The 56354-nt window shown below is 65.8% G+C and carries 49 protein-coding genes and 1 pseudogene (2 of these 50 running past the window's edge); 14 read left to right on the top strand and 36 right to left on the bottom strand.

All coding sequences use genetic code 11. From position 1 onward, the window contains the following. The 4 genes from dusB to ACUXH0_RS16150 form a co-directional block, all read right to left on the bottom strand. Positions 1-725: the 5' portion of a tRNA dihydrouridine synthase DusB gene (gene dusB / locus ACUXH0_RS16165; protein ID WP_182594212.1), read on the bottom strand. It extends 343 nt beyond the left edge of the window; 725 of the gene's 1068 nt are visible here — the first part of the coding sequence; it begins with the start codon at positions 723-725; its stop codon lies off the left edge, out of view. A 195-nt stretch (positions 726-920) separates the two neighbouring features. Continuing rightward, positions 921-2204 (bottom strand): NAD(P)/FAD-dependent oxidoreductase, encoded by a 1284-nt coding sequence (locus ACUXH0_RS16160; protein WP_182594211.1) that lies wholly within the window; start codon positions 2202-2204, stop codon positions 921-923. Positions 2205-2207: 3 nt separating this feature from the next. Continuing rightward, positions 2208-3443, bottom strand: coding sequence for a UbiH/UbiF/VisC/COQ6 family ubiquinone biosynthesis hydroxylase (locus ACUXH0_RS16155; RefSeq protein ID WP_004635557.1), 1236 nt, complete (start codon positions 3441-3443; stop codon positions 2208-2210). Next, positions 3440-4819: an aminopeptidase P N-terminal domain-containing protein gene (locus ACUXH0_RS16150; RefSeq protein ID WP_004635556.1), complete on the bottom strand. Its 1380-nt coding sequence runs from the start codon at positions 4817-4819 to the stop codon at positions 3440-3442. Before ACUXH0_RS16150 ends, ACUXH0_RS16155 begins: the two co-directional genes overlap by 4 nt. Positions 4820-5045: 226 nt before the next feature. Between ACUXH0_RS16150 and ACUXH0_RS16145 the strand changes: the two genes are divergently transcribed. Beyond that, complete coding sequence (locus ACUXH0_RS16145) at positions 5046-7103, top strand: putative bifunctional diguanylate cyclase/phosphodiesterase (RefSeq protein ID WP_182594210.1); 2058 nt, start codon at positions 5046-5048, stop codon at positions 7101-7103. Between the two features lie 4 nt (positions 7104-7107). Here ACUXH0_RS16145 and murU read toward each other — a convergent pair whose 3' ends face one another. From murU to ACUXH0_RS16125, 4 genes are read right to left on the bottom strand one after another with little or no spacing between them, the layout of a single operon-like run. Beyond that, positions 7108-7800, bottom strand: a complete 693-nt coding sequence (gene murU, locus ACUXH0_RS16140) for an N-acetylmuramate alpha-1-phosphate uridylyltransferase MurU (RefSeq protein ID WP_182594230.1) — start codon at positions 7798-7800, stop codon at positions 7108-7110. Between the two features lie 17 nt (positions 7801-7817). Continuing rightward, positions 7818-8144, bottom strand: a complete 327-nt coding sequence (locus ACUXH0_RS16135) for an AzlD domain-containing protein (protein WP_004635552.1) — start codon at positions 8142-8144, stop codon at positions 7818-7820. Beyond that, a complete protein-coding gene (locus ACUXH0_RS16130) occupies positions 8141-8869 on the bottom strand; it encodes an AzlC family ABC transporter permease (RefSeq protein ID WP_182594209.1) in 729 nt (242 codons plus the stop codon). The genes ACUXH0_RS16135 and ACUXH0_RS16130 overlap by 4 nt, the downstream gene beginning before the upstream one ends. Beyond that, complete coding sequence (locus ACUXH0_RS16125) at positions 8869-9942, bottom strand: aminoglycoside phosphotransferase family protein (protein ID WP_182594208.1); 1074 nt, start codon at positions 9940-9942, stop codon at positions 8869-8871. The genes ACUXH0_RS16130 and ACUXH0_RS16125 overlap by 1 nt, the downstream gene beginning before the upstream one ends. Positions 9943-10118: 176 nt before the next feature. Here ACUXH0_RS16125 and ACUXH0_RS16120 point away from each other — a divergent pair, with 176 nt between their 5' ends. From ACUXH0_RS16120 to rsmA, 4 genes are all read left to right on the top strand, one after another. Continuing rightward, positions 10119-12560 (top strand): LPS-assembly protein LptD, encoded by a 2442-nt coding sequence (locus ACUXH0_RS16120; RefSeq protein ID WP_024973629.1) that lies wholly within the window; start codon positions 10119-10121, stop codon positions 12558-12560. Continuing rightward, on the top strand, positions 12553-14055 hold the full coding sequence (locus ACUXH0_RS16115; protein WP_004635541.1) for a peptidylprolyl isomerase: 1503 nt from the start codon (positions 12553-12555) through the stop codon (positions 14053-14055). Before ACUXH0_RS16120 ends, ACUXH0_RS16115 begins: the two co-directional genes overlap by 8 nt. Positions 14056-14143: 88 nt before the next feature. Then, positions 14144-15160, top strand: coding sequence for a 4-hydroxythreonine-4-phosphate dehydrogenase PdxA (pdxA, locus tag ACUXH0_RS16110; RefSeq protein WP_182594207.1), 1017 nt, complete (start codon positions 14144-14146; stop codon positions 15158-15160). A gap of 32 nt (positions 15161-15192) precedes the next feature. Continuing rightward, positions 15193-16038 carry a 16S rRNA (adenine(1518)-N(6)/adenine(1519)-N(6))-dimethyltransferase RsmA gene (gene rsmA, locus ACUXH0_RS16105; RefSeq protein WP_137910797.1) on the top strand — a complete coding sequence of 282 codons (846 nt, stop codon included), beginning with the start codon at positions 15193-15195 and terminating at the stop codon, positions 16036-16038. Here rsmA and ACUXH0_RS16100 read toward each other — a convergent pair. The 11 genes from ACUXH0_RS16100 to ACUXH0_RS16050 form a co-directional block, all read right to left on the bottom strand. Then, positions 16025-16930, bottom strand: a complete 906-nt coding sequence (locus tag ACUXH0_RS16100) for a DMT family transporter (RefSeq protein WP_004635535.1) — start codon at positions 16928-16930, stop codon at positions 16025-16027. The genes rsmA and ACUXH0_RS16100 overlap by 14 nt on opposite strands. Then, positions 16914-17321 carry a lactoylglutathione lyase gene (gene gloA / locus ACUXH0_RS16095; protein ID WP_004635533.1) on the bottom strand — a complete coding sequence of 136 codons (408 nt, stop codon included), beginning with the start codon at positions 17319-17321 and terminating at the stop codon, positions 16914-16916. Before gloA ends, ACUXH0_RS16100 begins: the two co-directional genes overlap by 17 nt. 119 nt (positions 17322-17440) lie before the next feature. Further along, the gene (locus tag ACUXH0_RS16090; protein WP_004635531.1) at positions 17441-18319 is read right to left on the bottom strand and encodes a M48 family metallopeptidase; all 879 of its coding nucleotides are present in this window, start codon (positions 18317-18319) and stop codon (positions 17441-17443) included. After that, positions 18316-19068: a lysophospholipid acyltransferase family protein gene (locus ACUXH0_RS16085; RefSeq protein ID WP_004635529.1), complete on the bottom strand. Its 753-nt coding sequence runs from the start codon at positions 19066-19068 to the stop codon at positions 18316-18318. The genes ACUXH0_RS16090 and ACUXH0_RS16085 overlap by 4 nt, the downstream gene beginning before the upstream one ends. Positions 19069-19079: 11 nt before the next feature. Further along, positions 19080-19658 carry a D-glycero-beta-D-manno-heptose 1,7-bisphosphate 7-phosphatase gene (gene gmhB, locus ACUXH0_RS16080; protein ID WP_182594206.1) on the bottom strand — a complete coding sequence of 193 codons (579 nt, stop codon included), beginning with the start codon at positions 19656-19658 and terminating at the stop codon, positions 19080-19082. A gap of 31 nt (positions 19659-19689) precedes the next feature. Next, the gene (glyS, locus tag ACUXH0_RS16075; RefSeq protein WP_182594205.1) at positions 19690-21783 is read right to left on the bottom strand and encodes a glycine--tRNA ligase subunit beta; all 2094 of its coding nucleotides are present in this window, start codon (positions 21781-21783) and stop codon (positions 19690-19692) included. An 86-nt stretch (positions 21784-21869) separates the two neighbouring features. Beyond that, on the bottom strand, positions 21870-22529 hold the full coding sequence (locus tag ACUXH0_RS16070; RefSeq protein WP_004635523.1) for a hypothetical protein: 660 nt from the start codon (positions 22527-22529) through the stop codon (positions 21870-21872). Continuing rightward, complete coding sequence (gene glyQ / locus ACUXH0_RS16065) at positions 22526-23512, bottom strand: glycine--tRNA ligase subunit alpha (protein ID WP_012761208.1); 987 nt, start codon at positions 23510-23512, stop codon at positions 22526-22528. Before glyQ ends, ACUXH0_RS16070 begins: the two co-directional genes overlap by 4 nt. 175 nt (positions 23513-23687) lie before the next feature. Continuing rightward, complete coding sequence (gene lnt / locus ACUXH0_RS16060) at positions 23688-25199, bottom strand: apolipoprotein N-acyltransferase (RefSeq protein WP_182594229.1); 1512 nt, start codon at positions 25197-25199, stop codon at positions 23688-23690. 64 nt (positions 25200-25263) lie between these two features. Continuing rightward, positions 25264-26157: an HlyC/CorC family transporter gene (locus tag ACUXH0_RS16055; protein WP_004635518.1), complete on the bottom strand. Its 894-nt coding sequence runs from the start codon at positions 26155-26157 to the stop codon at positions 25264-25266. 163 nt (positions 26158-26320) lie between these two features. Next, complete coding sequence (locus ACUXH0_RS16050) at positions 26321-27487, bottom strand: hypothetical protein (RefSeq protein ID WP_182597370.1); 1167 nt, start codon at positions 27485-27487, stop codon at positions 26321-26323. 188 nt (positions 27488-27675) lie between these two features. On the opposite strand from ACUXH0_RS16050, the gene ACUXH0_RS16045 reads away from it, so the two are divergent. After that, entirely contained in the window at positions 27676-27840 is a 165-nt protein-coding gene (locus ACUXH0_RS16045; protein ID WP_182594203.1) for a hypothetical protein, read from the top strand. Between the two features lie 19 nt (positions 27841-27859). Here ACUXH0_RS16045 and ybeY read toward each other — a convergent pair whose 3' ends face one another. From ybeY to ACUXH0_RS15975, 14 genes and pseudogenes are all read right to left on the bottom strand, one after another. After that, positions 27860-28672: an rRNA maturation RNase YbeY gene (gene ybeY, locus ACUXH0_RS16040; protein WP_182594202.1), complete on the bottom strand. Its 813-nt coding sequence runs from the start codon at positions 28670-28672 to the stop codon at positions 27860-27862. Between the two features lie 12 nt (positions 28673-28684). Next, entirely contained in the window at positions 28685-29677 is a 993-nt protein-coding gene (locus ACUXH0_RS16035; protein ID WP_182594201.1) for a PhoH family protein, read from the bottom strand. Positions 29678-29698: 21 nt separating this feature from the next. Continuing rightward, positions 29699-31069 (bottom strand): tRNA (N6-isopentenyl adenosine(37)-C2)-methylthiotransferase MiaB, encoded by a 1371-nt coding sequence (miaB, locus tag ACUXH0_RS16030; RefSeq protein ID WP_004635509.1) that lies wholly within the window; start codon positions 31067-31069, stop codon positions 29699-29701. Positions 31070-31120: 51 nt separating this feature from the next. Beyond that, positions 31121-31534: a hypothetical protein gene (locus ACUXH0_RS16025; protein WP_182594200.1), complete on the bottom strand. Its 414-nt coding sequence runs from the start codon at positions 31532-31534 to the stop codon at positions 31121-31123. Between the two features lie 90 nt (positions 31535-31624). After that, a complete protein-coding gene (locus ACUXH0_RS16020; RefSeq protein WP_182594199.1) occupies positions 31625-32623 on the bottom strand; it encodes an NAD(P)/FAD-dependent oxidoreductase in 999 nt (332 codons plus the stop codon). Positions 32624-32766: 143 nt separating this feature from the next. Next, on the bottom strand, positions 32767-33699 hold the full coding sequence (locus tag ACUXH0_RS16015; RefSeq protein WP_004635503.1) for an OmpW/AlkL family protein: 933 nt from the start codon (positions 33697-33699) through the stop codon (positions 32767-32769). 211 nt (positions 33700-33910) lie between these two features. Continuing rightward, positions 33911-34828, bottom strand: a complete 918-nt coding sequence (locus tag ACUXH0_RS16010) for a DUF1571 domain-containing protein (protein ID WP_182594198.1) — start codon at positions 34826-34828, stop codon at positions 33911-33913. Positions 34829-34848: 20 nt separating this feature from the next. Then, positions 34849-36588 (bottom strand): long-chain-fatty-acid--CoA ligase, encoded by a 1740-nt coding sequence (locus tag ACUXH0_RS16005; RefSeq protein ID WP_004635499.1) that lies wholly within the window; start codon positions 36586-36588, stop codon positions 34849-34851. Between the two features lie 101 nt (positions 36589-36689). Next, positions 36690-38009, bottom strand: coding sequence for an acetyl-CoA C-acetyltransferase (locus tag ACUXH0_RS16000; protein WP_182594197.1), 1320 nt, complete (start codon positions 38007-38009; stop codon positions 36690-36692). A gap of 4 nt (positions 38010-38013) precedes the next feature. Continuing rightward, positions 38014-38934, bottom strand: a complete 921-nt coding sequence (locus ACUXH0_RS15995; protein WP_182594196.1) for a MaoC/PaaZ C-terminal domain-containing protein — start codon at positions 38932-38934, stop codon at positions 38014-38016. A gap of 7 nt (positions 38935-38941) precedes the next feature. Next, the gene (locus tag ACUXH0_RS15990; RefSeq protein ID WP_004635492.1) at positions 38942-40354 is read right to left on the bottom strand and encodes a 3-oxoacyl-ACP reductase; all 1413 of its coding nucleotides are present in this window, start codon (positions 40352-40354) and stop codon (positions 38942-38944) included. A 34-nt stretch (positions 40355-40388) separates the two neighbouring features. Continuing rightward, on the bottom strand, positions 40389-42896 hold the full coding sequence (locus ACUXH0_RS15985; RefSeq protein WP_182594228.1) for an acyl-CoA dehydrogenase: 2508 nt from the start codon (positions 42894-42896) through the stop codon (positions 40389-40391). A 130-nt stretch (positions 42897-43026) separates the two neighbouring features. After that, positions 43027-44085, bottom strand: a complete 1059-nt coding sequence (locus ACUXH0_RS15980) for a TetR/AcrR family transcriptional regulator (protein ID WP_182594195.1) — start codon at positions 44083-44085, stop codon at positions 43027-43029. A 269-nt stretch (positions 44086-44354) separates the two neighbouring features. After that, a pseudogene (locus ACUXH0_RS15975) lies at positions 44355-44542 on the bottom strand (histone deacetylase family protein); the annotation flags it as partial. Positions 44543-44815: 273 nt separating this feature from the next. Here ACUXH0_RS15975 and ACUXH0_RS15970 point away from each other — a divergent pair. Both ACUXH0_RS15970 and ACUXH0_RS15965 read left to right on the top strand, forming a co-directional pair. Beyond that, positions 44816-46489 carry a DEAD/DEAH box helicase gene (locus tag ACUXH0_RS15970; RefSeq protein WP_182594194.1) on the top strand — a complete coding sequence of 558 codons (1674 nt, stop codon included), beginning with the start codon at positions 44816-44818 and terminating at the stop codon, positions 46487-46489. Between the two features lie 5 nt (positions 46490-46494). Further along, positions 46495-47529 carry a serine/threonine protein kinase gene (locus ACUXH0_RS15965; RefSeq protein WP_024973613.1) on the top strand — a complete coding sequence of 345 codons (1035 nt, stop codon included), beginning with the start codon at positions 46495-46497 and terminating at the stop codon, positions 47527-47529. Between the two features lie 33 nt (positions 47530-47562). Here ACUXH0_RS15965 and ACUXH0_RS15960 read toward each other — a convergent pair whose 3' ends face one another. Beyond that, positions 47563-48459, bottom strand: coding sequence for a pirin family protein (locus ACUXH0_RS15960; RefSeq protein ID WP_004635482.1), 897 nt, complete (start codon positions 48457-48459; stop codon positions 47563-47565). A 148-nt stretch (positions 48460-48607) separates the two neighbouring features. On the opposite strand from ACUXH0_RS15960, the gene ACUXH0_RS15955 reads away from it, so the two are divergent. The 3 genes from ACUXH0_RS15955 (at position 48608) to ACUXH0_RS15945 (ending at position 51168) form a co-directional block, all read left to right on the top strand. Next, the gene (locus ACUXH0_RS15955; protein ID WP_004635480.1) at positions 48608-49525 is read left to right on the top strand and encodes a LysR family transcriptional regulator; all 918 of its coding nucleotides are present in this window, start codon (positions 48608-48610) and stop codon (positions 49523-49525) included. Positions 49526-49982: 457 nt separating this feature from the next. Beyond that, entirely contained in the window at positions 49983-50723 is a 741-nt protein-coding gene (locus tag ACUXH0_RS15950) for a response regulator transcription factor (RefSeq protein ID WP_004635478.1), read from the top strand. 79 nt (positions 50724-50802) lie between these two features. After that, a complete protein-coding gene (locus ACUXH0_RS15945; protein WP_182594193.1) occupies positions 50803-51168 on the top strand; it encodes a cupin domain-containing protein in 366 nt (121 codons plus the stop codon). Here ACUXH0_RS15945 and ACUXH0_RS15940 read toward each other — a convergent pair. Next, positions 51119-51694: a hypothetical protein gene (locus tag ACUXH0_RS15940; protein ID WP_182594192.1), complete on the bottom strand. Its 576-nt coding sequence runs from the start codon at positions 51692-51694 to the stop codon at positions 51119-51121. The genes ACUXH0_RS15945 and ACUXH0_RS15940 overlap by 50 nt on opposite strands. Positions 51695-51713: 19 nt before the next feature. Next, positions 51714-52922 (bottom strand): FAD-dependent oxidoreductase, encoded by a 1209-nt coding sequence (locus tag ACUXH0_RS15935; RefSeq protein WP_182594191.1) that lies wholly within the window; start codon positions 52920-52922, stop codon positions 51714-51716. Between the two features lie 121 nt (positions 52923-53043). On the opposite strand from ACUXH0_RS15935, the gene ACUXH0_RS15930 reads away from it, so the two are divergent. From ACUXH0_RS15930 to ACUXH0_RS15920, 3 genes are all read left to right on the top strand, one after another. Then, positions 53044-53967, top strand: coding sequence for a LysR family transcriptional regulator (locus ACUXH0_RS15930; protein WP_182594190.1), 924 nt, complete (start codon positions 53044-53046; stop codon positions 53965-53967). 139 nt (positions 53968-54106) lie between these two features. Beyond that, complete coding sequence (locus ACUXH0_RS15925) at positions 54107-55441, top strand: MFS transporter (RefSeq protein ID WP_182594189.1); 1335 nt, start codon at positions 54107-54109, stop codon at positions 55439-55441. A gap of 31 nt (positions 55442-55472) precedes the next feature. Beyond that, positions 55473-56354, top strand: the 5' portion of a protein-coding gene (locus tag ACUXH0_RS15920) for a M14 family metallopeptidase (RefSeq protein WP_182594188.1). 105 nt of this gene lie beyond the right edge of the window; the window shows 882 of its 987 coding nt (coding positions 1-882); it begins with the start codon at positions 55473-55475; its stop codon lies beyond the right edge, outside the window.

The following is a 56354-nucleotide window of genomic DNA, read 5'->3' as shown; positions in this document are numbered from 1 at the left end:
AAATGCTCGATCTCGCGGAACAGCCACGGGCGCCCCTGCGCCGCGCGGCCGATCATGATGGCGTCGGCGCCGGTCACGGCCAGCACGTGCCTGGCCTTGGCCGGCGTGGTGATGTCGCCGTTGGCCACCACGGGAATGCGCACCGACGCCTTGACCGCGGCGATGGTGTCGTATTCCGCTTCACCGTGATACAGATCGGCGCGCGTGCGGCCATGCACGGTCAGCATGCTGATGCCGGCGTCCTGTGCAATGCGCGCCACGCTCAATGCGTTGCGGTGTTCGCGGTCCCAACCGGTACGGATCTTGAGCGTCACGGGCACGCGGTCGCCGACCGCACCCACCACGGCCTCGACAATGCGCTTGACCAGCGGCTCGTTCTGCAGCAGGGCAGAACCGGCGGCCACGTTGCACACCTTCTTGGCCGGGCAGCCCATGTTGATGTCGATGATTTGCGCGCCGCGATCGACGTTGTAGCGCGCGGCCTCGGCCATCATCATCGGTTCGGCGCCGGCAATCTGCACGGCGATCGGCTCGACCTCGCCCGTGTGGTTGGCGCGCCGCATGGTCTTCTCGCTTTTCCAGAGCTGCGCGTTGGACGCGACCATCTCGGACACCGCATAGCCCGCGCCCAGCCGCTTGCAGAGCTGCCGGAACGGGCGATCCGTCACACCCGCCATGGGAGCGACGAACAGGTTGTTGCGAAGGGTATGCGGTCCGATCTGCAAGGCTGTCGAGGAAGACGCGGCTGAAAGAAACGAAAAATCACCCCTTCCGCCCAGAGTCGAATGATGATCGGGCGGAGCGACGGGAGTGAAAAATGCGAGGACGGGATTTTACCGCCAAACCGCCGGATTGCCTAAATGTTGTGCACAAACTATGCGGCAGTGCGGTCGGCGGCCGGGTTCTTGCCGTGGCTGGCGCTAGCGGAACCGTTGCAGGCCGTAGGGGCGGCCGTCGATGAAAGGCGTGCGCTCGCTGACCAGATCGGCGATGAGTCGGGCGGTGCCTGGCGCGCCTGTCATGCCCAGGTGGCCGTGCCCGAACGCGAAGAACACGTTGCGGTAGCGCTCCGAGCGGTCGATCACGGGCAGGCTGTCGGGTAGAGAGGGCCGATGGCCCATCCATTGGCTGTCGTCCGTAAAGCCGAGGCCGGGGAAGAGCTGCTGGCCCTGTCGCATGAGGATGCGGGCGCGGCGGTAGTCGGGCGCAGCGTCCAACCCGCCGATCTCCACGGTGCCGGCAATGCGCAGGCCGCCTTCCATGGGCGTCGCGATGAACTTGCGCTCGCAATCCATGATTGGCCGTGAAGGCTGCACGCTGGGCGCGCGCAGCGTGGCGTGATAGCCGCGTTCCGTGTCGAGCGGAATGCGGATGCTGGTGAGCTTTGCGCCCAGCCGCATCGACCACGCACCCGCGCACAGCACCAGCTTCGACACGGGCAGCGTGCCGCAATCGGTGTGCAGCCGCGTCGGGCCGCCGTAGTCGCTTCGGCCGAATTCCACGTCCAGCACCTTGCGGCGCAGGAAGGTGCCGCCCGCTGCGGCAAAGTTGGCCGCCAGCGTCTTGACCAGACGTTCCGGGTTGACCGTGAAGCCGTTGTCGGGCAGCAGCAGGCCGGATTGGATGTCGGAGGCCAGTGCGGGCTCGAGTTCGCGCGCTTCGCCGGCGCTCAGGGCTTGCGAGCGCACGCCGGTGGCATCGCGAATGGACTGCGCCAGCACATCGCCCGACGAGCGCGCCAGCGTGCGCCACACATACAGATGGCCCGTCTGACGGATCAGGCCGTCAGATTGCGCGGCGTCGAGCAGGTTTCGATAACCGGGAAAGGTCGCGCTGAAGAGACTCGCCAGCGGCTGCGCCGTCGCACGGGCCTGCGTCTCGTTGCCCGCAAACACCCATTGCAGCAGCCAGGGCAGCGCGCGCGGCAGATAGGGCCAACGTACCGTCAGCGGGCCCATTGGATCGGCCAGCCATTTGGGCACCTGCTTCAGCATGCCCGGTAGCGCCATCGGCACGACCGACGCCACGCTCAGGCAGCCGGCGTTGCCGAACGAGCAGCCTTCGCCAATGCCGGCCTGATCGAGCAGCGTGACCTGGTGGCCATCCCGTTGCAATTGCAGTGCGCACGCCGTGCCGACAATGCCGGCGCCCACCACGGTGATCTGCTGGCGGTCGCCTGCAGCGCCTACCTCGGCACACGCCATCCGTTAGCCTCGCTGCCCGAACATCATCTGCCGGGCGAGCCCATGCTTGAGCGGCGGCAGGCATTCCAGCAGCGTGAGCGCGGCGCCGCGCAGGTGGCCAAACGGCCGGCCCGGCACGGCAAACGCGCGCGGCAGCAAATCGGTCAGGCCGATGGTGACGGCGCGGTCAAATGCGCGTTCGCGGGCGAAACGGGCGAGGGTGGCCGCCGTTGCCCCATCCCGAAGCGCGCGTGCCATTTCGAACGCATCGCGCAGGCCGAGGTTGAAGCCCTGGCCCGCCACCGGGTGGATCGTCTGGGCGGCATTGCCGATGGCGGCGACGCGACGGTCGACCGGAATGCGCTGGGCGTGCAGCCCGAGCGCGAACGTATGGCGCGGGCTGGCGTGCGTGAAGCGGCCCATGCGCTCGCCAAAGGCAGCGCCCAGTTCGGCGAGGAAGGCGTCGTCGGGCAACGCTGCGCGTCGGCGCGCTTCGTCGGGCGCGCAGCACCAGACAAGGGCGTAGCCGGGACCTTGCGCGTCATCCTGCGGCAGCAATGCGAGCGGGCCTTCGGGCGTGAAACGCTCCCATGCCCAGCCTTCGAGCGGGGCGCTGCAGCGCACGTGCGCGACGATGGCGGTCTGACCGTAATCGCGCCGGCGCGCCTGGGCGATGCCGCGTTGCTGCTTGCGTGCGTCGTCGAACAACCCGCCTTCGGCCTGGATGACGACTTCGGTTTCGATGGCCAGCGGATGGCGCCCTTCGCGCAGCGCCCGCACGCGTGCCGGGGCGACCGTACCGTCGGCGCGCGGCAGTTGTTCGACGCGCTCCACGGGCGTGTGGTCATAGCGGGTGAGGCGCCCCGGGTGACGCTCCATCTGCGTGTCGAGGGCGGCGTTGAGCGCGGCGCTCAGGTCGCCGTATTGCACGACGTGTCCGAGCGCGGGGACGTCGTAGTCTTCACGGCGGATATGCGCCTGCCCGAAGTGGCCGCGTTGCGAGACGTGGATGTGCGTGATGGGCGTGGCGCGCGTGGGCCAGCCGCCAATCTCCTGCAGCAGCACGCGCGAGCCATGAGACAGCGCCAGCGCGCGCGGGTCTCGCGCGGCGGCTTCGGCGTCGCGCGCATCGAACAGGGCGATGCGCCAGTCGGTGTCGCGCAGCAACCAGTTGGCCAGCGCCAGCCCGACGGGCCCGGCGCCAACGATGGCCACGTCGAAGTCCGGTGCGGCGCTGCTCGCTGTGATGCTGTCGGTCATGCCTGGCTCCGCATCACCAGTTCGATTTCGTCCGGGGCTACGGGCACGTCGCGCGTGATGATTTCGCAGCCTTCCGGCGTGACGATGGCGTCGTCTTCAATGCGGATGCCGATGTGCCAGTACTGTTCCGGCACGCCGGGCGCGGGGCGCACGTAGATGCCGGGTTCGACGGTCAGCACCATGCCGGCTTCCAGCGGGCGCCACGGGCGTTCGCCTTCAGCCGGAGCAGCGGTGCCGGGCGTGCGGTATTCGCCCACATCGTGCACGTCCATGCCGAGCCAATGGCCGGTGCGGTGCATGTAGAACTGGCGGTATTGGCCGCCGGCGATCACGTCGTCGAGCGTGCCGACCTTGTCGGCGTCGAGCAGGCCGGTGTCGAGCATGCCTTGCGCCAGCACGCGCGTGGCGGCATCGTGCGGCACGTTGTAAGGCACGCCGGGGCGCGTCTCGGCAAGGGCGGCTTCCTGCGCGGCCACCACCAGCGCATACAGCTCGCGTTGCGGGCCGGTGAAGCGGCCATTGACCGGGAACGTGCGGGTGATGTCTGACGCGTAGCCATCCAGCTCACAGCCGGCATCGATCAGGCAGAGATCGCCGTCGCGCAGTTCTGCGTTGCCGGCGCGGTAGTGCAGTACGCACGCGTTCGGGCCCGTCGCCACGATGGAGTTATAGGCAACGCTTTGCGCACCGTGGCGGCGGAATTCATATAGCAGCTCCGCTTCGAGATGGTATTCACGCAGCCCGGCACGCGACGCCTGCATGGCGCGCACGTGCGCTCCGGCGGAAATGCGTCCGGCACGGCGCATGATGTCGAGTTCGCTTGCGTCCTTGAACAGCCGCATCTCATCGAGGATGGCGCGCACGTCCAGCGCCTGGTGCGGCGACGACACCCCCGCGCGGCCTTGCATGCGCACTGCATCGAGCCAGCGGCGCATGCGGCGGTCGAACGCGCTGCTCTCGGCCAGCGGACATGCCACGGCGGCGGCGTTGGCGAGCAGCTTTGGCAACGTCGCATCGATCTCTTCCACCGAGTGCGCCTCATCCAGGCCGAAGGCGTCCTTCGCGGCTTCGGGGCCGAAGCGGAAGCCGTCCCAGATTTCACGCTCTTCGTGCTTCGGGCGGCAGAACAGCACGCTGCGCGCCGGTGCGCTGCCTGCGGGTACCACGATGGCGAGTACCGCTTCGGGCTCGGTGAAGCCGGTCAGGTAATAGAAGTAGCTGTCGTGCCGGTAGGGATAGTCGCTGTCGCGGTTGCGCATCGCCTCGGGCGCGGTCGGCACGATGGCGACCCCGCCACCCGCCGCGCGCAGCCACTGCACGATGCGCTCGCGGCGCTGGCGATAGGTCTGGAGGAAAGCGAGTTCGGTGGCGGACATGTCGTGTTTTCCAGCAGCAGAAAGGATGTCTCGATTGTAACGCCGCGCCTGGCGGTCATTCGGGGTGGGGCATTGCCACATCCAAAAGGAGACTTGTGCGGTGCGGACGGCTTCTCCTAAAGTCCCGGGCGGCGCCCCCCGTTAAGACTGACCTGTTTTGCATCCCGGTTGCGACCTCCGCCTGCCGTGGATTGGCCGCATTGGATCGGCCTGCCCAGGAGAACCGATGCTCGCCAGCAGTTACAACCCTCTTCTCGTCCTGCTTTCCCTCTTTGTGGCCATCCTGGCGTCGTATACGGCGCTGGATATGGCCGGACGGGTCGTCACCGCACAAGGCCGCGCAGCGTTGTGGTGGCTTATCGGCGGCGCGTCGGCCATGGGGCTGGGCATCTGGTCGATGCACTTTGTCGGCATGCTGGCGCTGAACCTGCCGATCCCGGTTGGATATGACGTGGGCATCACGCTTGCCTCACTCGCCATCGGCATTGGGGCGTCGACGTTTGCGTTGTGGCTGGTCAGCCGGCGTGAACTGCCTTGGCCGCGCCTGGTAGGCGGAGCGCTCCTCATGGGGGCCGGCGTGGCGGGCATGCACTACACGGGCATGACCGCGCTGCGCATGAATCCGGGCATTCAATACAACCCCGGCAGATTTGGGGTGTCGATCGTGATTGCCGTGCTGGCATCGGGCGTGGCGCTGTGGATCGCATTCCGCCTGCGGCGGCAGTCGCGGCGCGTCCGTGCGCTGCGTGCCGGTTCAGCGGTAGTGATGGGCGTGGCCATTGTAGGCATGCACTACACGGGCATGTCGGCGGCGGCGTTTCCATTGGGCAGCGTGTGTGGCGCTGCGCATACCGGGGCGAGTGCCGATTGGCTGGCGCTGGTCATCATCATCGTCACGCTAGCCGTGCTGGCTATCGCGCTCATCATCTCGGTGCTCGACTTGCGCATGGAGGCACGCACCGCCTTGCTGGCGAACTCGCTGGCCGCGGCCAACAAGGAGCTGGCCTATCTGGCGCTGCACGACAACCTGACCAAACTTTCCAACCGCGTGCTGCTGGAAGACCGTCTGACCCAGGCGATCCGCACCGCCGAACGTGAGAAGCACCGCTTCGCGCTCATGTTCATGGACCTCGATGGCTTCAAGGCCGTCAACGATGTCTATGGCCACCATGTGGGTGACCTGCTGCTGATCGACGTTGCCCAGCGCATCGGTGCGCGGGTGCGCCAGCAGGACACCGTGGCGCGTGTCGGCGGCGACGAATTCGTGGTTCTCGCCTATGTGGACGATCCGGAAGACGCCGGCACCCTGGCCAACGCGCTGCTGGAAGTGGTGCGCGAGCCCTTCATGGCCGGCGGTCACGAGTTGCGCGTCTCCACCAGCATCGGCATCGCGATCTACCCTGGCGACGGCGGCAACCAGCACGACCTGCTGACCAATGCCGATGCGGCGATGTACCACGCAAAGGGCCTGGGCCGGAACGCCTACAGTTTTTTCGAGCCGTCGATGAACGCCGACGTGCATCAGCAGTTGCAGCTTGTGCAAGACCTGCGACGCGCGGTCGAGCGGCACGAACTCGTGCTGCATTACCAGCCGAAATTCAACGCGCCCAACGGGCCGATCATGGGCGTCGAGGCGCTGGTGCGCTGGCAGCATCCGCAGCGCGGTCTGGTGCCCGCCGATGAATTCATCCCGCTGGCCGAAAAGACCGGCCTGATCGTGCCGCTGGGCGCGTGGGTGTTGGACGAAGCCTGTCGCCAGATGGCGCAATGGCAACGCGAGGGGCACAGCGGCTGGAGCGTCGCCGTGAATCTCTCCGCGCTGCAGTTCGGCCATGCCGCACTCATCGACAGCGTGCGCGATACGCTCGCGCGCCACGCGCTGGACCCGCGCAGCCTGACGCTGGAGATTACGGAGTCGACGGCCATGCGCGACGTCGATGCGAGCCTGCAGATCCTGCAGCGGCTCGACGCGATGGGCGTGCGGATTTCGATCGACGATTTCGGCACCGGCTATTCCAGCCTGCTGTATCTCAAGCGGTTGCCCGCCAGCGAGCTGAAAATCGACCGCGGCTTCGTGCGCGACCTGGCGCACGACACAGAAGACGCGGCCATCGTCTCGGCCATCGTGGCGCTGGGTCAGACGCTGAACCTGCGCATCGTCGCAGAGGGTGTGGAGACGGCCGAGCAGCAGGCGTTTCTCACGCGGCTCGGTTGTCACTCGCTGCAGGGCTACCTGCTGGGCCGCCCGATGACGGCGGAATCACTGAGCGCCGCGATGGTGTAAGCGCTTAGCGCGACGCGACTTCAGCGTCGAGTGCGGCCAGCTGGGCTGGCGTGCCTACGTTTTCCCAGCGGCCGTCGAAGCGCTCGCCGGTCGCACGGCCTTCAGCGATGGCCTGATGGTACAGCGGCGTCATTGCCAGCCGCGTGCCGGGCGCGATGCTGGCAAACAGGCGCGTGTCGTACAAGCCGATGTTGCCGAACGTGAGGCGCTCGGCACCGTCGGCGTGGAGCACGCCTTCGTTATCCAGCGCGAAATCGCCGCGCAGGTGGTAGGGCGGATTGGGCACCATCACCAGATGCATGCCCGGCGCCGCTTGCGCGGCCATTGCGGGCGCCCGGTCGCGCAGCAAGGCGTAGTCGTAATCGCAGAACACATCGCCGCTGACGGCAATGAATACGCTGTGCCCATCTCCGGCATGCAGCAGCGGCATGGCCTGCGCGACTCCGCCTGCCGTTTCCAGCGCTTGCCCTTCCGGCGAATACGCCAGGCGTACGCCCCACGCACTGCCATCTCCCAGCGCGGCTTCGATCTGCGCGCCCAGCCATGCATGATTGATGACGATGTCCCGCACCCCAGCCGCAGCCAGGCGCTCGATCTGCCAGACGATCAGCGGTTTGCCACCCACGGTGAGCAGGGGCTTGGGCGTGTGGTCGGTCAGCGGGCGCATGCGGTCGCCACGGCCCGCTGCAAAAATCATGGCACGCGTCGTCAAGTTCAAGCCATCACCTTCATGAGAATCAGCAGCACAGCCATGCCGCCGACAATGGTCCACATCGCGCTCTTCGTCACCCGTGCAATGACGATGGCGACGATGCCGGCAAGCAGGCGCGGGTTGTCGACCGACACCGCGAGCGCGCCGTCGCGTATCAGCAGGTCGGGCGCGACGAGCGCGGTCAGCATCGCGGCTGGCACGTAGGGCAGGGCGTTGCGGAACCACATCGGCAGGTTCATGCGCCCTTCCAGCGCGATAAACGACAGGCGGATCAGGTAGGTGGCCGCGCCAGAAATCAGCAGCACGCCAAAGAGGATCAGCGCTTTCATGCGGCAGCCCCCTTGTCGGACGGTCGGGCAAGCAAGCGCTCGACCAGCGCGCCGGCGGCAATGCCCACGCACGCCGCGCTCATCAGCCCGAGCTTGTGCGGCCAGCCCGTCCAGGCCACGGCCAGCAAGGCGCCGGTCAGGGCCGCGGCCAGTTGCGCACGCGTGCGCAGCGCCGGCACCACGATGGCGATGAACGTGAGCGGCAGGAAGAAGTCGAGTGGCCACGTCGTCGGCACCTGCGCGCCCAGCACCACACCGACGATCGTCGACGCCTGCCAACTCGACCACAGCGCCACGCCAGCGCCGAGGAAATACCAATGGCGATATGCGGCTTCCGCGCTGCCGGGCTGCGCGGTGACAACGCGGCGGTTCATGGCGGCGAAGGCTTCGTCGGTCAGCAGATAGGCGATCAGCCATTTCCAGCGGCGCGGCAGGTGCGCCAGCGCTGGCGCAATGCTGGCCGAATACAGCGCGTGCCGCAGATTCACCATCGAGACCGTCGCCGCAATCACCAGCGCGGGCGCGCCACCGGCCCACAACTGCACGAGGATCATCTGCGAGGCGCCACCGAAGACGATGGCGCTCATCGCCACGGCAAGCCACGCGGGCATGCCGGCCGACGTGGCGAGCACGCCGTAGATCAGGCCGAACGGCACCACGCCCAGCAGCATGGGCGCGAGCGCCAGCATGCCGGCGCGAAACTCAACGGCGCGGGGGGGGGCCATCAGAACGTGTAGCCGATCTGCTGCGCGCGATCTTCGAGTTGATCGAGCAGGCGAGCCAGCGGCGCCAGCGCGTTGTAGCGGCTGCACACACGGCGCAGGTAGGCGATGAAGCGCGGGGTGTCTTCCACGTAGCCGGTCTTGCCGTCGCGGTAGCACAGGCGCGCGAAAATGCCGGCCACCTTCAGATGGCGTTGCGCGCCCATCCATTCGAGCGCACGGTAGAACTCGCCGAAGTCTTCATCGACCGGCAGCTTGGCGGCGCGGGCGGCCTCCCAGTAGCGCACGGCCCAATCCAGCTCCTGCTCTTCGTCCCAGGACAGGAAGGCGTCGCGCAGCAGCGAGGCGGCGTCGTAGGTGATCGGCCCGTAGACGGCGTCCTGGAAGTCCAGCACGCCCGGCTGCGATGGGTCGGCCGCGTTGATCATCAGGTTGCGCGGCATGTAGTCACGGTGCACGTACACGCGCGGCTGGGCCAGGGCGCTGTCGACGAGCAGCTTGAACACCTTGTCGAGCGATTCGCGCTGGGTGGCGTCCAACGGGCGTTGCAGGTGGCGGTCGACATACCAGTCCGGAAACAGCGACAGCTCGCGGCGCAGCAGCGCTTCGTCGTACGGCGGCAGTTCGCCTTCGCGCGAGGCCGACTGCCAGCGCACCAGGGTATGGATGGCCGGGCGGAACAGCGTATCGGCGTAGGCGAGGTCGAAATTGCGTTCGCGCAGCGATTGCAGATACGTTTGCGGGCCCAGATCGGTGAGCAGCAGGAAGCCCTGCGCGAGATCCTGCTCCAGCACCTGCGGCGCACGCACGCCGGCACCATTGAGCAAGCCAGCCACATGGACGAACGGGCGGCAGTCTTCCTGCGGCGGCGGGGCGTCCATGACGACCAACGTGCCGGGCTTGCCACCGACCGCGCTGTCCAGGCGGAAATACCGGCGGAAGCTGGCATCGGCCGAGGCGGGTTGCAGCGTGTCGATGCGCAGGCCGTGGGTGGCGGGCAATGTGCCGAGCCAGTCGCGCAGTTGGCTGAGGCGTGCGTCGGTTGCGCCTGCTGCGGCGCCAGGGGTCGAAGCCATGCTGAGAGAATGCTGGAATGAGGCTGGAAGGAAGCCCCGTATAATACCCGACCGAGTTTCGCCGCGAGCGAGCGCCGGCCTTGTCCAGGCTGCGTCCGGCGGCGGGATTGAACGCAGTACCGACTGATTTTGTGCCTGTGCGTGCCGTTGCGCGCGCGGCCCTGTTCCCGATCTGCATGACCGAACCGAACCGAGCCAGGAAGAACCGGCAGCGCGCTGCTGTTGCCGCGCCCGATCAGCGGCCCGCCGACTTGGCCACCATCAGGCGTGGCACGCTGGCATTGCGCCCGCTGGTATTTGCGGTGGCCGGTGTCTGGACGGCGACGTCCGCGGCGCAGGGCGCGGACACCGCGCAAGCGACGGCGCCTGCTGTCACCCCGGCCTCGTCGGTGACGGCGCTGGCGACGTCCGGCCCGGCCACGCCCGGCGGCAGTCTGCTGGTGCCGAAGATGGCCGAGCCCGTCCAGCGACCGGACAATACTGTTCCCACCTTTACCGCGGCCGACAAGATGGACGGCCGCACCAACGAAGACATCCACCTGCGCGGTAACGGCGAACTGCGCCGCAACGGTTCGGTGCTGAAGGGCGACGCGCTCGACTACAACCAGGACACCGACGTTGCCACCGCCACCGGGAATGTGCGTCTGCTCAAGGGCGGCACGCTCGTCACCGGTCCGGACGCCAAGCTCAAGATCACCGCCAACGAAGGCACCATCAGCACGCCCGCGTACGAGTTCCACACGACCGGCGGCCACGGCACCGCAGAGCGCATCGATTTCATTGACAAGGACAACAGCCGCATCACGCGCGGCACGTACACCACGTGCGCGCCCGACAACGTCGACTGGTACTTCAGCGCGAGCCGCATCGATATCGACAGCGACCGCCAGGTTGGCACCGGCCGCAACGGCGTGCTTCACTTCTTCGGCGTGCCGGTGTTTGCCGCGCCGGTCATGGACTTTCCGCTCAATGACGACCGGCGCAGCGGTTTCCTTGCACCGGTGTTCGGCTATAACAGCCGCAGCGGGGCCGACGTCACGCTGCCGTACTACTTCAATATCGCGCCGAACCGCGATTTGACCTTGTATCCGCGTCTGCTCAGTACGCGTGGCCTGCAGCTTGGCGCCGAATATCGCTATCTCGATACGTCGTACAGCGGCGTCCTGCGGGGCGAATTCCTGCCCGATGATCGTGAGGCGGGTCGTAACCGCTGGTCGATTTCGGCAGTACACACGCAGCGACTGGCCCCGGGCCTGACCGCCTACATCAACTACAACAAGGTTTCCGATAACACTTATCCGGATGACCTTGGCCGCAGCATCGTCACGGCGACGCAGCGTCAGTATGTCCAGGAAGGCGGCGTCACCTATTCCATCGGCGATTGGGTTGCGCTGGCGCGCGTGCAGAAGTTCCAGACGCTGTCTACGGCAACTACGCCGCTTTCTGCACCGTACGAGCGGGTACCGGAGTTGAGTCTGACTTACAACCGGTACGACGTTGGCGGCTTTGACATCAATTTCCTGACCGACTACACGCGGTTTTCGATCCCGACGGCCAATACCGTGCAGGGCGAGCGCCTGTTCATGCAGCCGACGATCAGCTACCCGATCGTCCGCCCCGGCTGGTACGTCACCCCGAAGTTCATCCTGAACACCACCGCATACCGCCTGGACCGCCCGGCCGGCGACACGCAGGACACGCAGATCAATCGCACGCTTCCGACGTTCTCGCTCGATTCGGGCATGACCTTCGAGCGCGATGCGCCGCTGGTCTCCAAATTGTTCGGCGTGAGCTACATCCAGACGCTGGAGCCGCGCGTGTTCTACGTGTACACGCCGTATCGCGACCAGTCGCAGATTCCGTTGTTCGATACCGGCCAGTCGGACTACAACCTCGGGCAGATCTTTACCGAGAACCCGTACACCGGTTACGACCGCATTGCCGACAACAACAAGGTGACGGCAGGTGTGACCACGCGTTTTATCGAGGCCGAATCAGGCATTGAGCGCCTGCGTGCCACGATCGCCCAGCGCATCGATCTCGACGGGCAGCGCGTGACGCTGGCGGGTGCGGCCCCGACGTCGGTACGCCGCTATTCGGACCTTCTGGGTGCGACCACGATCCAGATGTTCCGCGGCATCTTTTTCGATACGAACCTTCAGTACAATCAGGACCTCGACCGCATCATGCGTTCGACGGTCGCATTCAGCTGGAAGCCGGAAGCCAACAAGGTGATCAACCTCGGCTACCGCTATTACCGGCAAGACGCCAATACCGGTCAGTTGCCGCTGGAACAGGCCGATATCTCCACGCAGTGGCCGATTACGCGGCGCCTCTACGGCCTGGGTCGCATCGGTTACGACCTGGATGCGCGCAAGCCATCGGATGTGCTGCTCGGCCTCGAATATGTGGCGGACTGCTGGGTCGGCCGACTGGCGGTACAGCGCTACAGCAATGCTGTTTCGGGCTATACGACGCATATCTTTGCCCAGATCGAATTCAAGGGTTTGTCGAAGGTGGGGAACAATCCGATCGACGTGATTCGTCTGAACGTGCCCGGCTACCAGCCGGTGACCGCACAGCCGATCACGCCGTCCGTGCTGGATCAATATGAATAACGACATCATGGCTTTCCAATCGACCGCTTTCGCCACGCGTGTGGCTCCTCTGGGCCGCTTGCGTGTTGCCACCGGCGTGCTGCTTGCGCTGTTGGCGGGGACCACGCTGTCGCCAGCCGTCCACGCGCAGCAGGCGCAATCGGCAAAAAAGAGTGCACCGGTGCGGGGCATCTTCGCCAACCCCGGTTCGTCGCCGAGCCAGCCGCTGCTGCAGGGCACGCTGCCCGAGCCAACGGCTCCAGGCGCGCCGCGCAGCCAGTTGGTCGACGAGGTGGTGGCTGTGGTCAACACCGACGTCATCACCCGCCGCGAACTGCTCAACCGCGCGGATCTGGTCGAGCGCACGTTCCGCGCACAGAACCGCCCGCTGCCGCCGCGCGCCGATCTGCTCGGCGAAGTGCTTGAGCAGCTCATCCTGGAGCGCGTGCAGGCGCAGACCGCCAAGGAAAGCGGCATCCGCGTGTCCGACGCCGATGTGGATCGCGCCGTGGAAAGCGTGGCCCAGCGCAACAACCTGTCGGTGCCGCAGCTCAAGAGCAAGCTGAAGGACGCCGGCATGACGTACGACAAGTACCGCGACGACCTGCGTCAGGAAATCCTTCTGGCGCGCCTGCGTGAGCGCGAGGTCGACTCGAAGGTGCAGGTCTACGACGGCGAGATCGACAACTATCTGGCGCAGCAGGGTGGCGGCACGGCCCCGGCCGGCGAACAGCAATACAACGTCGCGCAGATTCTCGTGCCGGTCGCCGAAGGCGCCACGGATGCCGAGAAGGCCGCAGCGCGCAAGAAGGCCGAAGGCCTGCTCAAGCAAGCGCAGGGCGGCGCGGATTTCGCCAAGCTGGCGCGTGACAATTCTGGCGCGCAAGATGCCGCGCAAGGCGGCGAGCTTGGGCTGCGGCCGATCGGGCGCCTGCCGGCTGTGTTTGCCAACGCCGTGGTCGACATGAAGGCGGGCCAGGTGGCGAGCCAAGTGGTCGAAAGCCCGGCTGGTTATCACGTGATCAAGCTGTTGGAGAAGCGCGCATCGAGCACGGCCATTGCCGCCAAGGTGCAGCAGACGCAAGTGCGCCACATCCTGATCAAGACCGGTCCGACGATGTCGGCGGACGACGCGCGCCGCCAGTTGGTGGGCCTGCGTGACCGGATCGTCCACGGCTACGATTTTGGCGATGCGGCACGCCGGTATTCGCAGGACGGTTCGGCCGGTGCGGGTGGCGAGCTGGGCTGGGTGTCGCCGGGCCAGCTGGTGCCGGAATTCGAGCAGGCGATGAACCAGCTCAAGCCGGGCGATGTGTCGCAGCCGGTGCAAAGCCAGTTCGGTGTGCACCTGATCCAGGTGGAAGGCCGCCGCGAGGCAGAGGTGTCGGGAGACCGCGAGCGCGACTACGCGCGCTCGGTCATTCGCGAGCAGAAGGTGCAGGCCGCCTATGAGGATTGGCTGCGTGAACTGCGCGATTCGGCACACGTGGAATACCGCGTGAACCGTCAGCAGTAAGCTACGGACATCCGCATCGCTCACGGCCGCCTGCGGGCGGCCGTGGCGTTTCTAGATCGCTCCAGAAACCATCGCAGGAAAGCGCTGCATGCTGAACATTGCCATCACCACTGGCGAACCCGCTGGTATCGGTCCCGACATCACCGTGGCCGCGCTGCTGCACCTGGCACGACAGGCGTCACCGCGTTACGCCGATGTGCAGTGGCATGTGATGGGCGATTCGGCATTGCTGCAGGCGCGCGCGGACGCGATCGGGCAGGGCGATTTCTGGCGCGTTGTTTCTACGGCGCTGACTGTCGTGGAGCGCCCGCTGGGTGCACCCGTGCGCGCCGGCGTGCTTGATGACGCCAACGGCCGCTATGTGCTGGACCTGCTCGACGCGGCCATCGACGGCTGCCTGATCGGCACGGCAGACGGCATGCGTTACGACGCGATGGTCACGGCGCCGGTGCAGAAGAGCACGATCAACGACGCAGGCGTGCCTTTTACCGGCCACACCGAGTACCTGGCCGAGCGCAGCCGAACGCCGCGCGTGGTAATGATGCTCGCCGGTCCGCAGCCGGCGCACGACAACGCCATGCTGCGCGTGGCGCTGGCGACGACGCACTTGCCGCTGCGCGAGGTGCCGGACGCCATCACCCCCGCGGTGCTCGACGAAACGCTGGACATCGTGCAGCGTGACCTGCGCATCCGTTTTGGACTGAACGCACCTCGCATCCTCGTGACGGGGTTGAATCCGCATGCGGGTGAATCCGGCCACCTCGGCCGCGAAGAGATCGAGGTGATCGAGCCCGCCATCGCGCGGGCGCGTGCACGCGGAATCGATGCCCGCGGTCCGTATCCGGCCGATACGCTGTTCCAGCCGCGCCTGCTGGCCGATGCCGATTGCGTGCTGGCGATGTACCACGACCAAGGTTTGGCGCCGCTCAAGTACGGCACCTTCGGCCATGGCGTGAACATCACGCTGGGCTTGCCGTTTGTCCGCACGTCGGTGGACCACGGTACGGCGCTGGACTTGGCCGGCACGGGCCGCGCCGAGTTCGGCAGCATGATCGAGGCGATCGATACTGCCATCGCCATGGCGCGGCACACCGCGCGCTCCTGAGTTTCCTTCACCTCTTCGATTTCGAGTTCGCAATGGCACGATCCACGACCGGCGTTCACCAAGGGCACCAGGCCCGCAAGCGCTTCGGCCAGAACTTCCTGGTCGATGACGGCGTGATCCACGCCATCGTTGCCGCCATCGATCCGAAGCCCGACGATGTACTTGTCGAGATCGGCCCCGGCCTGGGCGCGCTCACCGTGCCGCTCATGGAGCGCGTGCGCACGCTGCAGGTGGTCGAGCTGGATCGTGACCTTGTCGCGCGCTTGCAGAAGCGATTCGGCGATCGGCTGATCGTGCATGCGGGCGATGCACTGGCGTTCGATTTCGGTTCGCTGCAGGAGGCGGGCCGGCCGCTGCGCATCGTCGGCAACCTGCCATACAACATCTCGAGCCCGCTGCTGTTTCATCTGGCCACGTTCGCCGATCGTGTGCGCGATCAGCATTTCATGCTGCAGAAAGAAGTGGTCGACCGCATGGTGGCCGCGCCGGGCAGCAAGGCCTTCAGCCGGCTGTCGGTGATGCTGCAGGTGCGGTACTACATGGAGCTGGTGCTGGATGTGCCGCCGGGCTCGTTCAACCCGCCGCCCAAAGTGGATTCGGCGGTGGTGCGGATGATTCCGTGGCCGGCCGACAAATCGCCGTATGCGCCGGTCGACCTGCGCGCGCTTGGCACGGTGGTGACGATGGCGTTTTCGCAGCGCCGCAAGGTGTTGCGCAACACGCTGGGCGCGCTGCGCGATGTGATCGATTTCGAAGCGCTTGGCTTTGACCTGGGCCGGCGCGCAGAAGAAGTCTCGGTGGAAGACTTCGTGGCAGTGGCGAACGCACTGCCGGCCAATCGCATTGCCGGCAGCGCCTCCGACCTTAGCGAAGATTGACGAGCAGGATGCCCGACAGCACGAGCGCCGCCGCCAGAGCAAACCGCAGTCCCACCGGCTCGTGCAACAGCAGCACGCCAAACGCCACGCCAAACAGCGGCGTCAGGAACGAGAACACCGACAACCGCGATGCCAGGTAGCGGCGCAGCAGCCAGAACCACGTCAGGTAACTGGCGAACGCAATCAGCACGGATTGGTAGGCGAGGCTGGCCAGCGCGGTCGGTGTAAGGTTTGCCGTAAAGGCCTGGCCGGTGCCGGCGGCCATCAACAGCAACAGCACGGCCGAGACGGCAAGTTGGTACAGCAGCGTCTTCGCTGCCGGTGCTTCGGAAAGCTTGCTTGCCCGCACGACGATGGTCGTCGCGCCCCACAGCGCGCCTGCCACCACGCCCAGCGCGTCGCCCAGCGAGGTCGACGGCCCGGCCGCCGGATGCAGGACGCCGTCGGCGAACGCCAGCACGATCCCCGCAAACGCAATGCCGATCCCGGCCCACTGGCGCGGGCGCAGGTGCTCACCCGGCACGAAAAAGTGCAGGCCGAGGGCGGTGAAGATCGGCGCGGTGTAAAGGAACACCGCCATGCGCGAGGCAGTGGTGTAGCTCAGGCCAATGAAGATGCACAGGAACTCGATCCCGAAGAGCACACCGGCCATCAGACCACCGGCCAATGTGCCGTCACGCACCGACAGGCACGTGCCGCGCCACAGCGCAAACGCCAGCACCAGGACCGACGCGATTGCCGAGCGCACACCGGCCTGCATGACGGGCCCCACGTCGTGCGCCGCCACCTTGATGGCAACCTGCTGAAAGCCCCAGCACATGCACAGCACCACCATCAGGCCGATGGCAGTGCCGTCCAGCGGCCGGCGGATGGCGTCAGTGGCGGTTGCCATCGGGCATCGAGCGCGCCTGGATCAGCTCGATCTTGTAGCCATCCGGATCTTCCACAAACGCGATGATGGTGCTGCCGCCCTTGACCGGGCCCGCTTCACGCGTGACCTTGCCGCCTGCGTTACGAATCTGGTCACAGGCTTGTGCGGCATCGTCGACCTCGATGGCCAAGTGCCCGAATGCCGTGCCGAGTTCGTACTCGCTCACCCCGTAGTTGTAGGTCAGTTCGATGACCGTGTTGCTGGCTTCCGGGCCGTAGCCGACGAACGCCAGCGAGTACTTGTACTCGGGGTTGTCGCTGGTGCGCAGCAGTTGCATGCCGAGCACCTTGGTGTAAAAGTCGATCGAGCGCTGCATGTCGCCGACGCGCAGCATGGTGTGGAGCATTCGCATGGGGTTTCCTTCCTGGAGGACTGTGGGGAAGGCAATATTGTAGGAGGGTGTGGCCGAGCGTGCAGGACAGGCGTTCTCTGCAACCGCCGCATCCGCCGCAGGAGCGTCGGCAGGGCGAATCAGAACGCCGGCAAGTATTCCGGCGGATGCGAGCGCAGTTGCTCCCGCGCCTCACGAAACTCAGGAAAGATCGACTCCACCGTGTCCCAGAAGCGCGGGCTGTGGTTCATCTCTTTGAGATGCGCCAGTTCATGCGCAACCACGTAGTCGATCAAGCTGAGGGGGAAATGCACGAGGCGCCAGTTCAGGCGGATCTTGCCGTCGGCGGTGCAGCTTCCCCAGCGCGTGGCGGCGGAGGAGAGTGCATACGCGCTATGCCGCACGCCAAGGCGCTCGGCATATACCTCAAGACGCTCGCCGAAGAGGCGTCGGGCTTGCGTCTGCAGCCAGCCTTGCACGCGGTCCTTGATCTGCTGCTCGGTGGTGGTGTGCGGCAGGCCCAGGTGCAGCATGCTGGTGTCGGCATCGAACATCAATGCGCCGATGGGCGATTCCAGCTTGAGCGTGATCGTCTTGCCGAGGAACGGCAATCCGGCGCCGTCCTGCCACTCCATCGTCGGCAGCATGCGGCGTGCGGCGCTCGTGCGCCATTCGGCCAGCTTGGCGAAGATCCACTTCTGCTTTTCGGCGATGGCGTGTTCGATCTCGGCGAGCGTGACCCAGCGCGGTGCCGTGATCGACAGGCCGCGGTCATCGATGACAAAGCCGATGGTCCGCCGCGACGAGCGCTTGAGGTTATAGATGAGCGCGCGCTCGCCCAGCGTCAGGCGGCGCTGGTGGGGGCCAAGCGGTGCGGTGGAAAAATCGAGTGCGGGCGGGGCGAGGAGCGGCGCGTCAGGCGGCTGCGTGGGCGACGAGGCTTCGGGTGCGAGCAGCGGCAGCTCAAGCTGGACGCTGTCGGCGGTGGTGGGCGAAGTCGGTGGGCGCAGCAGTTTCATGCGTGCTCGCGGTAGCTATCGGCGTCGATTCTACGCATTTCCGCTTCGATCCATGCTTCGACTTCGCGGTTGAGTTCGTCGCTGGTCTTGCCTGCAGTGGGGATGGCCGGACCGACCGACAGCGTGATCAGGCCCGGATGCTTCAGGAACGAATTGCGCGGCCACACGCGGCCGGAGTTGTGGGCGATCGGGATGACCCACGCGCCGGTATCCACGGCAAAACGCGCACCGCCGCTCTTGTAGCGCGGCTTCGGGTCGCCCGAGCGCGTGCGGGTGCCTTCCGGGAACATGATCACCCACGCGCCTTCGGCCATGCGTTCCTTGCCCTGACGTGCGACCGAGGCGAACGCGTTGGCGCCGTCCTTGCGGTTGATGTGCACCATCTTGAGCATGCCCAGCGCCCAGCCGAAGAAGGGCACATACAGCAGCTCGCGCTTGAATACGTAGCACAGCGGGCGAGGCATGGTCGCGACATAGGCCATGGTTTCCCACGCGGACTGATGCTTGGAGAGCAGCACCACCGGCTTGTTGGTGGCGACGGCTTCTTCGATGTGCTCCCAGCCCTGGTATTGCCAACGGATGCCGAGCAGCCAGCGCGCCATCCAGATGGCGGATTTGGTCCAGCCCGACACCATCCAGAACCGGCGAGCCGGATTCATGAACGGGAACACGATGAAGCAGGCCACCGCATAGATCGGCGTCCAGACAATCAGGAAAACCAGGTACAGCAGCGAACGGATAAAAGTCATTGGGGGCGAATTCAAGGGGCGCGCGTGGGCGTGCCCTGGGGCGCGGGGGACAGCAGCGCACGCGCAAACGCACGCAGGTCCTCGTGAATTTGGGTGCCCCGGGGCAGATCGCCGGCATCGCGGGTCTTGGTGCCCTTGCCGGTCAGTACGAGGTGCGGTACGGCGCCGACTTCGACGCCGGCTTGCAGATCGCGCAGCGAGTCTCCCACGACCGGCACGCCCGTGAGGTCCACGTCGAAGCGGCGTGCAATCTCGCGCAGCATGCCGGACTTGGGCTTGCGGCATTCGCAGGCATCGGCGGCGGTGTGCGGGCAGAAGAAGACGGCATCGACGCGCCCGCCGTAGGTGGCGAGCGCCTTGTACATCTTCTCGTGCATGGCGTTGAGCGCGGCGGCCTCAAACAGGCCGCGTCCGATGCCCGACTGGTTGGTTGCCACCACCACCTGGTAGCCCGCCTGGTTCAGTTCGGCAATGGCTTCCAGGCTGCCCTCGAGCGCGATCCACTCGTCGGGCGACTTGATGAACTGGTCGCTGTCTCGGTTGATGACGCCATCGCGGTCGAGAATCACCAGTTTGGGAACGTGGGGCATGGTGGGCTCCGAACGGTGCTTGGGGTGCCGATCAGGCGGCCAGCTTGGAGATGTCCGCCACGCGGTTCATCAGTCCGTGCAGTTCAGCCAGCAGCGCCAGGCGGTTGTCGCGCAGCGCGGTGTCGTCGGCCATCACCATCACGCCGTCGAAGAAGGTGTCGACCGCTTCGCGCAGACCGGCCAACGTCTTGAGCGCGGTGGTGAAATCGCCGCGTGCGAAGGCGTCGTGCACCTGCGGTTCCGCTGAAACCACGGATTGGTGCAGCGCGCGCTCGGCGTCTTCCTTGAGCAGTGGCGGCTGCACGGCACCAATGGCCACGTCCGTCTTCTTCAGGATGTTGGTGATGCGCTTGTTGGCGGCCGCCAGCGCCTCGGCCTGCGGCAGGGCAGCAAAGGCGCGTACGGCTTCTAGGCGCGCGACGATGTCGTCTAGGCGCTGCGGGCGCTGACTCACCACGGCTTCGACCTCGTTGGTGCTGTAGCCCTTGTCCTTCAGGTAGCCGCGCAGGCGGTCGTAGAGGAAGTCGGTGATGGCGGCCAGGTTCGGTTTGACGGCGGCGATGCCGTCGAAGCTGGCAGCGGCGATCTGCAGTGCATCGTCAATCGTGAGCGCGAGCGGCTTCTCGATCAGCATGCGCAGGATGCCCAGCGCGTGGCGGCGCAGCGCGAACGGGTCTTTCTCGCCCGTGGGTTGCAGGCCGATGCCCCAGATGCCGACCAGCGTTTCGAGCTTGTCGGCCAGTGCCACCACGGTGCCGGTGGCGGTGTTCGGCAGCGCGTCGCCGGCGAAGCGTGGCTGATAGTGTTCGGAGCAGGCCAGCGCCACGTCGTCGGGTTCGCCGTCGTGTCGGGCGTAGTACGTCCCCATCGTGCCTTGCAGCTCGGGGAACTCGCCCACCATGTCGGTCAGCAGATCGGCTTTGGCCAGCAGCGCGCCGCGCGAGGCGTGTGCCACGTCCGCGCCGAGCTTTTCCGCCAGTTGGCCCGCGATGGCCTGCAGGCGCGACACGCGCTCAAGCTGCGTGCCGATCTTGTTGTGATAGACCACGCGGGAGAGCAGCGGCACGCGATCGGCCAGCGGCTTCTTCTTGTCCTGCTCGAAGAAGAAGCGCGCGTCTGCCAGGCGCGGGCGGACCACGCGTTCGTTGCCTTGAATGATGGCCTCGGGTGTATCCGTGGCGATGTTCGAGACGATCAGGAAGCGGTTGCGCAGATGGCCCTGCGCGTCGGTCAGTGCAAAGTACTTCTGGTTGGTCTGCATGGTCAGGATCAGACACTCCTGCGGTACGGCGAGGAACGCTTCCTCGAAATGGCAGGGGTAGACCACGGGCCATTCGACCAACGCGTTCACCTCATCGAGCAGCGCTTCGGGCATAACGACCGTATCGGCGCCGGCGGTCTTGAGCAGTTCGGCGCGGATGGCCTCCTTGCGCTTGCCATAGCTGGCGATGACCTTGCCTTGCGACTCCAGCGTGCTCGCATACGACGCGGCGTCCTGGATGACGATTTCGCCCGCCGACAGGAAACGGTGGCCCAGCGTCACGTTGCCCGATTGCAGGCCGAACGCGCTGACGGGGATGACCTCGCTGTCGAGCAGCGCAATCAGCTTATGGGCGGGGCGCACGAACTGGACGTTCTCGCCGTTCGGGCGCTGATACGTCATCACCTTCGGGATCGGAAGGTTGGCGATGGTTTGCGACAGTGCAGTCTGAAGGCCGTCAGCCAGCACGGCGCCGCGTGCGGTGTAGCGATAAAACAGCGCTTCGGCCTTGCCGTCGGGCGCGCGTTCCAGCGATTCAGCGGCGATGGCCTCCACGCCCACGGTCTTGGCCAGCGCGGCCAGCTTCTTGACCAGCGGCGCTGCGGGCTTGCCCTCGGCATCGAAGGCGATGGTCACGGGCAGCACCTTCTCGCGCAACTCGCGATCGGGCGCAGTGTGGCGCACGCCGGTGATCGATGCGGCCAGGCGGCGCGGCGTGGCAAAGCCTTCTACGGCGGCGCCCTCTTCGAGCAGGCCTTGCGCCGACAGACCGTCAAACAGGCCGCGTGCAAACGCCTCGCCGAGGCGGGCCAGCGCCTTGGGCGGCAGTTCTTCGGTCAGCAGTTCGATCAGGAGGGTGGACATAGCGTTTGAATCGGTGACGTCGTTGTTCTGCGCCGCTTGGTGTTCAGATCAGGTGCGGCGGTACGTTGTGTGGTTCGGTTCAGTGATCAGCAGGGCGAGCCGGGCACGGGTTCCACGCCCGAAAGCAGCCACACGCCGTTCTGCTGCTGAAACTGCAATTGCGTGCCGGCGCACTGACCCGGCGGCGGGGGCGGTGCAATCGGCGCGGGCGTGGTGCCGGGCACGGCAGCATCGCGGCGCAGGAAGCGGGCCGACAGCAAGCCCCGTCGCGCGTCGTACCGCACTTCTTGCAGCGTGCCGGACACATTGAATTCCAGACGGCTCGGCAACTGCCCCGCCGATCGGAACACGCGCGCACGGCGCTGTGCCTTGACGCCGGTGCCTTGCCACTCCACCCACGTGAGCGGGAAGCGCAGTGCCGTCGCATACGTGCGCAACGGTACGCGATGCCAGCCGAGGTCCCGTGCGCCGGACAGGTCGCAGGCCATCGTGCGCACCAGGCTCGTCCATTGATCGAGCGACGGCGGCGGCGGCGTCCAGGCCGCGCTCAGCGCTTGCTGGAGCGGCTTGGAATCGGCCACGCAAAGCTGCGTCAAAGTGTTGGGCACGACAAAAACCTTCTCCGCCGATGCCGGCTTGGACGTGCGATGCCGCGCCGCTTGGGCAACGCTCGCCGGTAGCGTCAGCGCGGCGATGGACGCTGCCGTCAGCAGCGCCAGGCCACGCCGTGCTCGGTTGGCCGTCATGCGGCCTCCGTGGTCTTGACAGCGGCAGCGGCCGTGCCGCACATCGGGAAGCCCAGGCGCTCGCGCGAATCGTAGTAAGCCTGCGCGACCAGGCGCGACAAATTGCGGATGCGGCCGATGTAGGCCGCGCGCTCCGTCACGGAAATGGCGCCGCGTGCGTCCAGCAAGTTGAAGGTGTGGCCGGCCTTGAGCACTTGCTCGTAGGCGGGCAGCGCCAGTTGCACGACCGGTGCGTTGCCCTCGGCAGCGGCATCACCTTCTGCGCGCACGCCCATCAGGCGCTTGGCTTCGGCTTCGTGCTCGGCAAAGCGGCGGAACAGCACGGTCGTGTCAGCCTGCTCGAAGTTGTAGGTCGATTGCTCGACTTCGTTCTGGTGATAGACGTCGCCGTAGGTCAGGCGGCGCTTCACGGGGCCGTTCGGGCCCGGCTCTTCCCACTCCGTCCAGACCAGGTCGTAGATGTTCTCGACCTGCTGCAGGTACATCGCCAGGCGCTCGATGCCGTAGGTGATCTCACCGGTCACGGGCTTGCAGTCCAGGCCGCCGACCTGCTGGAAGTACGTGAACTGCGTGACTTCCATGCCGTTGAGCCACACCTCCCAGCCGAGGCCCCAGGCGCCGAGCGTGGGGTTTTCCCAGTCGTCTTCGACGAAGCGCACATCGTTCTGCTTGAGGTCCAGGCCCAGCGCTTCCAGCGAACCGAGGTACAGGTCGAGGATGTTTTCCGGCGCGGGCTTCAACACCACCTGATATTGGTAGTAGTGCTGCAGGCGGTTCGGATTCTCGCCGTAGCGGCCGTCCTTGGGGCGGCGCGACGGTTGCACGTAGGCGGCACGCCACGGCTCCGGGCCGATCGCGCGCAGGAAGGTGTGCACGTGCGACGTGCCCGCGCCGACTTCGAGGTCGATCGGTTGCAGCAGGGCGCAGCCCTGGGCGTCCCAGTACGACTGCAGCTTGAGAATGAGTTGCTGGAAGGTAAGCATGGTGGTACCCGTTGGTCCGCGGCGGCACGGAACGTGCGTTGCGCCGCGCGACGGTGGAATGCAGCGGCGGGCACGGGAAGCGCCTGGCTCCCTGCCCGCCGTAAAACGTTGAATTTTAGCGTTTTTTGTCAGCGACTCCGGAAAGTGGCTCGAAAGCCCTCCGGACGCTGAACGATCAATCTGCCGAAGCCCGGCGGCGGCGCACGAATGCCACCAGCAGAACCAGCGCGCCCAGGCCCAGCGCGGGCGCGTTGCCGGTCCGCACGAATGGCGTCAGGCCTTGCGTGCCTTGCACGTCAGTCTGCAATGTGCCAAGCGTGAAGACCGGTAGACGGGCCTGTACGCTGCCGTCGGGCCGCACCACGGCGGTCGCCCCCGTGTTGGTGGCGCGCAGCATCGGACGGCCCGTTTCCAGCGCGCGCATGCGCGAGATCTGCAGGTGCTGGTCCAGCGCGATCGTGTCGCCAAACCACGCCAGGTTCGTCACGTTGGCGAGCATCGTGGCGGGCTGATCCGCATGTCGCAGCGAGGCGGCAATTTCCTCGCCAAACAAATCTTCGTAGCAGATGTTGGGTGCGACGCGCTGGTCGGCCACCGCCATGGGCGGCTGCACGGGCAGGCCACGCCTGAAGTCGCCCAGCGGCATGTTCATCATGTTGACGAACCAGTGGAAACCGAAGGGGATGAACTCGCCGAACGGCACGAGGTGGTGCTTGTTGTAGCGGTACACGCCCTGGAATTGCGGGCCGACGCCGAACACGCTGTTGGTGTAGTCGACGCGCGAGTCCTCGCTGGCGGCTCCAAAGAGCACGCTTGAGCCGGTGGTATCCACATAGGTGCGGATAGCCAGCGCGATCTCCTGCGGCATCTCCTGAATCATGATCGGGAAGGCCGTCTCGGGCGTGACCACCAGTTGCGCGGGTTTTTCGGTGACCATCTTGGTGTACAGCTCCAGCGAGCGCTCGATGCCGGTCTGCTGGAACTTCACGTCCTGCGGCACATTGCCCTGCAAGAGGCGTACGGAGATCGGCTTGCCTGTCGGCTGCGTCCACGCAATGCCGTGCAGCGGCCAGCCGGCCACCAGCAGGAGCGCACCGGCGAGCCCCGCCAGCCAATGCAGGCGGCGCTCGGCCGCGACGCACAGCAGGCCGGCCAGCACGGCGGCGATCAGCACGATGCCGTAGACGCCCACCAGCGGCGCGTAGCCGGCCAGTGGGCCATCGGTGTGCGCGTAGCCCCCGTTGATCCAGGGGAAGCCCGTCCAGACTGTGCCGCGCAGCCATTCCGTGACGGCCCATGCCGCGCCAAATATGAGCGCGGATGCGGTACCGGACCACCGCCCGCGTCTCGTCAGCCACTGCCATGCCCACACCGCCAGCGCCGGATGCAGTGCCAGGTATCCGGCAAACAGCAGCACCGCCAGCGCGGCCATCCATGCCGGCATGTCGCCGTAGACATGCATGCTGATATAGAGCCACCAGACGCCCGACAGGAACCAGCCGAGCCCGAACGCATATCCGACCCACGCCGCTTCACGCAGGCGCGCTGCGCGCTGCACGAGCGCGGCCAGCCCCGTGAGCGAGAGGATCTGCAGCCACCACCAGTGGTTCGGTGCAAACGACAACGTATGCATGATGCCAAGCAACGCTGCCAGCGGCATCGCGAAACGCAACTGCGCGAGCGGCACAGCTTGGGCATCCTGCCGACGGGATGGTGCGGCAGGGGAAGAGAACTGAGCGGGCACGGAGGGATCAGGCGGGGTGAGAACCAGAGGTGTCGGCTGTGGCATTGCCGCCGGCCGGCGTGGTGAGGCGGCGCACGAGCAGCACCTGCACCTGGCGCGCATCGGCGCGCAGCACGTCGAATTGCAGCGTGCCCATGACGATCTTTTCGCCCCGGTGCGGCACGCGGCCCAGGTGGTTGGACAGCAGCCCGCCCACGGTATCGACGTCTTCGTCGGAGAAATGCGTGCCGAATGCTTCGTTGAACTGGCTGATTTCGGTCAGGCCGCGCACGCGCATGTGGCCATCGGCGGTCGGCAGAATGTTGTCTTCTTCCTGATCGAAGTCGTATTCGTCTTCAATGTCGCCGACGATCTGCTCCAGCACGTCTTCGATGGTGATGAGGCCTGCCACGCCGCCGTATTCGTCAACGACGATGGCGATGTGGTTGCGGTTGACGCGGAAGTCTCGCAACAGCACGTTCAGTCGCTTGGATTCGGGGATGAATACGGCCGGGCGCAGCATGTCGCGCACGTCGAAGTCTTCATCGGTATAGAAGCGCAGCAGATCCTTGGCGAGCAGAATGCCGATGATGTTGTCGCGACTGCCTTCGTAGACGGGGAAGCGCGAATGCGCGGCTTCCTGCACGAAGGGGATGAATTCTGACGGCGCGTCGGCGATGTTGAGCGCGTCCATCTGCGCGCGCGGGATCATGATGTCGCGCGCACACAGGTCTGAGACCTGGAAGACGCCTTCGATCATCGACAGGGAGTCGGCGTCGATGAGGCTGCGCGCATGGGCGTCTTGGAGGATTTCGAGCAACTCGGCCCGCGATTCGGGCTCGGGCGAGATGAGGTCGGTCAGGCGTTCCAGCAGCGTACGGGGTTTGTCGGCTGGCTTCGGACTGGGATACGGATCATTCATGGCGCGGTCGCGCGTCGTTAAACATCGGCCCAGCATACACCAAAAGCCCAGCCGTCCCGATGACGCAGGGTGGCCGCCAGGTCTCCAGAAGTGCGGTTTATTTCACATCTGGAGGCCGGGCTCGGGCGCGTTAAGACGGCCGATCTGCCAAGGGGGGAAGCGGTCAGTCGTGCCCGCCCTCGCCGCCGCGGTCCTGGTCTCCGCCGTGGGTGCCGCCGCCGCCATGATCGTGATCGCCACCGTGGTTGCCGCCGCCGCCATGATCGTGATCGCCACCGTGGTTGCCATCGCCGCCATGATCGTGATCGCCACCGTGGTTGTCATCGCCGCCATGATGGTGGTCACCGCCGTGGTTGCCATCGCCGCCATGATCATGATCGCCACCGTGGTTGCCGCCGCCGCCATGATCGTGATCGCCACCGTGGTTGCCATCGCCGCCGTGATCGTGGTTGCCATCGCCGCCGTGATCATGATCGCCGCCGTGGCTGCCGTCGCCGCCATGATTGTGGTCGCCACCGTGGTTGCGATCGCCGCCATGATCGTGATCGCCGCTGTGGTCATGATCGTGGTCGTGCCCGTGGTGGTGGCCGCCTCCGTGGCAACTTCCGCACGGCGATGGGCTCGGCGTCGGCGTCGGGGCGGGCGTCGGTGTTGGGCTCGGAGTCGGGCTCGGAGTCGGGCTAGGCGATGGAGTCGGCGACGGGCTAGGCCCGGGGCTCGGTGTTGGTGCCGGCGTGGGGCCAGGGCTGGGCGACGCACCGGGTGCGGGAGCCGGTGTCGGGCTGGGCTTGGACGGCGGCGTGTTGTTGCCGCCGGGGGGCGGTGCGTCGTTGTTGCCAGTCGGCGTTGTCGCCGCCGGTGCCGGGTCTGCGGGATGCGAATTGCTGTGATACCGGCCCAGCGTGCTCGCGCCGCCGTAGGCTGTCCAACGTCCGGCGATTTCCATGTCGACGCCGGCGAGCCAGTGGTCGCCCGTGGCTCCGACGCCCACCAGCGCCTTGCTGCTCGCAAAGTCGTAGCCGCCGCCAACGAGTGCCTGCACGCTCGTGCTGCCGATCACCGCCTGCACGCGCGGCCGGATGGTGCCTTGCGCGACCATGAGGTTCACCTCGGCGCCAACCACGTTGTTGCTGTCGGAGATGTTGACCGTGCGGCAGCCAACCACCGCGCCCGGATGCCACGCGCCGTCAAATACGACGACGATGCCCGCATAGCACGATTGCTTGTGATCAGCGTGTGCGATGCGCGGCGTGACCGCGAGCGCCGTGCCGACACCCACGCCAAGCAGCAGCGTGGCCCACGGAATGCTGTCCATGAAGCGTTGACGCATGATGACCTCCCCGCGGTGGCCTTGCCCGTCTGTGCGCGGGCTGGCCGATGGCGCTCGTTTGCGCCGAATTCGTGAAGCGCGCTCGAGCGGCGGCTTATGCGTGGAGGATAGAAATCGCTACGGCAAAACCCATGCGCCATACGGAGAGCAGCAAGGGTCCCGGATGGCGGACGGCCTGTGCGACGTGTATGCGCGATTCGAACGGCGCGAGCATGCGCCGAATGGCGGAGGAAAACCCGGAAACCGTTGTCAGGACTGGGTTTTCTTCAATGCGGGTTGATTCACCGTTGAAACGGCATGCTGCAAGAATGGAACATGAAAAAGCAAAACGCCGGCGCGAAGCCGGCGTCTGAGCATCAAGCGCGTGGCGCTTTAACGATCTGAGTACGGGTCGGCAAAACCGAGGTCGCGGAGGATCTCCGTTTCGATGCCTTCCATTTCCTTCGCATCGGCCGGATCTTCGTGATCGTAGCCTTGGGCGTGCAGCGCGCCGTGCACGATCAGGTGCGCGTAGTGCGCGAGCAGCGGCTTCTTTTGTTCCTTCGCTTCCTTTTCGACCACCGCGCAGCACAGCACGATGTCGGCGGAGACCGGGTCTTCCGCGCTCTCTGCGTACGAGAAGGTCAGCACGTTGGTCGCGTAGTCCTTGCCGCGGTAGGTGCGGTTGAGCGTGCGACCTTCTTCTTCGCCGACAAAGCGCACGTTGAGTTGCGCATCGGCAAACAGCGCGGGGGCGATCCATGCCTCGATGTCGCGTTCTTTGGGCAGCGCCTTGCGAGCGGCAGCCTTGAGTTCATCGCCGTACTGCACCGTCAGGTCGAGCGTGAGCATCTCGGCGCCGGCGGTGTCGTCGTCGAAGGCTTCTTCCGTGGAGTCGGCCAATTCGGCGGGCTGGGTTTCAATGCGCAACGTGATGCTGTCGTGATGCTCGGGACGCAGCGAGAGCATGGCGTGCGTGTCGGCGTCGGCGTGCTCGGCAACGAGGGTGATCGGCCCATCCACGGTATTCGGCAGACCGAGGATCAGGCTGCGGCCATCGGCAAAGGCAATGCGCAGTGCGCTTGCATCCACCGTCCTGGGTTTGCCCTGGGCGTCGAACACGTCGACGCGCGGGCCGAATGACTCGGCGGCCGCGGGTTGGGTCTTCTTGGTTTTTGCTTTGGTATCGGTTTTTGCTTTAGCCACGTTCAGGCGTCCTTATGCATCTTTATGCTGGGCATGGAATTCGTCATAGGCCTCGACGATGCGGGCCACCAGCGGGTGCCGCACCACGTCGACGCTGGTGAAGCGCGTCATCGCCACGCCGCGCACGTCACGCAGCACGTGCTGCGCTTCGATCAGGCCGCTCTTCTGGCCGCGCGGCAGGTCGATCTGCGTGGTGTCGCCGGTGATCACCGCCTTGGAGCCGAAGCCGATCCGCGTGAGGAACATCTTCATCTGTTCCGGGGTGGTGTTCTGGGCTTCGTCCAGGATGATGAAGGCGTGATTGAGCGTGCGCCCGCGCATGTACGCCAGCGGTGCGATCTCGATCATCTGACGCTCGAACATCTTTTGGGTCTTGTCGAAGCCGAGCAGGTCGTACAGCGCGTCGTAAAGGGGGCGCAGGTATGGATCGACCTTCTGGGCGAGGTCGCCGGGCAGGAAGCCCAGGCGTTCGCCGGCTTCCACCGCCGGGCGGGTCAGTACGATGCGCTTGATGGCGTCGCGCTCCAGCGCATCCACCGCGCAGGCCACAGCGAGATACGTCTTGCCCGTACCCGCCGGGCCGATGCCGAATGACAGGTCGTGCGAGAGGATGTTGCGCAAATACGCGCGCTGCATCGGTGTGCGGCCATGCAGATCGGTGCGCCGCGTATGCAGCACCGGCGACAGGTCATTGCCGTCAGGCGTATCGGCGCTCGATTCCGGCAGGTAAGCGCCGTGCGCAGCCACCTGGCGGGTTTCCACCAGGCCAAGCTGGATATCGTCCACCGACAGCGGGTCGCGTGCGGCGTTGTAGAACGTCTCCAGCGCGTTGGCCGCGCCTTGTGCGTTGGCGCCCCGCACGGTGAACTTGCTGCCACGCCGGTTGATGGTCACGTCCAGCGCCTGCTCGATCTGGCGCAGGTTCTCGTCCAGCGGCCCGCACAGGTTCTGCAGGCGCGTGTTGTCGTTCTTGGGCGCGGTGAATTCTGCGATGGAGGGTTTCATCAAGTCGGGTTGTGTTGATGATCAGTGAGTCGCGCTGGCCGTACGCTGTTCGGCCACTTCGCCACGCAACGAATGCGGGAACGCGTGCACGATGCGCACGTCCAGCATCTGGCCGATCAGCTGGTCGCGACGCGCTTGCGGCAGATCGGGCAGGGCGAAGTTGACGACACGGTTGTTCTCGGTGCGGCCGTGCAGTTCGGTCGGATCCTTGCGCGACGGGCCTTCCACCAGAATGCGCTGCACGCTGCCGACCATGCCTTGGCTGATGCGCGCCACGTTCTCTTCAATGGTCGCCTGCAAGTGTTTCAGGCGTTCGAGCTTGACGGCCTGGGGCGTATCGTCGTGCAGGTTCGCGGCCGGCGTGCCCGGGCGCGGGCTGTAGATGAAGCTGAACGAGGTGTCGTAGCCGATCTCGTGAATCAGGTCCATCGTCTTGGCGAAGTCTGCATCGGTCTCGCCCGGAAAGCCGACGATGAAGTCGGTGGCGATCGAGATGTTCGGCCGGATCGCGCGCAGCTTGCGGATGCTGCTCTTGTATTCGAGCACCGTGTAGCCGCGCTTCATCGCCATCAGGATGCGGTCGGAGCCGTGCTGCACGGGCAGGTGCAGGTGGTCGACGAGCTTCGGGTTGGTGGCATAGGCCTCGATCAGGCGCGAGCTGAATTCCTTCGGGTGGCTGGTCGTGTAGCGGATGCGCTCGATACCCGGAATCTCAGCCACGTACTCGAGCAGCAGCGCGAAATCCGCACGCTCGCTCGTGTCGCCCATCTTGCCGATGTAGGCGTTGACGTTCTGGCCCAGCAACGTGACTTCGCGCACGCCCTGTTCGGCCAGGCCGGCCACTTCGGCCAGCACGTCGTCGAACGGGCGCGAGACTTCCTCGCCGCGCGTGTACGGCACCACGCAGTAGCTGCAGTATTTCGAGCAGCCTTCCATGATTGACACGTAGGCGCTGGCGCCATCCACGCGCGCGGGCGGCAGGTGGTCGAACTTCTCGATCTCGGGGAAGGACACGTCGACCTGCGAGCGGCCCGTGCGGCGGCGTGCTGCGATCAGGTCGGGCAGGCGGTGCAGCGTCTGCGGGCCGAACACCACGTCCACGTAGGGTGCGCGCGCCACGATGGACGCGCCTTCCTGGCTGGCCACGCAGCCGCCCACGCCGACCACGAGGTCCGGCTTGAGCGCCTTGAGCGCCTTCACGCGGCCGAGTTCGGAGAACACCTTCTCCTGCGCCTTCTCGCGCACGGAGCATGTGTTGAAGAGGATCACGTCCGCATCTTCGGGCGTGTCGGTGGGGACGAGGCCTTCGGCGGCGTTGAGCACGTCGGACATCTTGTCCGAGTCGTACTCGTTCATCTGGCAGCCGTAGGTTTTGATGAAGACTTTTTTCATGTGCCGTTCACAGTGGTTGACCTGGGGGCACGTGTTTCGTGGGGTGTCTGACTACTGAGACTGCGTTTGCGCCTGACTTTGCGCAGCCACCGCAGCCTTGTAGTCGTCATCGCTGACAACCCAGGCTGTCAGCAACTGCTGGTACAAGTCGAGCTGATAGCGCACCTTGAACGTCTGGCCGACCACCGAACCCGGCGGCAGCAGCCGCCCGTCCAGAGACAGGATCCGCACGCCCGGGGCAAAGCGGATATCGGCGCTGCTGCTTCCGAAGCCCAGCAGCAGGATGCGGACGATGCCGGTGCTGCCGGTACTCAGCGTGCCGGTATTGGCCGAATTGACGGTCAATTGGGCCGCCTGGGCCGTCGCCGGAATGTTGCGCAGGACTTGCGCATGAGACAGCAACGGCGCCGATGCCGCAGCAACGGCAGCAAAGGCTAGGGCGAGGACTTGGCGTCGGGTGCGCATGGCGTCGTCAGGAGAAAGCCACCGCCGGGTGAGCGACCCGGCACACGAAACACGAGACAACCCGATATTGTAGCGTTCCGGGGCGAAGTCTTATAGCGCTTCGGCAATCTTGGCGGCCAGCGCAATACCGCTCAGGAACGCGGCTTCCACGCGCGGGCCTTCGCACCAGTCACCGCAGGCACCCAGGCGGGCGGCGGCGTCCCAGTGGCAGGGCACGCCGGCCGACTGCTCGACCAGCGCGTGCGGCCACAGGTGTGCAGCCATCACATCGGGCTGAGGCGTGCCCGGGAAGGCTTCGGCAAAGCGGGCGTGCATGGCGCGCTGCGCCTGCTCGGGGGTGTCCTGGGCATGCGCGGCCGACCAGCCCGGCGACGCATGCACCACCCAGGATTCATCGACCATGACGCGGCCCGGCTTGGTGTTGTCGCGGGCGGCCCAGGCGAGCATGTCGTCGTCGATGCGGATGCCGTCATACGGCAAGCCGAGCGGTTGCGCAAAACCCATCATCAGCGCCCAGCACGGGGCGTAGTGCACCGGAGCGATGGCTTCCTGCAACGAGGCCGGCGTGGCGCCATGAAACAGCGCAGGCAGTTCGGGCGCGGGCAGGGCCAGGGCGATGATGTCAGCGTGCGCGGCGTCGGTGCCGTCGCGCTCGATGGTCCAGCGTCGACCATCGTGCGCCACACGCGTGACGGCGTGGCCGAAACGCACATCCAGCGGCGCGGCCAGGCTGCGCACCAGTGCGCCCATGCCGGGCAGGCCGACGTAGCGGGCTTCGTCGCGCGAGTCGGCTTGCAGGGCGTCGATCGTGCGATGGCCCCAGCGCGCGGGCCACGGCAGCACCGAGCCCTGACGGCCAGCGGCATCCACCGCGCGCCGGAAGACCTCGCTGCGCACGTTGAACGACTGCGCACCATGGTCGAACGCATACGCCGGGGCGGACTCGGGCAGCACCGTGGTGGCCAGCCGGCCCCCGACACCGCCAGCGCGCTCATAGACCGTGGTGGCAATGCCTTCTGCGGCAAGCGCGTTGGCACAGGCAACACCGGCAATGCCGGCTCCGACGATGGCGATGGAAGGCTGGCTCATGGATGTGAGGTGGGTTCGGGGCGAGGAATCCGGAAATCGGCGCGTCAAACGGCGCGTCGTAGTAGTCCGCCATGATATCGGGTCGCGCCCCAATGAAAAACGCCACCCGGAGGTGGCGTCTTGCGATGGAGCAATTGTGCGGCTTAGAACTTGTAGCCCACAGCCAAGCCGAACACGATCGGGTCGACCTTGATGTCGGTCTTGTTGACCGCCAGCACCTGGCCTTGCTGGCTGCGGATCGTGATGGTGGAGGTCGTCTTCAGCGGCAGGTAAGACACCGTGCCGATGGCGGTCCAGTTCTTGGCGAACTCATACGAGACGCCTACGTTGGCCACCGGCGTCCACGAGCTGGACGTTTCCGCCGTCACCTTGGCCGGGCCAGTCGGAACCTGGCCCATGCCCAGCTGCAGCACCTGCCCCAGGTTCTGCAGGCCGTTGACGAAGTTCTGGTTCAGTTTCAGGTTGGTGAAGAAGTTGTAGCTGACGCCTGCGCCGACGAACGGGCGCAGCTTGCTTTCCTTGGTGCCGAAGTAGTACTGCGCGACGATCGCCGGGCTCCATTCACGCACGGTGGCGACCGGGTTGTTTTGCGGCAGGCCCAGGTTGACTAGCGTCAGCGGCCCGACCACCGGCACCGGCGCGATCACATTGCCGCTGCCGTACAGGTTGAACTTGGGCGGAACGCCACCCACGAACGTACCGGCGATGTTGTCGTTAAAGAAGTGCGTGAACGTGAGCGACAGCGTATTGGCGTTACTGACTTTCACGTCAGTTCCTGGCGACTGGTAGGTGCCCAGGCCCAGCGCGCTGGTGGTGGTGGTCAGCGGCGTGGCCGAATCCATCGGGCGGATGTAGAACCAGCCCAGCGCCATGACGTTGCGGCCCCAGACGTAGTTGTCCATGAAGCCGCTGAAGCCGCCACCGCCACCGCTGCTCATGCCACTGCCGCTGCCATTGCTGGCGCTTGCGGCCACGTTGGCCTCTGCGGTGGATTGGGCGTGAGCCAGGGGGGCAGCAAGGGTGCTGGCGGCGGCGCAGGCAATGGCTGCAGCAAGGCGGCGGGCGGTGCGGTTCATGTGGTTGTCTCTCTGGATTGGATTGTTATCACGCCTTGGTGTGGCGATTTGTGTTTCCGCAGCATAGCGCAGCGCTTTTGTTCGGTTGCGCTGCGATGACCGAAGTTTTCCTCTAGCGTGTACGCACGCAACAAGGGGTTTCCCCTAGTCTCATTTCATACTCTCCGCCGGTCGGCGGAGCCTTGGCCCACAACGGTCTTCGGGCGGCGGTCTAAAACTTGTATTCCGGATTCTTGGGGTTGAAAGTCTGGTCGTTCCAGGTCTTGCGCGTCACGCTTTCAATGACGATTTTCTCGAGCTGATTGCCCGATTCGTCCCACGCTTCTTCAATGCGCACCCACGGGTTTTTGAGGTCGAAATACAGGCGCACGCGCTTGGCGTAGAACGTGGGCGGACCGCTTGGCGTATCCCAGGTCAGCCGCAGCATGCGTTCACCGTCTTCGGTCACCATCTTGGCTTCGTTGAACTTGCCGCTGCCGCCGGCTGCCACGTGGGCGCGTCCGTCACGCTCGACCGTATCGACGATGAACTGCAGCCCAAGCTCCCGCGCCGTGTGGTTCGACTGCGATCTGGCCAGCGAGCCATCCAGCGCACTCCAGATCGCCACGAAGCCGACGAGCCCGCCAAGGTGGCCATACATCTCGTTCTTGCGCACGGTTTCGTCGTAGATGATTTCCTGGCCGGCGTGCGCGCCGCCCTTGAGCCAGCGCGCGTAGACCTGCCGTGGGGCGTTGCGGTAGCGGATGAGCATGAGCGCCGGTTGGCTTTGCCACTGGTCTTTCACGCGTTCCTGGCGGCGCATGCGGTATTCATACTCAGGCAGCTTGGCCACTTCGGCATTGAGCCAACGCACCAGCGTTTCGGGCTTCATGGCATGCGCCATGGCCAGGACGTCTTCGTCGGACCAGCCCGCAAACGCGTTGGCGTTGACCTGGCTGCCGAGCCAAGCCGTCTGCCTGGCGATATCCATCGCGGCAAAGCTGCCGATGGCCGCCGATTGCGATGCGGCGGTCGGGGCGGCGGTCTGTGCGGCCGCGGCAGGCGCGGAAGCATCCGGCGCGGCAGGCTGGCCCCAGGCGTGTGCGGCGCCGGCCAACACCGTGGCCAGGGCGAGGGTACGCAAATGCATGCAGGTCTCCGGTGTTGGCGTTATTGCTGCGCCTGTGCACGGGCGCGCTTGATGTCCGGATCGGCATCGCGCAGCTCGCGGCGCAGGATCTTGCCCACGGTCGACTTGGGCAGCTCTTCGTGGCGGAACTCAACGATGCGCGGCATCTTGTAGCCGGTCAGATGGGCGCGGCAGTGTTCGAGCAGCGCGGGCTCGGTCAGGGCGCCAGTGCGCGGCACCACGATGATCTTCACGCGCTCGCCGGCCACCGGATCGGGCACGCCAATGGCCGCCACCTCCAGCACGTCGGGGTGCAGCGCCACCACGTCTTCGATCTCGTTCGGGTACACATTGAAGCCCGAGACCAGGATCATGTCCTTCTTGCGGTCGATCAGGCGGATGTAGCCGTTGGCGTCCATCACCCCGATGTCGCCGGTGGAGAACCAGCCTTCGGCGTCGATGGACTTGGCGGTTTCCTCCGGGCGCTGCCAGTAACCGCGCATGACTTGCGGCCCACGCACCTGCAGTTCGCCGGGTTCGCCCAGCGGCGCGATGGTGCCGTCGTCGCGCTTGAAACGCACTTCGGTGGACGGCGCGGGCAGCCCGATCGTGCCGCTGAATTCGGTCACGTGCGGCGGGTTCATCGAGACGACGGGCGAGCATTCCGTCAGCCCGTAGCCTTCAACGATGGTGTGGCCCGTGACTTCTTTCCAGCGCTGCGCGATCGCACGCTGCACCGCCATGCCGCCCCCGATGGTGATCTTCATGGCCGAGAAGTCGCGCTTGGCGAAGTCCGGATCTTCCAGCAGTGCGTTGAACAGCGTGTTGACCCCCGCAATGCCCGAGAAGCGTTCGTTGCGCAGGATGAAGATCACGCGCTTGGTGTCACGCGGATTGGCGATCAGGATATTGCGCCCGCCCAGCGTCATGAACATCAGCAGGTTCACCGTGAGCGAGAAGATGTGATACAGCGGCAGCAGCGTGACGTTGGTTTCCACGCCGCCGTTGAGCATGCTCTTGGACCACTCTTCTGCCTGCAGCAGGTTGGCGATGATGTTGCGGTGCGTGAGCATCGCGCCCTTGGCCACGCCCGTGGTGCCGCCGGTGTATTGCAGGAAGGCGATGTCTTCCGGCGCCAGTTGCACCGGTTGCATCGTGCGCGAGCCGCCCACGGCCAGCGCATCTCGCAGCCAGACCGGCGAGGGCAGCTTGTAGGGTGGCACCTGCTTCTGCACGTGGCGCATCACGAAGTTCAGCGCGCGGCCCTTGAGGTTGAGCGCACCGCCCATCAGGTCGCCGATGCCGGTGATGACGATGTTGCGCACCTGGCTGCCGGGCAAAGCCTGCTCCAGCGTGCGCGCGAAGTTCTCCAGCACGACAATCGTCTGCGCGCCGGAGTCGCGCAACTGGTGCGCCAGTTCCGGCACCGTGTACAGCGGGTTGACGTTGACGACGATGGCGCCGGCCAGCAGCGTGCCAAAGAGGCACACGGGGTACTGCAGGCTGTTGGGCAGCATGATCGCCACGCGGTCGCCCTTCTTCACGCCGCGCGATTGCAGCCACGCTGCAAATTGCTTCGCTTGTCGTTCGCACTCGTCGTACGTCATTTCGGTGCCGACACTCACGTAGGCGATGCGGGTGCGGTACTTTTCCACCGATTCGCGAAACACCTCGACCAGTGAGTGATAGCGATCGGGGTTGATTTCGGCGGGCACGCCCTCGGGGTACGACTTCAGCCAGATGCGGTCGGTAAGGCTGTTGCGGTCGGCAACGGTGTTCATGGTGTCTCCGTCCATGAAAAACGCGGCGTGGTTTTATTGTGTGCCGCGCGGGTTTTTGAATCTTGGTAGACCCGGGCCGTTCCCGTTTTGGCCCGAGCGGTTTAGTGCGACATCGTTTCGGGGCGCTCCAGAATGGCAACGACACCTTGGCCGCCAGCGGCACAGATCGACACCAGCCCACGCCCGCTGCCGCGCTGCGCCAGCATCTTGGCCAGCGTCGCGACAACGCGCCCGCCCGTGGCGGCAAACGGATGGCCCGTGCCAAGCGAGCTGCCATTCACGTTCAGCTTGCTACGGTCGATGCTGCCCATGGGGGCGCTGCGGCCGAGCTTTTCGCGGCAGTATTCAGGCGATTCCCAGGCCGCCAGCGTGCTGAGCACCTGTGCGGCAAAGGCTTCGTGGATCTCGTAGTAGTCGAAGTCCTGCAGGGTGAGCCCCGCGCGTTGCAGCATGCGCGAGACGGCATAGGCCGGCGCCATCAGCAGCCCTTCGTTCTGCTCCGGCGTGCTGCTGAAGAAATCGACGGCAGCCGTATCCGCGCAGGTCATGTAGGCGAGCACGGGCAGGTTGTGCGCGCGCGCCCAGTCTTCGCTGGCGAGCAGTACGCACGATGCGCCATCGGTGAGCGGCGTGGAGTTGCCGGCCGTCATGGTGCCGGCCGCGCTGCGGTCGAATACCGGCTGCAGCTTCGCCAGTTGCTCGATGGTCAAGTTGCTGCGCAGGTTGTTGTCGCGATCGAGCCCCAGGTGGGCGGTCATCAGGTCGGTGAAGAAGCCCCGCTCGTAGGCGGCCGTGAGGTTGTGGTGGCTGCGCAGGGCCAGCGCGTCCTGGTCTTCGCGGCGGATGCCCCAGCGCTTGGCCATCAGCTCGCAGTGTTCGCCCATCGACAGGCCGGTGCGCGGCTCGCTGTTGCGCGGCAGCAGCGGGCGCACGAACATCGACGGCCGCAGGCCGGCCAGCGCTTTGACGCGCGCGCCTGTGGACTTGGCGCGGTTGGCCTCCAGCAGGATCTTGCGCATCTTTTCGTTCAGGCCGACGGGCGCATCGGAGGTGGTGTCCGTGCCGCCGGCAATGCCCACGTCGATCTGCCCCAGTACAATCTTGTTGGCAACGAGGATGGCGGCTTCCAGCCCCGTGCCGCAGGCCTGCTGGATGTCGTAAGCGGGCGTCTGCTTGGCGAGCGTGGTGGAGAGCACCGTTTCGCGCGTCAGGTTGAAATCGCGCGCGTGCTTGATGACCGCGCCGGCCACGACTTCATCCAGACGCTGGCCGTGCAGGTTGAAGCGGTCGATCAGGCCCTGCAGCGCGGCGGTCAGCATCTGCTGGTTCGATGCGGTAGCGTAGGCCGTATTCGAGCGGGCGAACGGAATGCGGTTACCGCCAAGGATGGCGACGCGGCGCAACTGCGCGTTGACGAGCATGAATTCAGTCTCCCGTGTTGTCTTGTTGTGCGTGCAGCAGCGTCAGCATGCCGCGCAGATAGGGCTTGTCGCCCGTGGCGTTGCGCACCTCAAACGCGCGGCCGGGCGTGGCTTCGTTGGCTTGCCACAGCGTCGCCGCGCCGGGCAGTGATAGCGGGGTCTTGAACTCGGCCACCACTTCGCCTTCCGTGAGCGGCGCGGCCGGCAGCAGCGCGGCCAGCGCACGGGCCTTCGTCCACATGCCGTGGGCGATGGGGTGCGCAAAGCCGAACAGCTTCGCGCCGATGTTGGATACGTGGATGGGGTTCCAGTCCCCCGACACGCCGGCGTAGCGCCGGCCGGTGTCGGCAGGCACATCCCAGCGGCCGTCGGGCGACAAGTTCTGCACGCTTGGCAGCGCAATCAACGGTGCCCCCTGCGGCGACGGCACGCCCACGCGCAGGTAGGTCGACAGCGATTCCCACACCACCGCGCCGGCCTTGACGATCGCGGTTTCGATGGCGAACGCTTGCCCGCGCGCATGGTGGAACAACCGGCGCGGGCGCACTTCCACACGCACGCGTTCGCCCGCCTGCAGACGCTGGTGCTGGCGGATGGTGTTGCACAGGTGCACCAGGCCGATCACCGGATACGGAAACGCCGATTCCGTCATCAGCATGAGCTGCAGCGAAAAGCCCAGCAGATGCGGATACGTCATCGGTACGCCATGCGCGGGCGAGAACCCACACACCGCCGCGTACTGCGCAATGTGTTCGGCCTCGAGCGGCACCTCCTGGCGCACCAGGGTGTGGCGCGGCAGCGGCCCGCCGCGCCTGCCTTTGCGTTGCGACAGCAGCGCGCGCCAGGCCAGTGCCCCCGGCGACGGCGGCTCGGTTACCAGCGTCTGGGTTGCGACCATCGGAAAGGGCTGGGCCAGCGTGCGCATGGTCGCGTCAAGCTCCCAGCAGGCTTTGCCCGCACACGCGCACGATGTTGCCCGTCACGCCGTTGGACGCCGGGTTGGCGAACCACGCGATCGTCTCGGCCACGTCGACGGGCTGGCCGCCCTGGCTCATCGCGTTCATGCGGCGGCCGGCTTCGCGGATGGCAAACGGCACGGCCGCTGTCATCTGCGTCTCGATAAAGCCCGGCGCGACAGCGTTGATGGTGATGCCGCGCTCTGCCAGCAACGGTGCGCCTGCTTGCACGAGCCCGATCACGCCGGCCTTGGACATCGCGTAGTTGGTCTGCCCAAGGTTGCCTGCAATGCCGCTGATGGACGACACGCACACGATGGACCCGCCTGCGTGCAGCGCATTGGCCGCAAGCAGCGCGTCGTTGATGCGCAACTGCGCGGCGAGGTTGATATCGAGCACGCTGCGCCAAGCGGGCTCGGTCATGCGGGCGATGGTCTTGTCGCGCGTGATGCCGGCGTTGTGCACGAGGATGTCGATGCCGCCCAATGCAGCAAGTTGCTGCGCGAGCAGGGCGGGTGTCTCGGGCGCAGCAATGTCGTAGGCCATGGCCTCACCGCCGATTTCCTGTGCGACCGCGTTCAGCGCTTCCTGCGCGGCGGGCACATCCAGGCAAAGTACGCGCGCACCGTCACGTGCCAGCACGTGCGCAATGGCCGCGCCGATGCCGCGCGAGGCGCCGGTCACCAACGCGGTGCGCCCGGCCAGCGGCTTCTGCCAGTCCACCGAGACCGCTGCCGCCCGATGCACGCGCACCACCTGCCCCGACACATACGCCGAGCGTGCCGACAGCAGAAAGCGCAGCGTCGATACGGCCACGTTCTCCGCTCCCTCAGCCACGTAGACGAGCTGCGCCGTGCAGCCGCGCCGGACTTCCTTGCCAAGAGAGCGCGTCAGCCCTTCCAGCGCGCGCTGCGCAATCGCCATCTCGGGCGTCTTGCAACCTTCCGGCGGCCGGCCGATCACCACGACGCGCCCACAACGGCCGATGGCCCGCACGCCATCGTGGAACACGTGATACAGCGCGTCGAGGCCGTCGACCGTCGCAATGCCCGTGGCATCGAAGACGATGCCGCCAATGCGATCAAACGCCTCGCCGTCCTTGCCCGTCGGGGCGACAAAGCGGCCCGTGATCTGGCCGTGCCGGTTGGCGGCACCAAGCCATTCCGGATCGCTTTCATGAAAGCGCGTAGGGACGCCGGTCTCGGCAAACAGTGCGGCGAGCGTTTCGCGCATGGAGCCGCCCGGCGCCGCGCCCACCAGGAACGGCCCGACAAATTCCGGTTCGCCGGGCACATAACGGCGCAACGGCACAGGCTGCGGCAGGCCGAGGTTGGCCGACAGCCACTTGCCGAAACCGGAACCGACGAAATCGAGGTACTTGTCTTGCATCGTTGTTGTTGTCGTTAGTCAGGCCCCTGCGCCATCAGGCTGCGCGGCGCTCGGCGGCCTGCAGGGCATCGAGTGCATCCTTGCGGCGCTGCAGGTCGGCCATCAGGTTGAAGTCGGGCGGGAAGTCATCCACGGCAACCGCGTGTTCGCCGTAGCGCGCGTAGTCGCACAGCTGCTTTCGCTCGCCTTCGTCAATGAGGTTTTGTGCCACGGCTTGTGCGGTCCAGGCTTCGAAGTCGGGCAGGCTCTGCGGCACGGGCGGCAGCTTGCCTGCGCGGATGGCTGGTTTCAAGCGCTGCTCGATTGCGTCCACGGTCGGCTGCAGGCGGAAGGCCGCTTCGCCATAGGCGATCGGGTCGACTTCGGGCGTCGGGCAGTACGAGTCGGCCAGCAGGCGATCGCGCACAGCGCCCGGCGTTTGCATCAGCTCGGCGACCTGCGCGGCCAGCGCATCCGACGGCTTGCGATACGGCGTACCGAACGGGAAGATCAGCGCGCGCAGCAGCGCCGCGATGCCAGTGTTCGGGAAATTGGCCAGCACGCCGTCGAGCGCATCGTGCGCCTTCACCAGCGCGTCCTGAACCGACCAATGCACGAGCGGCGCGTCCTCGGCAGGGCGGCCGTCATCTTCAAAGCGCTTGAGCGTGGACGAGATCAGGTACATCTGCGAGAGGATGTCGCCCAGCCGCCCCGTGATGCTCTCGCGGCGCTTGAGCGTGCCGCCCAGCGTGAACATCGACACATCGGACAGCAGCGCCAGCGCCGTCGAAAAGCGGTTCACGGCGCGGTAGTAGCGCTGCATTTCCGGTGCGGCATTGCCCGGCGCGCTTCCCACGCGCCCGCCGGAGAGCGCATGCAAGAAGGCGCGCACCAGGTTGCCCGCGATGAATGCGCCGTGGCCGAACAGCGCCGTATCGAACGCACGCAGCGTCTCGGTTGAATCGGCGCCTTGCGCGGCCGTCATCTCGCGCAGCACATACGGATGGCAACGGATCACGCCCTGCCCGAAGATGATCAGGCAGCGCGTCATGATGTTCGCGCCTTCCACCGTGATGGCGATCGGCACCTGCTGATAAGCGCGCGCCAGGAAGTTGTTCGGGCCCATGCAGATGCCCTTGCCGCCCACGATGTCCATCGCATCGGTGACCACATCGCGCGCACGTTCGGTGACGTGGTATTTGGCAATGGCGGAGATGACCGAGGGCTTCTCGCCCAGGTCCACGGCCAGCGCGGAAAGGCGCCGCGCCGCATCCATCATGTACAGATTGCCGCCCATGCGGCCGAGCGCCTCCTGGATCCCTTCGAACTTGCCGATGGGCGTACGGAACTGGCGTCGCATGGCGGCATAGGCGCCGGTGCTGCGTACGGCCAGCTTGGCCATGCCCACGTTGGATGAGGGCAGCGAAATCGCCCGGCCCGCCGCCAGACATTCCATCAGCATGCGCCAGCCACGGCCGACTTGCGCCTGGCCGCCGATCACCCAGTCGATGGGGATGAACACGTCCTTGCCGGAGTTCGGGCCGTTCTGGAACACCGCATTGAGCGGCCAATGGCGGCGGCCGATGTTCACGCCCGGGTGCTTCGTCGGGATGAGCGCGCAGGTGATGCCGGGCTCCTTGTCGCCGCCGAGCAAGCCATCCGGATCGACCGCGCGAAATGCGAGCCCCAGCACCGTGGCGATGGGGCCGAGCGTGATGTAGCGCTTGCTCCATGTCACGCGAAAGCCGAGCGTCTCGCGGCCTTCGTGCACGCCGCGGCAGACCACGCCCACATCGGGAATGGCGGCGGCATCGGAGCCGGCATATGCGTTGGTCAGCGCAAAGCAGGGGATTTCTTCACCGCGTGCGAGGCGCGGCAGGTAATGATTTTTCTGCGCTTCGGTGCCGTAGTGCAGAAGCAGCTCAGCGGGGCCGAGCGAGTTGGGCACCATGACCGACACGGCCGCGGCAGAGCAGCGCGTCGACAGCTTCATGATGACCTGCGAGTGAGCGTATGCCGAGAACCCTTTGCCGCCGTATTCCTTCGGGATGATCATGCCCAGGAAGCCGGCGCGCTTCGCATAGTCCCACGCGTCGGGCGACAGGTCCTGCCAGATCTGCGTGCTTTCCCAATCGTTGGCAAGGTCGCAGAGTTTTTCGGTTTCCACGTCGAGGAAAGATTGCTCTTCGGCCGACAGGCGCGGCTGCGGCGAAGACAGCAATCGCGACCAGTTGGGCCGGCCGGAGAACAGTTCGGCATCCCACCAGACCGTGCCCGCTTCAATGGCGTCGCGCTCGGTTTGCGACATCTCCGGCATGATCTTGCGGAACATTGCCAGTACCGGGCGCGTGATGAGTGCCCGGCGCAGCGGCTTGAGCGCGAGCACCAGCGCCGGCAGCACAAAGACGATGGCGAGTACCGTAGTCATCACCGGGCCCACCAAGCCCAGCCAGGCGCCTGCCACGAGCCACACGGCGGTCGCGACCAGCCAGGCGAACGCCGAGGCTTCCATGCTGGCGAGCCCAAGCACGCCGATGCAAAGCAGGACGATCCAGATCGTCATCATGAGGGTCTCCATTCGATGCGTCTACGGGCCGGATATCTCGAACACCGGCGGCACCTGCAGAATGCCGGAGCGACTCCCGTGCCTGCACACGGCAGACATACGGGAACTCCAGGCGGCACCAGCGTTGTCAGGCGTTAGGGCTGCGCCAGGGGCGCATCGGATTGGCTGGGAAGATCGCGCGTGCTGCATTGCTGCGGCGAATGGCCAATGCCCTGGTGCGTGCGGTGGGCGCGGGGCCGCCGACGTCGCTGTCGTCACCATGAGTATCGTCGTGCGCACCGGCGCCGAGATCGTCGTGGGCGTCCGCGGCATCGTCGGCGCTGGCGCGCGCGGGTGTGCGGCCGAACAGGTCACCGGCGAAGGGCGAGGCGGTGGTGGGCGTCGCGCTGCGTTCGGCGCGGCCATTGCCGTGCCCGGCGTGGCGACCTGAGCCGCCGTAGCCGCTGTCGTTGCCGTTGGGGGCGGCATCTGCTTGCGCGACGGGCGTGGGAACTTGCGCTTCGGCCAGCTCGACCACCTGATCGAGCGCACCGGCCTCGCCGGGCAGCGGGGCGTTGAGCGTAGCCACCACCAGCGCCGTCAGGCGTGCCAGCAGCGAGGCATCGTTCATCGTCTTGCCCTGCGTGAACAGCGGCAGCAGGTTATTGAGGTCGTCTCCGGCCAGCACGCCGGCGAGCGCCTTGAGCGCAAAGTGCAGGCGCCAGCCGAGTTCAGCGCGCGGCAGGTGCGGCAGCGCACGCGAGAAGGCTTCGAAGAAGCGATCGAACACCAGCGCATAGTGGCCGAGCAGATAGCTCTGCACGAACGGTGAGGTGTCGGAATACACGCGCCCCATCAGGCGCAGGAATGCGGGGCCGCCGGTGTCGGGGTTGCGCGCCATCTGCAGCGCTGGCACAAACAGCGCGCCGAGCACGTGGTCGCAGGTCAGTTGCTCCTTGGTCCAGCGTTCTTCGCACGCGGTCAGCAGCGCCAGCCGGCGCGTGTTGAGCGGGTCGAGCCGGCGCCCAAGCACCGACTGCATCAACGCTTCCTTGCTGCCGAAGTGATAGTTGACCGCCGCCAGATTGACTTTGGCGCGCGCCGTGATCTGCCGCAACGACATCGCCTCGTAGCCGAACTCGATGAACAACAGTTCGGTGGCTTCCAGAATGCGGCCCTTGGTGTCTCCTGCTCCAGGACGTCCCATGTCTCCTACCTCGTTTTTTAAGCCTGATATCGGGCTCGATTGCTGCGGTGCAGCGCTCGAACGTACGATTCAAACATGTGTATGGGGTTGCCCGGGCATGTTAGGAACAGACGTTTGAAAACACCAAGCGCCCAATTCGAGCAAGCACTCTAGACAGGAGGAGCGTGCACAGCCAACGTATGAAACACGAGGCCTGGAAAGTGAGTGGGCGCAAACATCAAGAAACAAGAGAGAGAGGTTTTCGCCCCCCTTTGGTGACCCTGGGCGGGTCAGCCGGCTGGCTGATGGAGCGATGTCAGGCCGCCGAAGAATGCGGCAGCGTTTTGTGCAAGGGTGGGGAGGTGATAGCCACCTCTTCCTGGACGACAAGCGTCGGCAGACCGATCGCGCCGATGGCCTGGCCAAGCCTGCCAAAGCCCTGCGTCGAGACATCCACCTGCGCTTGCGGGTCTTCGCGAGAGAGATGGGAGCGGTCTGGCGCCGGCCGAAGAAGCGTTCCTGGCGTATTTCCGGCGGTATATGGCGCGGTATTCGTTGGCCGAACGGCTGGGGATATGGTGAACGCGCCGTTGGCTGCGTTGCGCGCCCCGGTGGGGTAAACACCATCACCTGTTAAACTAGATTCCTTCTTGCAGTCCCCGGGGTCCAGTCGCCCCGTCACCTACCCAGGCTTTGTCCACGATTGGCGCACGAACGAATGCGCGGGACACGCCGGTCCAATCGCTTTTCCATGTCGTTTTCCGAACTCGGCTTGTCAGACAAGCTGGTACGTGCCGTGGCCGAACTCGGCTACGCAGAACCTACTCCAATTCAACGCCAGGCCATCCCCGCCATTCTCAGGGGAGGTGACCTGCTCGCCGGTGCTCAGACCGGCACCGGCAAGACCGCCGGTTTCACGCTGCCGCTGCTGCACCGCCTGTCTGCGGCGCAACCGAACAAGGTGCAGACGCCGCAGGGCATGCGCTTCCCGATCCGTGCGCTGGTGCTGACGCCCACGCGTGAACTTGCCGCGCAAGTTGAAGAAAGCGTGCGCGCCTATGGCAAATACCTGCCGCTGAAGTCCATGGTGATGTTCGGCGGCGTCGGCATCAACCCGCAGATCGATGCGCTCAAGCGCGGTGTCGATATCGTCGTGGCCACGCCGGGCCGCCTGCTCGACCACGTCGGTCAGCGCACCATCGACCTGTCGCACATTGAATTGCTGGTGCTGGACGAAGCCGATCGTATGCTGGACATGGGCTTCATCCACGACATCCGCAAGATCCTCAACATCCTGCCGGCGAAGCGTCAGAACCTGCTGTTCTCGGCAACGTTCTCCGACGACATCCGCGAACTGGCCGACCGCCTGCTCGACAAGCCGGCGCTGATTGAAGTCGCGCGCCGCAACACGACGGCCGAGACGGTCGAGCAGCGCATCTACCCGGTCGACCGCGAGCGCAAGCGCGAACTGCTGGCCAAGCTCGTGCGCGACAACGACTGGCACCAGGTGCTGGTGTTCACGCGCACCAAGCACGGCGCGAACCGCCTGGCCGAGCAGCTCACGCGCGACGGCATTCCCGCGCTGGCCATCCACGGCAACAAGAGCCAATCGGCGCGCACGCGTGCGCTGACGGAATTCAAGGCTGGGACGCTGCGCGTGCTGGTTGCCACCGACATCGCCGCGCGCGGTATCGACATCGACCAACTGCCGCACGTGGTCAACTTCGACCTGCCGAACGTGCCGGAAGACTACGTGCACCGTATCGGCCGCACGGGCCGCGCGGGTGCGCAGGGCGAGGCGATCTCGCTGGTCTGCGTGGACGAGCATGGCTTGCTGCGCGACATTGAGCGCCTCATCAAGCGCGAACTGCCGCGTACCGTGCTGGAAGGTTTCGAGCCGGACCCGTCCATCGCGGCGGAGCCGATTCCGAACGGGCGCAACCCGGCGGGCCGCGGCGGCAACGCGCGCGGTGGCCGCCCGGGCGGTGGCCGCAGCCAGCAGCCTCGCCAGGCCAGCGGCAACGCTGCCCCGCGCGAGCCGCGGGCACCGCGTGAGCCTCGCGAACCGCGTCGCGAGTCGAGCGGCAACGGTCAAGGGCAAGGGCAGGGGCAGAATCAAGGCCAGGGTCGCAATGGTGGCGGCAGCCGCCAGCGCCAGGCGCAAGGCCAACGCGACGGTCAAGCCGCACCCAAGCCGCGCACCGGCCACGGTGCCGGCAACGGCCAATCGCAAGCGCGCGGCCAGCGCCAGGGCAATGGTCAAGGCCAGGGCCAAGGCAATGGACAAGGCGGGCAGGGCGGTCAACAACGCCGTGCATCGAACACGCAAGCCGCGCAGCCCGCCCATAAGGCACAGCCGGCCAAGCAGCCGTTCAATGGTTTGTTCGCCAAGGCGGCTGCGTTGCTCGGCGGCCGTAAAGCCTGACGTTGATGCACGACGACGGCCCACCCGCATCAGCTGACGCGCCCTACGACGGCCTGACGCCCGACAGCATCCTCGATGCGCTGGCGCAGGTCGGGCTGATGCCGGACGGCCGCATGTTCGCGCTCAACAGCTACGAGAACCGCGTCTACCAGGCCGGCGTGGAAGATAGCGCGCCGGTGGTGGTCAAGTTCTACCGCCCGAGCCGCTGGACCGATGCGCAGATCGTCGAGGAACACGCCTTCACGGCAGAACTCGCAGCGGCGGAGATCCCCGTGGTCGCGCCGCTGGAAATCGACGGCCGCACGCTGCACGCGTTCGAGCGTTGGCACTTCGCGGTCTTCCCGCGTTGCGCAGGCCGCGTGCCGGCCATCGACCAAGACCACACGCTTGAGTGGATGGGCCGCTTCCTTGGTCGCATCCATGTCGTGGGTGCGCGGCGGCCGTTCGTGGCCAGGCCCGCACTCGACATCGACACCTTCGGCGTGCAATCGCGCGACTGGCTGCTCGAACACGATTTCATCCCGCCCGATTTGTTGCCGGCTTGGCGCAGCGTGGCTGACGCCGCACTCGACGGCGTGCGCCGCTGCTACGACCGCGCAGGCGACGTTTCATTGCTGCGCCTGCACGGCGATTGCCACGCCTCGAACGTGCTCTGGATCGAAGAGGCCGACGCCAAGCAGGGCGATCCACTGCGCAGCGCCGGTCCGCATTTCGTCGACTTTGACGACAGCCGCACCGGCCCGGCCGTGCAGGATCTGTGGATGCTGCTCTCGGGCGATCGCGCGTCGATGCAATCGCAGCTCGCCAGCCTGCTGGCCGGGTACGAGGACTTCTGCGAATTCGACACGCGCGAGCTATATCTGGTCGAAGCGCTGCGCACGCTGCGCTTGCTGCACTACAGCGCCTGGTTGGCGCGTCGCTGGAACGATCCGGCGTTTCCTGCAGCGTTTCCGTGGTTCAACACGCAACGCTACTGGCAGGACCGGGTGTTGGAGTTGCGCGAGCAGATCGCGCTGTTGGACGAACCGCCGCTCTGGTGAAACCGAGCGGCGGTTTTTCTTTGAGGCTTGGGCTTAGGCGAACTTGCCGGCCTGGAAGTCCCGCACGGCCTGGAAGATCTCTTCTTGCGTGTTCATCACGAACGGGCCGTATTGCGCGATCGACTCGTTCAGCGGTTTGCCGGCCACCAGCAACACACGCGCCTCAGCGTCGCCTGCACGGATCACTACCCCGTCACTGCCTTCCGTGTTGGCGAGGATGGCCATCTGCTTGTCTTCCACGCGCTGCAGCCCGGCGTCGCCAGACGCTTCGGCGTCACCTACCAGCGCGCTGCCACGGAACACGTAGACGAACGCGTTGTGTCCGGCCGGCAGCCGCTGTGCAAACGATGCACCGGCCGGCAGCGTGATGTCGAGGTACAGCGGCTGTGTCGCTTCACGCGTCATCGCGCCTTGCACGCCGTGCGACTCCCCAGCGATCACGCGTACGGCCACGCCGTCTTCCGTCGTGAACTCGGGAATCTCGTTCGACGGAATGTCGCGGTACCACGGTGTCGTCATCTTGTCGCTGGCGGGTAGGTTCAACCACAGCTGGAAGCCTTCCATCACACCATCTTCCTGTTCCGGCATTTCAGAGTGCACGACGCCGCTGCCGGCCGTCATCCACTGCACGCCGCCGTGTTGCAGCAGGCCTTCGTGGCCCGCACTGTCGCGGTGGCGCATGCGGCCCGCGATCATGTACGTCACCGTTTCAAAGCCGCGGTGCGGATGATCGGGAAAGCCGGCCAGATAGTCGTTCGGGTCGTCACTGCGAAACGCATCCAGCATCAGGAACGGATCGAGCCGGCGTTGCAGGTTGTTCGTCAGCACGCGGGTGAGCTTCACGCCCGCGCCGTCCGAGGTGGGGCGGCCCGTGATGATGCGCTCGACGAGGCGGGCACGCTGCACTTGCGGTTGCACGAGGGTTTCCATGCGGTTCTCCTGAAATTGGGCATTTGTCATACACCAAATGTAGGGTAGTTGCCTCGTTTGCACTAGTCGGTTATGGTGGGAAAAAATGTTGCTCTATACGAGACAATAACAATCCGGCTGGCGCGCATCACGATAAGAGGAGGAAACCATGGATCTGAACCAATTGGCGTTGTTCGTGCGCGTGGTCGAAGCGGGGAGCTTCACGGCAGCGGCAACGCGGCTCGATTTGCCTAAATCGTCCGTCAGTCGCGGCATCGCTGCGCTTGAACAGGATTTGAACGTGCGACTGTTACAGCGCACCACGCGCACGCTCCATCTGACGGACGCGGGCCAAAGCCTGTATCAGGTGGCGTCGCACGCACTGGAAGACATTGAGCGCGCCACGACCTGCGCGGGCGAGCTGCAGGACCTGCCGCGCGGCAAGGTCCGGATCACGTCTTCCGAAGACGTCGGCCGTCTGCTGGTAGCGCCGGTGGCGGCGCGCTTCATGCAGCTGTATCCGGAGATCGATCTGGACGTCGTCCTGACGCCGCGCAATGTCGATCTCGTGCAGGAAGGTTTCGACCTTGCCGTCCGCGTTGGACGCCTGGCCGATAGTTCGCTGGTGGCGCGGTCGCTTGGCGTGTTGCGCATCGGCTTGTTCGCGTCGCCCGATTACCTGCAGCGCCGCGGTGCGCCAGACACCGTACAAGGGCTGGCCGACCATTGCTGCCTCGATTTTCGCGGCACCGGACGCGGCGAAACGCAATGGCGCCTCGTCGGCCCCGATGGGCTGAAAACCGTGGCTGTGCGTGCGCGCCTGAATGCCGACAGCCTGATTTACCTGGAAACGTTGATTGCTTCAGGCGCCGGTATCGGCCCGCTGCCGCTGTATGCGAGTGCCGTGGCGCGCGCCAACGCACCGCTGCCGCGACTCGTTCGCGTGCTGCCGGACTATGCGACCAGCGGTGAGCCGATCAACCTCGTCACACCCTCTGCTCGGTTCGTTCCCAGGCGCGTTCGCTTGCTGATCGACATGCTGACCGAGTCGATCCGGCAAGAGCTGGAAAACGCCGATCCCACCTGACGTGTCGCCGCGAAGAAGCTGGGCACGTTAAATGTTGTCACGACTGCTCCCGTTGCACGTATCGCACGGCATCATGCGCTCCACGTGTGCCGGACCAGTACGTCGGACCCTCCATGACGTCACCCCCGTAAGCGTTGCAGTGCTTCCCCCCGGTGCACTGCGATGTGTCTGGCACATGCGACCCTTGGGTGTTTCTGATCCCGTCACATTGTTGTGGGAAGCACCGCCGCCCGGACATCATTGTCCGGGCTTTTTTTTCCGTTTGACGAATGCATGTCGCAACCGTGTTTCAACGGCCTTCACAAATTAGGACTCTTCTCATGGTTCGTACCAAACCTCGCCATGAAAATTGCAGCCACGTAACGCATGCAACGGAACGCGCTGAACGCGCTTGAATAAGCGCCATCAATTCCGGCACCCACCCCCTACGCATGTGCGAATTTTCATGGAGCCGAACATGCGTATCGCCTTGCTTGAAGACGATCCCTTCCAAAGCGAAGTCATCGTCCAGATCCTGTCTCAGTCCGGCCACGACGTGGTGACCTACACCGACGGCTCAACCTTGCTGCGCATGCTGGGCCGGTCGTCGTACGACATGCTGATCCTCGACTGGCATACGCCTGGCATGCTCGGTATCGACGTGCTGAGCGTCGTGCGCAGCCGCCACAAGGATGTGTTGCCGGTCCTGTTCGTCACGGCTGAAGAGGGCGAGAAAAGCCTTGTGCGCGCGCTCACGCATGGCGCCGATGATTACATCGCCAAGCCGTTCCGCATTGCCGAGCTGCGTGCGCGCGTCGACGCGCTGCTGCGCCGTGCATATCCCATTCCGTATGGCCGCCTGCCATTCGCGGTAGGGCCCTATCACTTCAATCCCCAGCGCCAGCAGGTCACCCTGCACGGCGAGCCGGTTACGCTGACGGGCATCGAGTTCCAGCTGGCGCTGCTGTTGTTTTCGAACGTGGGCCGCACACTATCGCGCGACCACATCTTCGGGCAGGTGTGGGGCCGCAACTCGTCGGAGTACACCCGCACGATCGATAGTCACGTATCGCGCATCCGCATGAAGCTGAATGTCGAACCGGTGAACGAGGTGCGCCTGGTGGCGGTGTACAAGCACGGCTATCGGGTGGACCACCTGAGGCCTGCGGACGACATGAATGCGCTGTCGGACATGGACGCTGCGTTCTACAGCACCTAAGCACGGGTGGATCATTCGCACAGAATGGGGCGCCACCGCAGGAATGCGGCGGCGCCGTTCTTGTTGCGCATCGACTGGTATGCTCAGCGCTTCTCATATCTTGGGCGAGGCCGGCGTGCCGCTTGTCAATCTCAATGCCGAGGCCGACGCGCTGCCGCGCGCATGGTCGTCTCGCGTGCTGGAACGTTTTGGTGGCGGCAACTTCAAGGTGCTGCGCATGGATGGCACGCCGTATCCCAACGAGGTGCATGGCTATGCCGAAGGGTTACTGGTCATCGATGGGCAGCTGCGTTTGCGTATCGGCGACGAAGCGGTAATCGTTTCGCGCGGCGAGCTGTATGTGGTGCCTGCCGGCGTGCCGCACAGCGTGGACGCCGGCAGCGCCGGCACGCTGGTTATTCTGGACGTGCAAGCGGAGCGTCGTCTGCCTCCGCAAGCTGTTTGATCCGCTGCAGCATCATCCGGCGGATCAGCCCGCTGGGCATGCGGATCAGTATCCAGTAAGGCGTGAAGCGGCGCAGCGCCGTTGTGCTGGAGCAATGCACGCACGTGCGCGTGGTCAGCAGCGTGTCGGCGCCCTCGGGCCGAGCGACGAACGTCATGACCAGCTTGGCGATATCGGGTTCGGAGAACGTGCGAAATGCACTGGCTTCAACGTGGATGAGCCCGCCGGCGGATTCCCAGAAGCGGCCGACCAAGCCGAGGGCGAATTCCTGATCTCCATCGCGGCCGAGAACGGTGAAATCGTGCAGGCCGAACCTGGCGTCGATCCGTCGCGCACTGGGCTTGCCCAGCGCGGCGGCGATGCGCGCCGGGATGGCGCGCAGATACAGGAGCAGCCTGGCTACCGGGAAATCCGTGACGTGAAGTTGCGAGGCCATGTCGAGCACGCGCGCGGGCGATGCATTGACCCGTATGTGGTGCTGCTCGCAGAACTGATGCTCGGGAAGGAAGGTGTGCAACAGGCTCATGCTGATGGATGGCGTGGTGTCATGCCTGTGGCTTTTCGCTCGCGGCCGTGGAAGCCGCAGCTGGAGCGAATGCGGCATCGCGAGCCGGCGGCTCTGCCAGGCTGCGTTTCATCAGCCACGCGACACCCGGCACGCGCAAGCCGGTGGCAAACACCACGTCTCGCATCCAACCGCCGTATTGCGCCTGGAAGCACGGTGTGAGCGCACGGCTCAGTGTCTGGTAGGCCTGCACGGTCCGCAGACGACGGGCGTGGTAGGCGAGGGCGCCATCAGCGGGGCCATGCACTTGCACGCACGCGGCGAGTGCCAGGGCATCTTGGGCGGCCAGGGTGGTCCCCAGGCCAAGCTGCGGGCTCATGGCATGCGCGGCATCGCCGATGACGCAGTAGGGCGGTTTGGCCAGCGCGCGTGGCCATGTGTGGCGATAGACGGCGAAAGGCATATCGTCGTGTGAGCCGATCTGTTCGACCATGGGCGCGGCTTGCGGCCATAGGCGCAGCACATGTGCCTTCCACTGTGTGATGTCGGTCTGGCGCCAGGCGTCGACAGCATCGCCGGGCAGGCTCCAGAACATCGACAGGCGCGTGCAGTTGCCGTCCACTTCGGTGGGCAGCAGGCCCATCATCTCGCGCGTGCCGCGAAAGCGCTGCTGCAGCACGCGCGGGTTCCAGCCGTCCACCCATCCCTGGAACCACAGCGTGCCCCATCGGTAGGTGCTCGACGGGCCGGCCAGGCCTGCGGGCTCACGCAGCGCAGAGGCCGCGCCATCGGCAATCACAAACAGGTCGAAGATCGATTCGCCCTGTGCGTGTGTGACCCGCGCTCGCGGCCCATCGAGAAGCAGTTGCTGGATTGCGCAACCAAAGTGGAATGCTGCGCCCGCGTGCAAGGCGGCGTCGTACAGCATGGACGACAGCGGTTGGCGCGTGACGGCGCGGCCGGGCGTCTCGGCGTAGTCAATGTCGAGCAGACGCCAGCCGCGATGGCTCAGGCCGATCAGTCGATCGATCGGCGCGCCGATACCCTCAAGCTCGCGGCCCACACCGAGCGCTTCCAGCGCGCGGATGCCCTGCGGCTGGACCAGCAGGCCCGCGCCCATGGCGGTCAACTGCGGGTGCTTTTCGAAGACGTGCACGTCGTGCCCCTGGCGAGCAAACGCGATGGCGGCGGCGAGGCCAGCGTTACCGGCGCCGGCAATGCCGATGGAGAGCGGGCGAAGTGCGGACATGAAGGCGTGGCGGATCGTTTGCTCAAGATGATAACGATACGGCACGCACGTTAAGGCTGTTCGCGCAGGCTGCGGAGATAATGCGCAGACCTCACGCTCACCACAAAAGACCGGACGCGCCATGCAGATCAAATGGCTGGAAGACTTCAAGGAACTGGCCAAGACGCGCAGCTTCAGCCGCGCCGCCGAGAACCGCAACGTCACGCACCCCGCATTCGGCCGCCGGATCAAGGCCCTGGAGGAATGGGTGGGCACCGCACTGGTCGAGCGCAGCGAGCATCCCGTCACGCTTACCGCGGCAGGGCGCTTGTTTCTGGATGCGGCCGCCAATGCCGTCGACGGCCTGAACGATGCGCGCTTGCTGCTGCGGGAGGCGCAACTGCCCGTGGCGCTCAAGATCGGCACCGGGCGCACGCTGGCGCGCACGTTCGTCCCCGGCTGGTACGAAACACTGGCGCGTCAGCGCGGTGTGTTTCCGCTCAGCGTGACGACGGGTGGCACGCAGGAAGGCGTGCTGGCCCTTGCCGATGGCACGGTCGATTTGCTGATCGCCTACGCCAGCCCACAGGCCGATGCGCTGCTCGATCCGCGCAAGTACGACCATTGCCTGCTGGGCAGCGAGACGCTCGTGCCGGTGAGTGCGCCCGACAAGCGCGGCCGCCCGCGCTTCACGCTGCCGGGCTCGGCTGCCGCACCGCTTCCATGGCTGGCCTTTGCGCGTGGGCTGACATTGCGGCAGATGCTCGACAGCCATCTGGCTGCCGCCGATCGGAAGGCGCATCTGCAGCCCGTGTTCCAGGCGGATTTTTACGAAGCGGTGGAAGAGATGGCCCTGCGCGGATTCGGCATGGCGTGGCTGCCGTATCGCCTGGCCAGGCCGCACCTGAACGCGGGCGAACTGCGTCCCGCCGGCGATGATGCCTGGCACATCCACGTCAACATCCGCATGATGCGGGTGCGCAGCAACCAGAGCGCGCTGCTTGACGAGGTATGGCAACGTGCCGTCGATAACGCCAATGCCAACGCCCGCGCGGATCTCGCCTGAGGCGCATCGCAAAAAGCCCAACCTTGTGCCGAAACGGCACAAGCCGCCTCGGCGCGGCCCCTAGACTCCTCCGCAACCTTCGCCCGCCAGCGCCGTTCGGCAAACCAGGCGGGTCGGCACAGACCACGGGGAGACAACCATGCCAGCCCACACCCTCAACGCGAGCGGCGCAGCAGCACGCAGCGCCGACACCTATCGACATCCTGCGCCTTGGCGAGCCGTATTGGCGGCTAGCGTCGGTAACGCGCTCGAATACTACGATTTGCTGATCTACGGCTATTTCGCCATCACCATCGGCAAGCTGTTCTTCCCGACGGGCGATGCGTGGAGTTCGCTGATGCTCTCCGTCGGGACGTTTGGCGTGTCGTTCATCATGCGCCCGCTCGGCTCGATGGTGCTTGGCAGTTATGCAGACCGCGTGGGGCGCAAGGCCGCGCTGACCTGGTCGATCCTGCTGATGATGCTGGGCACGGCGATGATCGCGTTCGCGCCGACCTATGCGTCGATCGGCCTGTGGTCGCCGGCCATCGTGATCATGGCGCGATTGCTGCAGGGCTTTTCGGCCGGCGGAGAATTTGGGTCGGCCACGGCGTTCATGATCGAACACGCCAACGGCAAGCGCATGGGCTACAACGCGAGCTGGCAGGCCGCCACGCAGGGTCTTGCCACATTGCTGGCAGCGGGCTTGAGCGCGTGGATCACCTACGCGCTGCCCACCGCGCAGGTGGAGTCATGGGGCTGGCGCGTGGCGTTTCTGTTCGGCTTGCTGATCGGCCCGATTGGCGTCTACATCCGCCGCCATACGCCTGAAACGCCGGAGTTTTTAACCATGCAGGCGGAAGCGCCGGCTGCGCTGCAAGCGCGCTCGCCGCTGCGCGACACGCTCACGCAAGGTTTGCCAGGGCTGCTGCTGGGCGCGGGCGTGGTCGTGGCTGTCACCGCATTCAACTACGTGCAGAAGGTCTACATGCCGACCTATGCCATCAATCAACTCCACATCGCGACCAGTGCGTCGCTGGTCTGCACGATGATCACGGGCGCGATGCTGATGGTGATGGCACCGGCGTTCGGCCTGCTGGCGGATCGTTTCGGCAGCATCCGCGTGGTGTCGATTGCGATGGTGGTGATTGCGCTGTCGACGTATCCGATGTTTGCCACGCTGGTCGCACAACCGACGTTCTGGACGTTGCTGGTCATGCAGGCGATTGTGGGCGTGCTGTTGGCGGCCATCCTGGCGCCGCTGCCTGCGCTGCTTGCCGATATCTTCCCGACGCGCACGCGTGGCACGGGCCTGGCGCTGAGCTACAACCTGTCCGTGACAATCTTTGGTGGATTCTCGCCGCTGATCGTCACGTGGCTGATCGGTGTCACACACATCAAGACGTCGCCAAGTTTCTATGTGTTTGCGACCACGCTGATCAGCCTGGCCTCGCTGTGGATGCTGCGCGGGCGCGCTCGTGCGGATCGAACCTGAACAGAATTCTCGTCACACCGAAGGATTTCGCATGATGACCCTGGAGGCGCTGCGCGCCACGCTGCCGGTCTACCCGATCGAGTTGCACAAGCCTGATATCCGCCGTTGGAAGACCGGCACACACGGCATTGATTACGTCCATACGTTCGACAGCGGCGTGCCGGGCCCGCACGTCATGATCAACGCGCTCACGCATGGCAATGAGCTGTGCGGCGCGATTGCGGTGGATGCGCTGCTGGCGGCCGGCGTGCGCCCGGCACGTGGCCGGCTCACGCTGTCATTTGCCAACGTCGAGGCGTATGAGCGCTTCGATATCAACGACCCGGATGCCACGCGCTTCATCGACGAAGACCTGAATCGCGTGTGGTCTGCAGACAAGCTTGATGGCCCCGGCAACTCGCTGGAACTGCGCCGCGCGCGTGAGCTGCGGCCAGTGATCGACACGGTCGATTACCTGCTCGATATTCACTCGATGCATGAGAAGGCCGAGCCGCTGATGCTGACCGGACCGCACGCCAAAGGCGTCGCATTGGGCCGCCTCGTTGGCGCGGCTTCGCATCTGATGATCGATGCCGGCCATGCTGCCGGTCGCCGCTTGCGCGACTACGGCGGCTTTGGCGATGCCGCCAGTCCGAAGAACGCGCTGCTCATCGAATGCGGTCAACACTTCGAACGCGTGAGCCGGGATGTTGCGCTGGACGCGTGCGCGCGTTTTCTGGTGGCGCTGGGCACCGTCGATGCGTCAGCAGTATCGGAATGGCTGGGCATGGCGCCTGCGCTGGAGGTGCGTTGCATTCGGGTGACCGATCCGGTGGTCGCCAAATCCACGGCGTTCCGTTTTGCGGACGACTATCGCGGCATGGAGACCATCGCCCGCGCCGGCACCGTCATCGCTACCGATGCAGCGCTGCAG

The organism is Ralstonia sp. 110700041-2 (genome assembly GCF_056280165.1).
Note: the sequence above shows the minus strand (reverse complement) of the source record. Positions and strands in the feature narration are given on the sequence as shown.

Excerpts from the sequence above, each read along its gene's own strand:
- ACUXH0_RS16160 (WP_182594211.1), bottom strand. The coding sequence starts at position 2,204 with ATGGCGTGTGCCGAGGTAGGCGCTGCAGGCGACCGCCAGCAGATCACC.
- ACUXH0_RS16155 (WP_004635557.1), bottom strand. The coding sequence starts at position 3,443 with ATGACCGACAGCATCACAGCGAGCAGCGCCGCACCGGACTTCGACGTG.
- ACUXH0_RS16150 (WP_004635556.1), bottom strand. The coding sequence starts at position 4,819 with ATGTCCGCCACCGAACTCGCTTTCCTCCAGACCTATCGCCAGCGCCGC.
- ACUXH0_RS16145 (WP_182594210.1), top strand. The coding sequence starts at position 5,046 with ATGCTCGCCAGCAGTTACAACCCTCTTCTCGTCCTGCTTTCCCTCTTT.
- murU (WP_182594230.1), bottom strand. The coding sequence starts at position 7,800 with ATGATTTTTGCAGCGGGCCGTGGCGACCGCATGCGCCCGCTGACCGAC.
- ACUXH0_RS16135 (WP_004635552.1), bottom strand. The coding sequence starts at position 8,144 with ATGAAAGCGCTGATCCTCTTTGGCGTGCTGCTGATTTCTGGCGCGGCC.
- ACUXH0_RS16130 (WP_182594209.1), bottom strand. The coding sequence starts at position 8,869 with ATGGCCCCCCCCCGCGCCGTTGAGTTTCGCGCCGGCATGCTGGCGCTC.
- ACUXH0_RS16125 (WP_182594208.1), bottom strand. The coding sequence starts at position 9,942 with ATGGCTTCGACCCCTGGCGCCGCAGCAGGCGCAACCGACGCACGCCTC.
- ACUXH0_RS16120 (WP_024973629.1), top strand. The coding sequence starts at position 10,119 with ATGACCGAACCGAACCGAGCCAGGAAGAACCGGCAGCGCGCTGCTGTT.
- ACUXH0_RS16115 (WP_004635541.1), top strand. The coding sequence starts at position 12,553 with ATGAATAACGACATCATGGCTTTCCAATCGACCGCTTTCGCCACGCGT.
- pdxA (WP_182594207.1), top strand. The coding sequence starts at position 14,144 with ATGCTGAACATTGCCATCACCACTGGCGAACCCGCTGGTATCGGTCCC.
- rsmA (WP_137910797.1), top strand. The coding sequence starts at position 15,193 with ATGGCACGATCCACGACCGGCGTTCACCAAGGGCACCAGGCCCGCAAG.
- ACUXH0_RS16100 (WP_004635535.1), bottom strand. The coding sequence starts at position 16,930 with ATGGCAACCGCCACTGACGCCATCCGCCGGCCGCTGGACGGCACTGCC.
- gloA (WP_004635533.1), bottom strand. The coding sequence starts at position 17,321 with ATGCGAATGCTCCACACCATGCTGCGCGTCGGCGACATGCAGCGCTCG.
- ACUXH0_RS16090 (WP_004635531.1), bottom strand. The coding sequence starts at position 18,319 with ATGAAACTGCTGCGCCCACCGACTTCGCCCACCACCGCCGACAGCGTC.
- ACUXH0_RS16085 (WP_004635529.1), bottom strand. The coding sequence starts at position 19,068 with ATGACTTTTATCCGTTCGCTGCTGTACCTGGTTTTCCTGATTGTCTGG.
- gmhB (WP_182594206.1), bottom strand. The coding sequence starts at position 19,658 with ATGCCCCACGTTCCCAAACTGGTGATTCTCGACCGCGATGGCGTCATC.
- glyS (WP_182594205.1), bottom strand. The coding sequence starts at position 21,783 with ATGTCCACCCTCCTGATCGAACTGCTGACCGAAGAACTGCCGCCCAAG.
- ACUXH0_RS16070 (WP_004635523.1), bottom strand. The coding sequence starts at position 22,529 with ATGACGGCCAACCGAGCACGGCGTGGCCTGGCGCTGCTGACGGCAGCG.
- glyQ (WP_012761208.1), bottom strand. The coding sequence starts at position 23,512 with ATGCTTACCTTCCAGCAACTCATTCTCAAGCTGCAGTCGTACTGGGAC.
- ACUXH0_RS16055 (WP_004635518.1), bottom strand. The coding sequence starts at position 26,157 with ATGAATGATCCGTATCCCAGTCCGAAGCCAGCCGACAAACCCCGTACG.
- ACUXH0_RS16050 (WP_182597370.1), bottom strand. The coding sequence starts at position 27,487 with ATGCGTCAACGCTTCATGGACAGCATTCCGTGGGCCACGCTGCTGCTT.
- ACUXH0_RS16045 (WP_182594203.1), top strand. The coding sequence starts at position 27,676 with ATGCGCGATTCGAACGGCGCGAGCATGCGCCGAATGGCGGAGGAAAAC.
- ACUXH0_RS16035 (WP_182594201.1), bottom strand. The coding sequence starts at position 29,677 with ATGAAACCCTCCATCGCAGAATTCACCGCGCCCAAGAACGACAACACG.
- miaB (WP_004635509.1), bottom strand. The coding sequence starts at position 31,069 with ATGAAAAAAGTCTTCATCAAAACCTACGGCTGCCAGATGAACGAGTAC.
- ACUXH0_RS16025 (WP_182594200.1), bottom strand. The coding sequence starts at position 31,534 with ATGCGCACCCGACGCCAAGTCCTCGCCCTAGCCTTTGCTGCCGTTGCT.
- ACUXH0_RS16020 (WP_182594199.1), bottom strand. The coding sequence starts at position 32,623 with ATGAGCCAGCCTTCCATCGCCATCGTCGGAGCCGGCATTGCCGGTGTT.
- ACUXH0_RS16015 (WP_004635503.1), bottom strand. The coding sequence starts at position 33,699 with ATGAACCGCACCGCCCGCCGCCTTGCTGCAGCCATTGCCTGCGCCGCC.
- ACUXH0_RS16010 (WP_182594198.1), bottom strand. The coding sequence starts at position 34,828 with ATGCATTTGCGTACCCTCGCCCTGGCCACGGTGTTGGCCGGCGCCGCA.
- ACUXH0_RS16005 (WP_004635499.1), bottom strand. The coding sequence starts at position 36,588 with ATGAACACCGTTGCCGACCGCAACAGCCTTACCGACCGCATCTGGCTG.
- ACUXH0_RS16000 (WP_182594197.1), bottom strand. The coding sequence starts at position 38,009 with ATGCTCGTCAACGCGCAGTTGCGCCGCGTCGCCATCCTTGGCGGTAAC.
- ACUXH0_RS15995 (WP_182594196.1), bottom strand. The coding sequence starts at position 38,934 with ATGCGCACGCTGGCCCAGCCCTTTCCGATGGTCGCAACCCAGACGCTG.
- ACUXH0_RS15990 (WP_004635492.1), bottom strand. The coding sequence starts at position 40,354 with ATGCAAGACAAGTACCTCGATTTCGTCGGTTCCGGTTTCGGCAAGTGG.
- ACUXH0_RS15985 (WP_182594228.1), bottom strand. The coding sequence starts at position 42,896 with ATGACGATCTGGATCGTCCTGCTTTGCATCGGCGTGCTTGGGCTCGCC.
- ACUXH0_RS15980 (WP_182594195.1), bottom strand. The coding sequence starts at position 44,085 with ATGGGACGTCCTGGAGCAGGAGACACCAAGGGCCGCATTCTGGAAGCC.
- ACUXH0_RS15970 (WP_182594194.1), top strand. The coding sequence starts at position 44,816 with ATGTCGTTTTCCGAACTCGGCTTGTCAGACAAGCTGGTACGTGCCGTG.
- ACUXH0_RS15965 (WP_024973613.1), top strand. The coding sequence starts at position 46,495 with ATGCACGACGACGGCCCACCCGCATCAGCTGACGCGCCCTACGACGGC.
- ACUXH0_RS15960 (WP_004635482.1), bottom strand. The coding sequence starts at position 48,459 with ATGGAAACCCTCGTGCAACCGCAAGTGCAGCGTGCCCGCCTCGTCGAG.
- ACUXH0_RS15955 (WP_004635480.1), top strand. The coding sequence starts at position 48,608 with ATGGATCTGAACCAATTGGCGTTGTTCGTGCGCGTGGTCGAAGCGGGG.
- ACUXH0_RS15950 (WP_004635478.1), top strand. The coding sequence starts at position 49,983 with ATGCGTATCGCCTTGCTTGAAGACGATCCCTTCCAAAGCGAAGTCATC.
- ACUXH0_RS15945 (WP_182594193.1), top strand. The coding sequence starts at position 50,803 with ATGCTCAGCGCTTCTCATATCTTGGGCGAGGCCGGCGTGCCGCTTGTC.
- ACUXH0_RS15940 (WP_182594192.1), bottom strand. The coding sequence starts at position 51,694 with ATGAGCCTGTTGCACACCTTCCTTCCCGAGCATCAGTTCTGCGAGCAG.
- ACUXH0_RS15935 (WP_182594191.1), bottom strand. The coding sequence starts at position 52,922 with ATGTCCGCACTTCGCCCGCTCTCCATCGGCATTGCCGGCGCCGGTAAC.
- ACUXH0_RS15930 (WP_182594190.1), top strand. The coding sequence starts at position 53,044 with ATGCAGATCAAATGGCTGGAAGACTTCAAGGAACTGGCCAAGACGCGC.
- ACUXH0_RS15925 (WP_182594189.1), top strand. The coding sequence starts at position 54,107 with ATGCCAGCCCACACCCTCAACGCGAGCGGCGCAGCAGCACGCAGCGCC.